Here is a 50886-nt window from a genome sequence, read left to right as displayed (position 1 = left end):
TTTGGGGCGAGTTCCCCTGTAGCTCCAACTTCATCACCAACTCTAAGTGATTTGAAATCCTGCGAATGAGTGAGCATACGTGAGAAAAACCCATAATACCAGAGGGACGGATCTCCTGTCCGCCTAATACGCCTAAATGGTCAAAACCGCAAATATAACGGAACTACAGTCCTCTCATTACAAATTCATTTGTTGAAATTCTTTCAATGGTGGACGAAAGAAATCATGATAGGCTTTGGGACAGATTCTTTTCTGTTTGTCTCTTAAAATACCCTAGTATCTCCGAGCGATATCTGCAAGACGCCTTGCTCCATCTCGCAATTGCCCCTCATTTACAAACGAATAGCTGAAACGTATCCATGATCGCATTTCTCTGAGCGGATCACAGATAATACCGGGAATAAAAGAGATTGATTGCCGGATGCTTTCGTTCAAAAGCTCATCCACAGGAAGCGCTTCGGGAAGCTTCAGCCACAAATTAAAGCCTCCTTTTGGACTAATCCAGCTCCATCCGGTAACAGACAGTTCCTCCTCAACAATTTCTTTTCTGATTTGGAGGGCGATGCGCAGCTTATCTAAGTGCTGTGTCATCCGTTCTGACTCGAAATAATGCAAAAATATTTTCTGATTGACCAGCGGAGTGCCGTTGTCAGCCAAAGATTTTGCGATAATTAGCGGCTTTATGACAGACTGACGACCGATGACGGCACAAATGCGCAGACCAGGCGATATATATTTACTGAAGCTGCGGAGATACACAACCCACCCATCTGTATCGTATGAGAAAAAGGGCTGAGGAGGCGGCTGATCAAAATACATTTCGTGAATCGCATCATCTTCTATTAGCAAACAGCGGTAACGTTCAGCCAGTTCAACAAGCAGCTTACGCTGGGCAGCAGGAACCGTATATCCTGTCGGGTTATGAAAGGTAGGATTCATATAAAAAATACGGGGGCGATATTGTTTCATGAGCATTTCAACTTTCTCCAAATCATAGCCGCTCGGGTAAATGTCGACAGGGAGAAACCGTGCCCCTTGCTGGCGGAAAATATCGAGCGCAGCGCTATAAGTAGGTCTCTCTACCAAGATGTAATCCATGGGTTTAATGTAGACCCTGGCTATTAAGTCAATCGCTTGTTGACCGCCAGTCGTAATGAGCAGATCGCTTTCTGTCAGTTGAAGACTGTGATTTCGCATCAAGTAGCGGCTAAGGAACTCGCGAAGCTCTTCATCCCCTTGTACACTAGAGTACGTACCCATTAATTTTGGATAAATATCAAAAACTTTTTTCACATATTCGGATAGATATAGATTTGGCAGCAAATTCGGATCGATTAGTGATTGGGAGAATTGATAAGTAACAGGTATCTGTTGAATTTCTGACAAGGAATTTTTGAGCAAGCTGGAAGAGGCTTGAGGGCTAATGTCCATAGGTTCGGATATAGCCTCTTTCGGATTGTCTGGACTTACATAATAACCTGATTTCTCCTTAACATAGACCTTCTCGTTTTGTTTCAATAACTGATAGGCTCGAAATACCGTTAGCCGATGTATCTTGAGATCTTGGGCGAGCAGCCTGATTGAAGGGAGCTTGTCATGAGCTTTCAACTCTCCACGCTCTATCTTGGTCATTATATAATCGTATGCTTCTCTGAAAAGCAGCTTGGTAACATGCGTGGATGATTGTACCTTCTTCATTATTTCTCCTCCCCCTTAGCGTTTATTATATATCATGCTTCGGCCATCTGTTCTGCTATTATACATCTGTTCTATTCATTGCGTTGTATGATACGTAGCAAGAGGGGGGAGCATCCATGATTTTTATCAATTACTTGCTCATATGTTTCATTTTTGGCACGACTTTTTTGGCCATAAAGATAGGGGTTGACGCTTCCACGCCGCCGTTCTTCTCAGCGGGAATAAGGTTCTTTGCTGCGGGTCTGCTACTGTTTCTTTGGCTGGTATGGAAGAAAAAAGCAAGCTTATCTCTGTTCATTCGCAAAGAAATGTTACTGACTGGAATAGGTCTGACGTTCGGGACATTCGCGACTTTGTACTGGGCCGAGCAATATGTCTCATCCGGTATCGCTGCAGTTTTATCAGCTACGGCACCTATGATCATTCTCGTGCTGCAAGTTCTTGTCATGCGGCAGAAGGCGTCAGCACGCTCCGTATTCGGATGTATGGTTGGATTCGCAGGAATCGTCATTTTGCTGCTGCCTCGCCTGACCTTGGGACATGATATATGGTGGATTAACGGCTGCATCGCTATTTTATTCGGACAACTCTTTTATGCATCAGGCACCCTATATTCCAAACAAGTCATTCAACGTTTCCCGCAAGCATCGCCTATTGCCCTAAACGCGGTTCAGATGATTTGGGGAGGACTGCTGCTTCTTATTCTGTCATCGGTTACAGAACAAGTGGACGTCCAGAGCATGTTAACGACAAAAGCAATCGGGTCATTACTCTACTTGATTGTTATCGGTTCAATGGTAGGACACAGTCTTTTCTATTGGCTGATTGCCAAAACAAATCCCATCTTTCCGGCTACTTGGCTCTATATTTCACCGACAATTGCCCTCATACTTGGGGTTCTATTATACGGGGAGACCATTACCTGGTTGTCGATAATAGGAGTGTTTACTATTATCGCTGGAACGATTTGCGCCAATCTGGACAGCTTGAAGCTATTGATTCATAAGAGGAGAACATGTTAGAGGTATACGCACTGCAAGTTCCTGATCAGCAGATAGATCCTGAGCTGTTTGCAAAGCTATTGAATGCTGTTTCGGAGGACAAAAAGCTGCGGATTTGTCGGTTTAAGCAGAAAACTGATGCATATAGAGCGTTGTTGGCTGATCTATTAATTCGTTCAATCATTATGGAGAAGTACCGTGTGGAGAATCAAGAGATAACCTTTGTATACGATCCGTATGGCAAGCCAACCTTGGCTTTGGATCAGAGCTTTTCTTTCAATCTTTCTCATTCAGGAACGTGGGTTGCTGCCATTGTAGGGAACGGAGGGCTAGTCGGAATAGATATTGAAGAAGTTCGCCCCATTGAGAACGACGTAGCCAAACGATTTTTTGCCCCAGAAGAATACGTTGATTTAGTTGCAAAAGGAGAAGAGGGAGGGCTGTCATACTTTTACGACCTTTGGACATTAAAGGAAAGCTTCATAAAGGCAGTTGGCAAAGGTCTGTCAATCCCTTTAAAAAAATAATCCCGCAAGGAACATCATCTTGAATAGATGAGTCCTGCGGGATTTTTGTTGCGGCTCTAGTTGATTAGGATGTTAAGCGATTACCATCCAATTGTAACTGTAGCAACTCCGCTTGCTGGAGTAACGAATGTCTTATTCGCTCCGCCTTGGAAAGTGACTGTCGAACCATTTTTCTTGAAGTACTTGTATTCTAAAGTCGTATTTGCTGGTACACTCACATCAAAATACCAAGTTGGGTAAGAATAGATGACTTGATTGTACATAGGGCCAATCGCTTTATTCGTATCCCATCCGCCAAGTTCTGCTACATTTCCAGCAAGATAAATGGCTTCGCCAGGGACAGTTGTAGCGTTGTTTACTACGAAACGAACGGTTACCTGAGTGCCTGTAAGCACGTTGTAGCTAGCAACAGCATTGCTGTCTACAGACGCTGCTGTACGGATCATCACATTGTATTTGCCCGCTGCTACGCTTGGAACGATAACTTTAATTTGTGTATCTTCCCATGAAGTGATATTAGCGCCAGTTACAGCAGTTGTTCCGAAAAATACGGTTCCTTTTGTTGCGCCAAAGCCTGTTCCGTCGATTGTTACAGTGTTTCCTGCTTTGCCCATTTCTGGACCGAAGTTTCCGATTTGAGCAGCAGATGCTGCTGTGTATTGCCATACACCAACTGCGCCTGCAGCAAGTGAGAAGGTATTAACTGCACCACCGCTTGCAGCTGTTATGCTGTTGCCGTTCAGCGTTCCGCCAAGAACATCGGCATACGTACCTGCTGCCAAAGAAGTAAGCAATCCGTTGATGGAAGCACTTGAGCCGCCACGGTTAATAGCAACCACAGCAACATTGTTGCCGAATTTGCGCTCATAAACATATACATCGTTGTTGATCCAGCGCTGCTGCGTCGAACCATAAGCCATTGCGGGGTTCGATTTGCGAAGCGGCGCCAGCTTCTTAATGACATTGTATGCCGTTGTTGTTTTGCTGAAGGAATTCATCATGCCGCGATTGTTAGGATCGCCATTGCCTGTCAAATATTGTTCTGTACCGTAGTAGATACCAGGAACGCCGCGTGAAGTTAGAGTGAATGCAAGCGCTTGTTCCAGCTTGCGGCCGGATGCACCTGTTACTTGGAAGCGGTCTAAATCATGATTGTCGATAAAAGTAACTTGATCGGCTACTTGCGTATAAGCAGACGCAGTGCCAGAGATCATAGTGTCCAAATTATACATATTTGCTGTATTGTCGCGGAACACTTGGCGTACCTTCTGACCGAACTCAAAGTCCAGCAAGCTCATGCCAGAATGATTAGCGAAGCTGTAATTCTCTTGGCTAATTTCGTTAGTTCCAAGGAACCATTCCCCGAAAGTAAATACAGGCTTGTAATTATGAATATAAGACATCCAGCTCTTCTGCCAGCCGAAAGGCATATGTTTTACTGCATCAACACGAATGCCGTCAATTCCCATATCCAGCCAAAGCTTAATGGAATCTTTAAAGTAAGTATCGATTGTGTTGCTGTTATGGCTAATATCGGCAAGATCGTACAAATTGCGGTAAATGCCATCTTCTGTGGACGAGAAGTTTGTTCCTAAATTGTGATGGAAGATGCCGTTAGTATCGCCTGTGTAGCCTGCAACTAATGTTCCATTATTGTAAAGCCTGCCGTTATCGGCAAACGAAGGATCATCTTCTGATGCAGGCGAGGTATGATTTGGTGCAAAATCGATGACGATTTTGATGTTTTTGGCATGCGCTGCATTGATCAGATTTTGAAAATCCGTCATGCTGCCAAAAGCAGGATTCGTCTTTTTAAAATCGCGTGCCCAATATCCATGATAGGGAGTATTGTGAACACCAGAGTTTGTGATAACAGAAAAAATATTTTCAACCGGCTGTGAAATCCAAAGTGCTGTAATACCCATATCGGTAAAATAGTTGTCGTTAATTTTGTTTACGATACCAGCCCAGTCTCCGCCGCAATAGACGCGCATGTTGGCACATCCTGCAGAGAAAGCGTTTCCTGTCGGATTGTTAGCTGCGTTGCCGTCAGAGAAACGGTCGGTTACGATCTGATAAATGACATCCGTAGAGAAGTTTTGTTTGTTTTGAACAGATGTAGCTGGTGCTGACTCAACAATAGATTTACTGCCGATAGGCGTAAGCAGGGCAAGTGATAGCAATAGAGCAAATAGTAGATAAATGACGGGTCTCGAAATTTTTTGAGCCACTAAGAACACACCTTTCTTTTTTTGTATTCGCTTACAATTTGTTGGATGTTGCTTGAAGCCGTTATTATTCCCCCCCATATTTGACTTTGTTCCCAAAACAAAAACAACCCCGGAGCGTTCTCTTAAAAAAGAGATCCGGGGTTGTTCTTAAACCGCATAACGGTTCAAAAAGGCATAGCCCTTATTTTGGAAACCTTCGTGTTATGCCTAATATTTTATGAGTGAAATGCGTTGATTGTCAATAGCCTGTGTGGATTTTTTTTTTAGTAAATAACATATTGAATTTACAATTTTTTGATGCTATACTCAATCTCAAATGCAGGCAATGCTACTGAAAAGTACAACCTCGGCTAAGTCGAGGTTGTGCTTTTTTTTTGTTTCAAGAAAGAGGTGAACGGATTGAACGTAGAGGCGCTGTACCATAGACACAAGCAAAATTGGGCGTTTATTTATAAACAAAATGTCGTTTATTTAAGGCTGCGGACGATGAAAAATGATGTCGAAAGTGTTCAGGTCTGTTATGGGGACAAGTATAACTGGTACAAGACAGAACAAAAGGCTGATATGTACAAGCTGCTGTCTGATGCACTTTATGATTATTGGGAAGTACAAGTACAGCCCATATTCGGCAGGCTTAGCTACCGGTTTCTGCTGCATGCAGGAGATCAATCGCTGTATTATGCGGAGCGTTGGTGCAAGGAATATGCGGCAGAATATGATTTTGGTAATTTTGAATACCCCTATGCACATGAGAGGGACAGGATCACTCCACCGGATTGGGTGAAGGATGCTGTATTGTATCAAATTTTCCCTGATCGATTTGCTAATGGTGATCATGCTAACGATCCAGTGCAGACCGAGCAATGGGAAGAGACATCTACGAAACTTAATTTTTTCGGCGGTGATTTGCAAGGTGTTCTAGATCGGTTGGATTACTTGACGAAGCTTGGCATTACATGTATTTACTTTACTCCATTGTTCCAGGCGGAGACGAATCATAAGTATGATACAGCAGATTATTATAACGTAGATCGTCAGTTTGGCGATAATGAATTGTTAAAAAAGCTGGTGGATGAGTGCCATCAACGAGGCATTCGAGTGCTGCTTGATATTGTGTTCAATCACAGTGGACATACGTTTCCGCCATTTGTCGATGTGATGAAAAATAAGCGGCTATCGCCTTATGCGGACTGGTTTATATGGAGGGATGAATGGAATAAGCAGAGCGACGCACCGGCGTATGAAACGTTCGGTTACGAAGCTAACTTACCAAAGTTCAACACGTCAAATTCAGAATTGATTGAATATTTAGTTAATATAGCAGTGTTTTGGCTAAAAACATGTGATATTGACGGATTCAGGCTCGATGTTGCGAACGAAATTGATCATCGGTTTTGGAGAACGTTTCGAGATTCGGTAAAAGCGATTAAGCCGGATGTGTATTTGGTTGGTGAAATGATGCATGATGCGATGGCTTGGCTGCAAGGGGACCAGCTGGATGCGGTGATGGATTACCCTGTTCGTTATAGCGCTATTCAGTTTTTTGCTGCTCGTCGAATCGATGGCAAGGAATTTGCTGATACCGTAAGCGCCCAAATGGTTGCTTATCCGCTGCAAGTAGTGGAGGCGTCCTTCCAGTTGCTAGGGAGTCATGATACAGCGCGAATGCTGACTCTGTGTCAAGGCAATACGGAACAGCTAAAGCAGGCCGTATTGTTTCAATTCACGTATTACGGTGCGCCGTGTATTTATTATGGTGATGAGATTGGGATGAGCGGGGGAGATGACCCAGATAATCGGCGCTGCATGATTTGGGATGAGGATCGTCAAGACAGCCAATTATTTGAGTTCTATCAACAAATGATCGTTATGCGCAAGCAATATTCAGCACTTCGTTATGGTGGATATCGGTTTTTGCATGCGGAAGCGGGAGATCACAAAATCGCTTATGAGCGATGGGATGACAGCGAGCATTTTATCGTAGCGATGAATGTATCCGAGCAAGCCGCAGCTTTGTCCGTTTCGGTAAAGGATACGAATGCTGATGAGCATTGGGTGGATGTGTGGTCAGGCGAGGTGCTGATTGCGAAAGCGGGGATGCTAGCGATGGAACTGCCTGCATTTGGTTATCGGCTGCTCCGACGTCACACGACCCATAACGCAGTGCACAACACTGGAAAAGGAGCGTAATCGAATGGAAGCAATTGTGTGGTCACGGAGCAATAGGCTGGAGCTTATCACCGCTCTGGAGCCTCAGATCGGATCACCTTGGCAAGTAAAGGTTGAAATTGCGATGACTGGAATATGCGGAACAGATCTCGCTGTGGCTGCAGGCAAGGAGAGGGGAGATTATGACGTCATTAGAGGGCATGAAGCGGCAGGTGTTGTCGTTGAAGTCGGGAGTGAGGTTACTAGCATGCGCGTAGGCGACCGGGTAGTCATTGACCCGAACAAAAGCTGCGGACAATGCCGATTTTGCAGAAGGGACAAACCACATTTATGCTCTGGGGTAAATGGAGATGGAATGGCTGTATCCGGCATCACAGAGTCAGGAACGTTTGCGCGTTTTTTCGTAACGGATGAGCAGTTTGTACATCTTATACCGGATCATATGACCTGGGAACAAGCGGTATTCATTGAGCCTTTGGCATGCGTTCTGCACAATTACAATGAGGCGCAAGTGCGTAATGACGATGCTGTACTCGTGCTTGGCTCTGGTCCAATGGGACTGCTGTGTCAAATTGTAGGCAAAAGAAGGGCTGGCTTCGTAGCAGCTACGGAGGTGAATCCCCACCGTCTTCAGCAAGCAGCTTCTGTCGCAGACGTTGCGATTCACCCGGAGCTGTTGAATGAAGCGATTGTCAGCAAATGGTTAGGTGAGCGTAAATTCGACGTTGTTATTGATGCTGTCGGCAATCAATTTCATTCCGCAGAACGTTTTGTTGACAGGGGTGGCCGAATTGTACCGTTTGGCATTCACGCAGGCTTCCAGCATACGTTCAAACCGACGAGCTATTTGCAGCAAGGGATTAAGGTGATTGGAGCAGGTGAATATCTGAATACGTTTCAAGACGCGCTAAAGCTTGCTTCGGAATTGAATGAGCTAGACGGCATGGTTACGAAGAGGTACCGACTTGATGAGCATGAAATAGCAATTGCGGAGCTGCTGAACGTAAGCAAAGCACAAGAGAGCGGGCAAGTGAAGGAAACGATGAAAACCGTATTTATTCCTTGAGATACAAATGGATTAAAGACAAGGGGATGATGAATTGACGGAGCTTGTTATTTGGCATGAATTTGATGGGCAAGGAGATACGTCTATTGAAGTGCTTGAGCAGCTATGTGAAAAATTCGAGGAGCAGCATGGCGTACACATTAGGCTGGAGTCGATGAGCATTACGGAGCTGGGGGAGCGAATAAAGCATATTTATCGGACAGGAGAAGGGCCTCATATGGCAATCGTCCCTTCAGACATGGCGTCATACAAGGAAAGTGCTTTGTTGTCTGCGGTTCCGCTTGCTTGGTATGAGGGGATTATTGGCGAGCATGTTTTGCAATCGATGCTGGTGGACGGCTATCAAGCAGGATTGCCTATTCTGACAGGCAACCATCTAGCTTTGTATTATAATCGCGGGTTGTATACGAATCCGCCACTGGATTGGCAGGAGTGGAGCGAGCGTTCTGCGGAGCTGAATGACAAAGGAATTACACCTGTTGGAATAGATATCAAGCAGTCGTACAGCTTCATCCCGTTGCTGACAGCGTTTGGCGGCTGGCCGATGCATAACAATAAACCGAGTCTAGGTACCCCTGAGATGGAGGCGGCTATCGCCTACGTTCAAAGTCAACGAGAAAAAGGCGTATTAAAGAGCTTTGACGGTGCGACCGAGCTGCTGGAGCAGTTTGTAGCTGGACAAATCAGTGCAATTATTACGGGCGAGTGGATTTACAACTACTTGCAGCGCGAGATGGGCGATGAGCTGGGAGTTGCACATTTGCCTGCGATTGCTGGCAAAGCTTCCTTTTCGATGTCCTCTTCAATTGGACTTATTTTCCCCAACGATTCCATTAACTCCAGTCTTGGCGACGATATTCGCAAGTTTGCTGCGTTCCTGCTGGAGGATGAGAGCCAGCTTGCTTGGGCAGAGCGGGCACAACGAATTCCTGTACGGACGGGAGCGATGGAGAAGCTGCAAGCGACAGCAGACCCGAACAGACAAAACTTAATGGTGATGGCGAACGCGAGTAGACCGATTCCGGTCAGCCCGTTCATGATTGCAGCTTGGGTAGGTTTGGAGGCAGGTCTAGCGGAGCTAGAGCAGGGGAATGCTGAGGGCGCTTGTCGCAAGATGGTGGATGTGTCGGAGGAAGTTGTGGCGCAGATCGAGCAGTTTTTGCATGAAAAAAATGGGGAGGATGAAATGAATGAAAGTAACAGTGTTCAGCCAAGTGTCCATTGATGGCAAATTAACGTTCGGAAGCGGGTATTCAAGCAAGGAATTGTTTCAATTGTTTACGCAGGAGGATATGGAGTTCATTCATCGCTTTCGTGGGCAAGTGGACGGGATAATGGTCGGCAAAAATACGATTTGCACAGACAATCCCTTTCTAACGAATCGTTATGAAACGGGAAAAAATCCGGTTCGTCTCGTGCCGACAAGAACGATGGATTTGCCGCTCGACAGCAATATTTTTATGGACGATGAACGTACCATTATGATAACGACAGAGCAAGGAGCAGACGAAGAGAAGAAGGAATGGATTCGGAGCCGGGGCAAAGAGGTGATCGTATGCGGTCAAGAGCTTGTCGATTTCGGAAAATTATTCCCTTTACTAGAAAAGAATTATGGATTCCGTCATTTGATGGTAGAAGGGGGAGGCATGCTGAACTGGCATGTGTTTGATCTTGATTTAGTTGATGAAATTATTTTGATGCAGCTTCCAATCATTATCGGCGGTGCCTCGAACATTTCGCTCGTAGACGGCCAAGGCTACAATGATTTGTCGTATACGAAAAAATTTGAAGTAGCAGATATTCAAATAAAAAGAAATTATACGTTAATGCGTTATGTAAGATCAGAAGCAGCGAATGAATGGATAAGCTGATAAGTTAACTTCTTAGGAATGAGGCACGAACATGGGTAAAGCCGAAAGTAATAGTTTTTATAAAACACTTCTCCAGCTGGCTGTTCCGATTACGCTTCAAAGCTTAGTGATGTCATTGCTGTTTATGACGGATCAGGTGATGGTCGGACAGCTTGGCGATACCGCTATTGCAACGGTAGGTATTGCGAGCAAAATTAACAGCGTTGTATCGGTTGTATTAGCTGGCCTTGCTGGTGCGCTTTCGATTTATGTGGCGCAATATTGGGGCAGCAAGGATCGGAAAAGCATCTCGCAGCTGCTTGGCCTTGGACTCGCTATTGGTCTCGCATTATCGCTAGTGTTCGCGGCAATAATCATTGCCAAACCAGACTTGTTATTGTCCTTGTTTACGAAGGATAGCAGCATTCTTAGCAATGGGCGTATTTATTTGCAAATTATTGCAATTAGCTTCGTTCCAGCTATGCTGACGATGTTGTACTCTGCAATGCTGCGGAGTACAGGGCATGTGAAGTTTCCTATGTATATTAGTTTATTTACGGTCATTTTGAATATTGTGTTGAATTATTTGCTCATCTTTGGTCATTTTGGCTTGCCGAAATTAGGGCTGGCAGGGTCGGCTTATGCCACCTTAATCTCACGTGTAGTTGAAAGCATGCTTATTATTGGGTCCGTCTACAAATATCGGCTGCCTGGCGGCACGTCACTTAAAGAGCTGTTTAGCATTTCAAGGCCGCTCGCAAACAAGTTTCTCATTACGATGTATCCGCTTGTACTGACTGAATTGGTATGGGTTTTAAGTGAGGCGGTTTATGCGATTATTTACAGCCGCATGGGCACTGTTGAAATGACAGCGATGACGATTACGTTCCCGTTGCAAGGATTAATGATTGGCCTATTGACCGGTATTAGCGGGGCTGCTGCTGTTATGGTTGGCAATAAGCTCGGAGCTGGTGAACCTGTAATTGCGCAACAATATGCTAAGCGGCTCATTCGGTTTGGTATTGCTGCCGCATTTGTATTAGGTGTGGTGATTGCTCTAATTGCGCCGCTTTACACGAAATTGTTCCAGGTATCCGCAGAAGCAGATCAGCTTTCCGTTTATATTTTGTGGGTGTTCGCAGCATTTATTTGGGTGAAGGTTGCCAATATGATTATGGCAGGAGGCGTGTTGCAAAGTGGAGGCGACAGCAAATTCGTCTTTGCAATGGAATCGACCGCTACGTGGCTGGTCGGCGTACCGCTTGGCTTACTGCTGTCCGTTGTATGGAAGCAGCCGATTTTTTGGGTATATTTTTTCCTCTCATTAGAAGAACTAGTTCGGTTCGTCATTGGCTGGCAGCGGCTCCGCTCAGGTAAGTGGGTACGGAATTTAACGACTAGTGAGGAAAGCATATCTGCATAGATGTCGCCAACATGATGCGCAAAGGAGGGATTAAATGTGGAATCTGTGTTAAATGAGGTGCAGCTAGTTCCTTTAACACATCCTCAGAAGCGGATTAGTTACGTGGAGCAACGGTATGAAGCAAGCCCTATTCATGTCGTTGGCTGTTTAAGCCTGATCGAGGGCGAAGTGGATTTTAAGTTGCTGGAGCATGCGATTCGTTTGGTTCTCCATCAGCATGAAGCGTTTCGGCTTCGATTCGTACAGGAGGACGGCGAGCTGAAGCAATTCATACAGAGTGGACTTGCAGAAGACGTTACAGCATTTATGGATTTCTCGGTAGAAGATGATCCCGAGCAAGCCATGCAGCAATGGTTAAACCGTGAGGAGAATACGCCTATTCCCCTCATGGACGGCTGCTTATTTCGGATTACGATGTTCCGTATTAGTGAGCAGCATTGCGGTTTCTTGACGTTGTTTCATCATATGATCGGGGATGGCTGGTCTCTGCAATTATTTATTGATGGTATTGGCAAGAGGTATGAGCAGCTATTGCTGCAGGATGAGAATGTTCCTGATGAAGAGGCTGTCGGATATTTGAGCTGGCGACATCAGGAGCAAACGTATTTGGCTTCCAGCCGCGCCGAGCGTGATCGATTATTTTGGCAAGAAAGTCTTCAGCATTTGCCAGAGCCGATGTTCCCAGAGGACAGCAGCAGCTACATTGCAGGCGCGAGGCAATCATTCCGATTAGGGGAAGAAGATACGGGGGCGCTCAGAAAGCTGGCGCAGAAGCTTGGCTGTACGGAAAATACGATGCTGACGGGGCTTGTCCTGCTTTATTTGCAACGAACGCTTATGCGGGATGATCTCGTCATCGGGACGCCAGTATTTAATCGCATAGGGAAATTGGAGAAGAAAATATTTGGTGTATTCACCAGTACGATGCCATTGCGAGTACAGATGGATGCAACTGAGCAGGTATCTCCGTTTTTTGAGAGACTTAATCGTATCATTCGGCGGAGTCACTCTCATCAGAAGTATCCTTATGATCTGCTTGTTCAGCAGCTTGAGCTGCGCAGGATTGGTCTGGAGCAAGTATTTCAAGTTTCCGTTAACGTGTTTAATACAACTTTGTTGACAGAGCTGGATGGCATGGCTGTAAAACATCGCGAAATATATAGCGGTAATCAGGGCAATGCGCTGCAATTTGTCATCAATGATTGGAATGGCGAGAATGACTATACCATCGATATCCAATATAAGACTAGTCTGTTTACAGATGAGTCAATTGGGAAAACGATTGCTGTGCTGCGTCATCTATTAGGGCAATTGCTTAATAACTCTGAGCAACGAATAAGTTCCTTATCTGTTGTTCTTGAGGATGAAAGGCGGCAGCAGCTCTATGCATTCAATGAGACAAAGCTTGAGCTGCCGCGTTACAAGTCAATTGTGGAATGGTTGAAGGAAGGGGCTGCGCAAAGGCCAGACGCCATTGCTCTTGCAATTAAGGATCAAGAGATGACGTACTCGGAGCTGAATAAAAGAGCGGATCAAATCGCTTGGAAATTGCGTGAGTCTGGTGTAGGTCCTAATCGTATCGTTGCTATAATGGCGAATCGTTCAATAGAGATGATCGTCGCTATTTATGGCGTCTTACTATCGGGCGGCGCTTATTTGCCGATTGATCCTGCATATCCACGTGATCGAATTGCTTATTTGCTGGAGGATAGCGGCGCACAGACGATACTTGTTCAGCGAGGGCTTCGCCAGCAAAAGGCAATGGCAAAGCTAGGGATGAAATGTCTAGAGGTATCTATTGATGAGCCGTTGGATGAATCGATAGACGGCTGTGATCGCTATAATAACCAGTTGTCATTTGTTAATACACCAGACCATTTGGCCTATATGATCTATACGTCAGGATCTACCGGAAAGCCAAAAGGCGTAATGATTCAGCATCATTCCCTCATTAATTTCATAGCGGCGATGAAGGAACAGTTGCCGTTTGAAGAAGGGGCAATCATGCTGTGCGTGACGACGATATCGTTTGATATTTTTGTATTGGAAACGTTAGCCCCCCTTGCTTTTGGCATGAAAATTGTAATTGCAGACGAGGCTGAGCAAGTGGATGGCGCTTTGCTTAATAAGCTAATCGTTAACGAGCGGATACAATGGCTGCAAACGACCCCATCCCGAATGCTGTTATTGCTTGCGGATGAGGGAGCTGCAGAGGCACTTGGCCGTTTGAACTATATGTTGCTCGGCGGAGAACCATTTCCGGCTGTGCTGCGTGAGCAGCTTACGCAGATTACAAAAGCAAGATTATTTAATATGTACGGACCAACAGAAACGACCGTTTGGTCTACGATGCAGGAGCTAACAAGCGAAGAAGCTATTACGATTGGGCGACCGATCGCCAATACCTCCGTTTATATTTTAGGTGAACATCAGGAGCTGCTGCCGATCGGCATGGCTGGTGAGCTCTGTATTTCGGGTTATGGCTTAGCAAGGGGATATTGGAATCGGCCGGAGCTGACGGATGAGAAGTTTGTGCCGCATCCGTTCGAGTCTGGGCAAAAGCTGTACCGTACAGGCGATCTGGCGAAATGGCTGCCAAACGGGCAATTGCAGCATTTGGGCCGGATGGATCAGCAGGTCAAAATTCGTGGATATCGGATTGAGCTTGGTGAGATTGAAAGCTGTCTGATGATGCTTGAAGCGGTTCATATGGCCGCTGTCGTTGTATGGATCAGCCCAAGTGGCATTCAAGAGTTGATTGCTTATGTGAAGGTGAATCGGGCGCTTGAGTCTTCTGTGCTAAGAAGTCAATTGGCGGTACATTTGCCGGGATATATGCTTCCTTCCCGATATATTCAATTGGAGCAATTGCCGCTTACTCCAAATGGCAAAGTGGATCGCAAAGCGTTGCCAGACCCGCAAACGACAGGAGTATCGCAAGCTCAAGCAGCTTTAATGGCTGAATCGCAAACATCAAAAACCCAAGTAGTGAAGTTAGAAGTTGCAATGTCCGTAGAAGCTGCTAAGCGTTTAACAACGTCGCATGCGACTGTATCGCTGCCGGAAGCTGACGAAACGGAAGAGGGAGCAGCAGCTGTCGAACATTCGCTCGAGCGAACGATTGTGAATTGCTGGCTGTCCATCTTGGCTGGACATGATATTAGTCATTCCGACAGCTTCTTTGAAGTAGGCGGGCATTCACTTCATGTATTAAAAGTTATTTCTGTTATGAAGGATCGCGGAATTCCGGTACAAGCATCGGATATATATGCCGAGCCAACCGCGAGCGGACTTGCGGAACGGCTGCGAAAGCGGCATGGAGCTTTTGTGTTCGAGCCATGGCAAGACACTTCGGTGAACAAAGAGGTAGCTTCCGCCATTACCATTAATGGCGCGATAACAACGAATCGTGACGCCTATCGCTGGGAGCAGGTTAACTGCTTTACGAAACCGATGGCGATATTGTTTGAGTCGTTTCAACGCGGATATTTTGAGCTGTTCCTGTTCCGCTACAATTTTTATATGACCTTTTTTGCAGATAAGTGGAAAGAAAGTCCGTTTGAACGTGAGGCGGAGCCGAATGCGGATTTTGTGGATTTATATGAGAAAAAGCTGAAAGAAGCTTTTCAATTGGATATAAGTAAAGTCACCTTCAACGATGCTAATGAGCTAAGAGCATTATTGCAGGAAGGGCTGAGGAACGGGCAGCGGATGTTAGTTCCCGGGGATTTGTATGGGCTCTATTATTCCAATCATTATTTAGGCGAGCCGCATACGCATTATTTTGTTATAAAAGGCTACGACGCGAAGCGTGACCTTGTTTATGTGCTGGACAATATGCATATTGAAGGAGGGGCGCTGCCGGTTTATAAGGACTTCGTCATTCAGACGGAGCAATTAGTCAGCATGAGCCGCTTTTATGCACAGCATTGGTGCCCAGAAGGTTCGATTCCGTATTTGTTATCGCTGGAAGAACGGGCTGACGTGCAAGAAGCAATGGATAAGCGCTCATTATTATGTGAGCATTTGGAGCTGCTGGAGCGTTGGACGCAGGACAGCTCACTTATCCTTTATTTAGAAGAAGAGATGCTGAAGGAAATCGAGGTTCGCAGGGATACATCCAGACTTACAAAGCTTATACCATTGACTAACTATAAGTCAGTCTATTATGATCAATTATTTTCTTTCATGGAATCTTTGCAGGTGGAACAGTCGGGTATTGATGAATTGCGCTTGCTCAGCATTGCCATCGGCGAGGAATGGGAACAATTCCGGCTGGCACTATTTGATCGGGTAGCTGATCGCAGGTATGAGGTGAAAGACCTTAAAATAGAAGCAACGCGGATAGCCCAGATGGAGACGATGTTTTTCCATACACTTCGGCAATTGCTGGCAGGAGCTAATTTGCATGAACGGTCGTTAAACGAGGAAGCTTCTGCGGGAATCGGTAATTTTGCGGAATTCAATTTGAATGCACAAAACGGAGTAAGGCAAAGGGACAGCCTCACCATGATTCATACGACAGCCCGAATCGACGATACGTGGATCGTGAAGGATGAAGCACCTCAGCTACTCGCAACACCGACGAAGGAGCAATTCCGCATGGAAGCAACTGTAGTAAATCGCAACAAATACGGCCCATGCTATCATAGCGGTCTAATCGTCAAGTTCAAGGATCATAGCAAAATTATGTTTGGCAATGCCCGGCGCAAGCTGCTTGGTGTATTTTACCCGGAGAGAACGGACAACTACGAGTTGTTTGCTAGACCGGATGTGCAAGAAAAACATCGATTGTGCATCGAAGCAAGTGGTGACGAGCTGTATTTCCGTGTCAAGCATGAATGTGAAGCGGACTGGGAGCTAGTTTGTTCATTTAAAATAAGCGAGCCGGTCATCAGTGTTGGTTTATTTTCGAAAACGTGGGAGCCAACAGATCATCAAACAGAGTTTACCGAAATTATCTTTTACGATGGGGAAGGTGAAGGTGGAAATGAACACGAAACTGCATAATCATCCATCCGAAGCAATGGTTCTAGAGGACATGTCCCCGCTGGCTCGTATTTCTTCATTTATACGCTCACGCATTAGTGATAACACAACGCTAGTATGGCTGCCAGCTGTCTGGAACACTTGTGGCTATGCGGATATTTTGGAGGTGAAGCAAGGTGAAATATTGGTTGCAGCATATCCGTTTCTGGATGCTCATTTGGAGCAGCTGGGCAGAGAAGCACATCGTTACCGCTTGGAGGAAGCAACCAATCTGGATGAAAGTGTAATCTACTCCTCGCTTGTTCGTTATTCTACTGCTTGGGACACTGATCATGACGGAAACATTGAGTCTGGAACTTTTCTAAAAATGATTCTGCTGCTTCCGCTGCTCAAGCAAATGGGCGTCAACATTTTGTACATGCTCCCGGTGACACGGTACAGCACAATTAACTTAAAAGGTGATATCGGATCACCGTACGCCGTACAATCGATGTTCGAACTCGATCCAAATCTTCATGATCCATTGTTGGATGATATGACTTCAATAACGCTTAATGATGAAATGTCTGCGCTTGTAGCAGCATGCCATCTCCTTGATATTAAAGTGACGGTGGACTTTATTCCTAGAGTCACTGCAAGAAACAGTGATTTGATTCGTAACCATCCTGAGTGGGTGTATTGGATTCACAACGAAGCTTTGGAGGGCTTCGCGCCGCCGCCAATTCCTGAGCTTGATTTCTTCGAGGAATGCAAACCGGACAAGCTTGAGACGGTGTATCGAAGTGGAGAAACGGCAGCTTTTTTAGCGAAATTTTCGTTGCCGCCTAATGATCTGAATGAGGAGCTTTGGTTGCAGTTGAAGCATCGTTCCCAAGAGACAGGCGAGGAGCTGCTTCATTTAATTGAAGAGGAGATGGGGATTACGACGGCCCCTGCTCATTCGGACTGGATCAATGATGTTCAGCCGATATGGACGGACATTACGTTCCTGCGCTTGTATGCGGATAACAATCCGCTTGTGGAGCATTTAATTAAACCGGATCAAGCACCTTATGTATTATTTGATACGATCAAATGCAACTATTACCCGGCAAAGAAGCCGAACCGTGAATTATGGGATTTGCTCATTGAAGGGCTGCGCTTCAATTTAAACACGTACGGCATTGACGGCTTCCGCATCGATATTGGGCATGTGCTGCCGGTTCCGCTGCTTGATGAGATGTTTGATGTGGTAAAATCAATCAAGCCGGAAGCGCTGCTCATTAGCGAGGATCTATTTAATCGCAATCACCAGAAAGCGGCTGCAGTGGGTTATAACATTATGCTCGGCAGTGGCTGGAACATTATGACTGACATTACCAAAGACAACTTAACCGCATACTTGAAGGAGCTTCCGCAGCTTGCCATTCATGTATTTGCCTGCGCAGAGACGGCGGATACCCCGCGTATTACGAGCAGGGGAGGTGTAGCGCTGGCGCGAATGATCGCTGTGTTTAATGGGTTTTTGCCGAATGCTATTCCATATATTACGACTGGATTTGAAATGAACGAAGAGCTGCCGCTGAATTGCGGATTAGGCGATAATACAGATGGAGCTGACATTCCGCGGGCGTTCTTCAACCGGATGCAAATTGATTGGTCAAAGTCGGAATCGATGATTCCGTTGTTATCTGAGCTTCATGAATTCAAAAGCCTTAAGCGAAATCTGATGAATGCAGAAAAGTTTTTTGTCGCCGAATCTCCAGAACATGTTGTTGTGTATGGATATATGAACGAAGAGGAACGACTGATTTGCTGCTTTAATCTGAGTGGAGATCAGGCTGTGGAGCTGTCATTGGCGCCTTTCCGGCATGTTGATGCGGCGTGGAAGGTGGGAATAGATAGCCATTTCAGGCAGGGACAGCTATCATCTGCCGCTCTATCAGCGAATAAGGTGAAGCTTCAGCCGTATCAGGCGATTATTTTTACTTGTTGAGTAGGATAGTAGGTTAGTTTTCGTGTTGAGAAAAAAAGGTCGAGCCAGGGTTATCACCCTGATCTCGACCTTTTTCTTGTTCATTTTAAGCCGATCCCATCATTACACGCTAGCTTTAACTTTAACCTTAGCTTTAAGAATCGAGTATCCGAAAGCTGGCAATCTTAATTGCTTGGAACCGGATTTGATAGACTCACCGGAAAGCGCATCGATCCATTCATATTCGTTGCTCTCACTAAGTGAGTAAGCTGCTACAGCATTCGAATTATTAATCGCGATAAGGAAGCGTTCATCGGCATTCTCTCTTTCGTAGGTAAGCAATTGCTTGTTGCTTTGAGCCAAGAATCGGATGCTGCCTGTACGAAGCACTTCATGCTTCAGACGAAGATGGATAATGTTTTGGAAGAAAGTAAGCAAGTTCTGATCTTGCTTGTTGACATCCCACTCCATACATTTGCGGTTATGAGGATCATGTTCGCCATCCATACCGATCTCGTCACCGTAGTAGATACAAGGAGCGCCAACAAACGTTAATTCAAACAAATACGCAAGCTTAAACCGATCTTTATTGCCTTGGCACAACGTCAACAGCCTAGTCGTGTCGTGGCTGCCGAGTAAATTGAAGGAGGTTTCATTGACTTGGCGCGGGTAGCTGGCAATCTGCCGCTGAATGGCATCAGCAAAGCCTTTTGCATCAATCCGAGAATGAGCAAAGAAATTTAAAAGTGCGTTTGTGAAAGGATAGTTCATAACGGCATCAAACTGATCGCCTTGCAGCCACGCCATGGAATCATGCATAATTTCGCCCAAAATATAAGCCTCAGGATTGATCTCCTTAACCGCTTTGCGGAACTCACGCCAGAAATGATGATCGACTTCATTAGCCACGTCAAGCCGCCAGCCGTCAATTCCAATTTCTTCGATCCAGTACCGAGCAATACTAAGCAAATAATCCCGTACTTCTGGGTTCTCAGTATTCAGCTTCGGCATAATCGGTTCAAAGCCAAACGTATCGTAGGTCGGGATGCCGTCCTTCACATCCAGCGGCCATTCGCGAATGAAGAACCAATCGGCATATTTTGATTTAGGTCCATTTTTGACAACATCAACAAACGCAGGGAACGTATTGCCGCAATGATTGAATACCGCATCGAGCACGACGCGAATGCCTCTTTGGTGACAGGCTTCAACCAGCTCTTTGAGCTTCTCATTTGTACCGAAATGTGCATCAACCTTGAAATAGTCCTGCGTGTCGTATTTATGATTCGTAGTGGCTTGGAATAATGGGTTGAAATAGATGGCATTAACGCCAAGCTTGGATAAGTAATCCAAATGATCAAGTACGCCTTGCAAATCGCCGCCAAAATAGTTAGTAGGAGTTGGAGTTCCGCCCCAAGGCAACACACCCTCTGGGTCATTGCTTTTGTCCCCATTAGCGAAGCGTTCAGGGAAGATTTGATAAAATACCGCATCTTTAACCCATGCAGGAGGAGAAATAATATCGATAGGATTCAAGAAAGGGAAATCGAACAATCCTTCATAAATAACATCAGGGGCCTCATCAAAAAATCCTTTTTCGAGCATATACACGACTTGCTCTTGGTTGCGAATTTCAAAATAATAGACGGTTCTGCGGTATCGCGGCTGAATAGCTGCTTCCCAGTAATCGAATCGTTCATCTGACGCAAATATCGCCATGGGAACGGAGGAATTCGTATGATCCCAGCCATACTTATCCCCACAATGTAGGACGACAGTATCAACATCATCCCTTTTTGTGCGCAGGCGAATATGAAGCGTTTTCTCATCGTAAGCATAGGACCAGTTTTGTTTCATTCTGTGATACATGACGTCTAATTGCATGGTTTGATCGCTCCTTTAAAATAGATAAAAGGCATGAAAAAAAGGGCCCAACCTCATTCTTGAACGAGGTTGAACCCTAGGTTTCATTGCCTTTTAATTTGATTAATTATAGCATATGCGAATATCGCATATCAACAATAATTTACATTTCTACAAGGAAGGAACTGTGGCTTATACAGTGCGCAACTGAAACAGACTGCAATGTCTGATGCTGCGGATATGACTGACGAATGGTTAAGCACGCCCTGATGGCAAGAAGGAGTTACTGCAATTGTACGTTAATAATACAGGCAAAAAGAAGCTGAAAGTCCGGCTCAAATCCGACTTAGGCAACAAATATGAAACTTCAGTTGCACCTGGCACTATATATGCCGGCGAAATGTGGGTTGGTTTGGAACAAGCAGGCGAGTGGTATATCGATTTTAATAATGATGATGGGTCAGTTATTGAGTTTTCACTAGCGATAACGATCGATAAGCAGGAAGAATAGCCATTAGCACGCTCAATAAACAGCAGCAAAGACCATTAATTAATGGTCTTTTTTTTGTTCAATATAAGCAAGTCAGATTGGATGTTTTACTTTGGGAGGATACGAAGTGAGCAAATGGGTAAAATAAACCAATTCAACTCAGCTATATAAAAATAAAAAGACGTCTAAACCATTTCGAGGATGTGGAGTTAACTTGAGACAAAAAATGAGCCGGCTAGGGCTGATCATCTTTATTTTAGCCATTACATTTGGATGCCAAAGTCAGGAATCAAAACCGAAGGAACAAGATTTAATGCACGTAAAATCAATTAAAGGAGATCAGTCGAAAAAAATCATCCTTCTGGTTATTGATTCTTTAATGTCTGGAGCGATTGATGAAGGCATTCGGCAAAATGAGCTTCCCACTTTTCAATTCCTCATCGAACACGGCCAATATTTTAAGGACATGGTGAGCTCGTTTCCCACAATGTCTGTAACCATTGACAGCTCACTAGTTACTGGTCAATATCCAAATCGCCATCATGTGCCGGGACTGACCTGGTATTCTACGGACGAAAAGAAGGTTATCAATTACGGAACCGGACCGATGGAAGTAATAAAGCATGGCGTTGATCCGGTCTTGTTTGATGCATTAATCAACTTAAACGGGAAGCATCTGAATCCGCAAGTGCCTACCATCTATGAAGAGCTGGCGCAGCATGGGCTGAAATCCGGTTCTATTAACGGTTTGATCTATCGGGGGATAAGTGATCATACGCTTTCGATTCCTCCGTGGGTAGAAGGCACAACCTCTTTGCCAAGCGAAGTGAAAGTAAAAGGACCGGATTATTTTGCCTTAGGTTCCTTATCCGATCCGCTTCAAGGCATTAAAAGTCTGTCTGACGGTTTGACCAGTCGTTTGGGCCTAAATAATTCATTTTCCATTGAAATGATTCAGTACTTGATCAATGAAAATAAATTGCCGGATTTTTCATATGTCTATCTGCCTGATTTGGATCAGAAGCTGCATAAGACAGGTCCTTACGATATCAAAGGAGTCAAGGAACTGGATCGGCAGCTTAACTCCTTATTAAAAACATTCGGTTCTCCTGAAAAAGCCTTAAGCAAAGCGATTTTTGTAATCGCAGGGGATAGCGGAATGACTCAAATTTTGCCTGCCGAAAAAAATCCGGTTATCGACCTGCCCTCTATTTTCGTAGACTATCAGGTTCTGCGGCAGGGAGAAGCTGCTAAGCAAGAAACGGAAATCGTTCTAGCCGTAAATGAAACGATGGCTTACGTATATACACTTCAAGCGGGCCAATCGTTAAGAGACATTGCGAATCTGGTAAAAGCCGATCCGCGCATTGATTTTGTTTCCTGGAAGGAAAACGGTTGGATTTATGCCGTCCAAGGAAAAACAGCAAAAGAGCTTAAGTACAAAGCTAAAGGCAGCGTAATCGACCCTTATAAACAAACATGGACAATTGAGCAAGATACTGAGGTGTTGGATTTAAAAATGAAAACAAATCATAGGCTGGAATACGGCCAATATCCTGATGTTTTACAACGCTTGTCAGGAGCTTTGTTTTCTCACAAAGGAAAGTTCTTGGTAGTCACTGCAAAACCGGGCTATGAACTCGCTGATAGAAGCTCGCCTTTGCATAAGGGCGGCGGAGGTCACGGATCGATTCGAAAAGATGAATCACTGATTCCACTAATCATATGCGGAACTTATCAAAGACCGGAATATTTGCGAATTGTCGATTTAAAATCATTTTTGCTAAAGCTGCTTATAGATGAGAATAAAGGTACTAAGTAAAAAACTTAGTGATTATCCATAAAAAATGCTGTAAGCTCCGATGATATTTTTTTTGAATCGAGTTTGTTCGTATGGCCGAGTCCCTTTAATATTTACCCCACTTGCTGCTGCCTGAAGGGCAAGTACCGCCCCGGATGATAGTCCCCAAACATAGGCCGAGCCGCCGGCTTGATCTATCAATGCTTGAAGATCTGTTTTCCACAAAAAAAGAACGTTTACCGGCAGCCTGCCATGCAAACGTTCCTCTGTTTATTAAGAATAAATGGCTTCTAATGCTTCGCGCTGCGCTTGCTTTATATTCAATATCGAGCGAATGCTCTGGGCTTGCTGCTCTGCATCTTCAATGGTATCGGCTAGGCCTAATTCAAGCAGTGTCCCGTATGCAACGGTCCCCGTACGGCCTTTGCCGCCTCCGCAATGAAATGCGACCTTTTTGCCTTCTTTGTAGCTCTCTACAACAGCTTTAATCGCGGTATGAAGCATTTTTTGTTGCGGTTCATTCGCTTCATCGCTTAATGGCATCTTGATCCATTTCAATCCTTCACCTGCAGCCGCGCATTGCTGAGACTCTTCTCTTAAATCCACGACGACTTCAACGCCATCATGATCGACCATGGCTTGTACGTCATCGGCGCCGCCCATATATATACGACCTGGTATTAATTCGTGGTACGTTTTATTCATGCTTAAGCTCTCCTTGCTTTTTAAAATAATTGTTTTTTGAATGATGGAAACGCCACTGGAACGGGTGCGAAAGGAGGAGCGCAGCATAACGAAAGATCACGTTGATCGCCAGCCGATTCAAACTCCGAATCTTCTTTCGTATAAAAAATCTCCCATGCGTTGCCGTCCGGATCGTACACCCATACTTTGTCCTGAACAGCATAGCAGCAGGTGGTATTCATTTCATCGATTAGCAATAGATCTGCCAGTCTCAAACGTTCACCTATCTCGAGTACATCCTCGGTATTATCTACCTGGAAGCCAAGGTGGTTAAGCACACCATTCTTTTCAAAGGAGCGCACGTTTAATGAAAAGTGAAGAGAAGGGTTATCCAATTCAAATTTTGCATAATTGTCTTTGACCTTAGTTGGCTCTGTTCCGAAAAATGATCGGTAGAAAGTCAGCGATTTCTCCAAGTCCGTACAGTTGACCGCAACATGCATTCTTTTGATAGCGGACATCTTATTGTCCCTCTCTCACAAACTTCTCGACACGCGCCTTAATGGCATCGCGAACGTTTCGGAATTGATCCATAATTTCATCCTCTGTGCCGACTGCTTTAGCCGGATCATCAAAGCCCCAATGCCATTTCACCACATTCGGATTGGAGATGACAGGGCAATGCTCATCGGCATGGCCGCAAAGAGTAATGACATAGACAGCGCGATTCAAAATCTCTGGATCAATCACATTAGAGGTGTTTTGGCTAATATCTACGCCTGCTTCTTTCATCACTTGAACGGCTCTTGGGTTCAAACCGTGCGCTTCAAGACCTGCGCTTTTCACTTCGTACTGTTCGCTGCCGAGGGCACTAAGAAAGCCATCCGCCATTTGACTCCGGCAAGAGTTGCCCGTACACAAGAAATAAACCAGTTTCTTTTCCATTGTTCCTATCTCCTTTGAAATTCGTTTAGTGGATGATGCTAAGCCATAAGTAAAGGCCGACTAGCGTAATAAACAGAACAGGAAGCGTAAGTACGATTCCGATTTTAAAGTAATAGCCCCATGTAATTTTCACGCCTTTTTTGGACAGCACATGCAGCCACAATAAAGTAGCTAAGGAGCCGATTGGCGTAATTTTAGGACCTAAATCGGAACCTATAACATTTGCATAAATGAGAGCCTCTCGTAACACACCGTTTGTATTCGTGCCTTGTATAGCCAAAGCATCGATCATAACGGTAGGCATATTGTTCATAATCGATGAGAGAATCGCAGCAATGAAGCCCGTACCGATCGTTGCCATAAATAAACCTTGATCCGCTGTCCACTGGAACACCTCGCCGAGCTGATCCGTGAGACCGACATTACGAAGGCCGTAAACGACAACATACATGCCGATGGAGAAGACGACAACCGACCATGGTGCCCCTTTGATGACAGCACCCGTATGAATGGCTGGACTTCTGCGTGCTGCGAAAATAAAGACGATAGCGGCTATGCCAGCAACGATCGATACCGGAATGTGGATGAACTCGCTTACGAGATAAGCGATCAATAATACAGTTAAAACAATCCAAGACAGCTTAAACATACGCATATCTTTTATCGCATCACGAGGCTGTTTGAGCTGGTTGAGATCATAGCTCCTAGGAATGCTTCTCCTGAAGAATAGGAATAGTACGAGCAAGCTTGCGCCAACGGCAAAGAAGTTTGGAATAATCATTCGGCTGGCATACTCGGCGAATCCAATACCAAAGAAATCGGATGAAACGATGTTGACCAGGTTGCTGACCACAAGCGGCAAGGAAGCCGTATCGGAAATAAATCCGCTAGCCATAATAAATGGAAGGATCATACGATCATCAAACTTGAGCGCTCTGACCATGGCGAGAACAATTGGAGTAAGAATCAGTGCGGCGCCATCGTTTGCGAAAAAAGCGGCGACAGCAGCCCCGAGCAATACGACGAAGGAGAACATGAGGTACCCGTTGCCTTTTGCAAAGCGTGCCATATGCAGTGCCGACCATTCGAAAAATCCAATCTCATCTAGAATGAGCGAGATCAGGATGACCGCGACAAAAGCTAAGGTTGCGTTCCAGACAATGCCGGTTACGTCCCACACGTCATTCAAATCAACAACGCCAAAGAGCAGGGCGAGTATTGCTCCTCCAACAGCCGAATAGCCGATATTTAAGCCTTTAGGCTGCCAAATAACGAAAATCAAAGTAATGAGAAAAATAATAGATGCGATAACTAACATAGTTCCTCCTAAAAATCGTTGTCATACCATCTCGTTGTTCATACTATTAGCGCTGGAACCTTGCATGGCCGCTAATTGCAGCAGTCAGTGCTCAGCTTTTTTATTTCCTCTCTCATGGACGGGAGCACATCTAGAATGCCATGAAGGTAAGGCTTATCCTCAAGATTTAATGAATAGTAAATCCATTGTGCCTGCCTCGTTTCATTTACCAGCCCGCCAACTTTTAATTTCTTTAAATGCTGACTAACATTTGGCTGTGTGGTTGCGAGAATAGTCACGATATCGCAAACGCACAATTCTTTTTCTTTCAGCATGGCGAGAATGGTAAGGCGAGTCTTATCAGACAACAGCTTTAAGGTATCGGAAAGAGAGTCAATCGGTTGAATCATGCAATCACTCCTTAAATTCACTTGCTATGGGCATCTTTCAATGTTTATTATACACAGCTGATTATATAAGTAAAGCATTATATAAGTGAAAACGCATATAAAGATTTTGTGAAAATATAACTTGCAAATTACAAGTAAAACATTTATAAATAGTACAGGGGGAATGAAAAATGGATAACCCAAGAGAATTGCTGCAAGTCCTTGCAAGGCAGTTTGGTTTGTTGAACAAGAACTGCTGTCAAATTAGCGGTCTGGATTTATCGCTCATTCACAGCCATATCCTTTACGAAATTGGGCGCCAGAGCATGCCTTCCATGCATAAGGTCGCTGAGACGCTCGGCGTGGATATTACGACCTTTAGTCGGCAAATTCAATCCTTAATCAAGAGTAAGCTAGTTAAAAAAACTGCATCTCCTGAAGATGGCAGAGTGTTTCTGCTTTCACTGACGACAGAAGGGAAGTTTGTAGCGGGTTCGATTGAAAAAATGATGAACGATTACTTAGACGAAGTTTTTTCATTTATGAATGAGTTCGAGAAGGAGACTGTCCTCCGTTCGCTACGGCTGCTGATTACAAGCATGCAAAAATCAAAAATGTGCTGTACACCTATGGGGTAATGTTGATTACTCCATATTTTTTAAGTAAATACTTGCAAAGTGCAATAAATTTAATTGGAGAATGGAGATATTATGAGCGAAATATACGATGTAATTGTGATCGGAGCCGGGCAAGCAGGTCTTGCTGCCGGATATCATCTTAACAAAAATGAACGCCATTATGTCATTTTAGAAGCGAATTCCGAACCGACTGGATCATGGCCGCAATACTACGACAGCCTGAGATTATTTTCGCCAGCGAGCTATTCCTCTCTGCCAGGGATGCCATTTCCGTTGAAAGCTGATTCATATCCGAATAGAGATGAGGTCATTTCTTATCTTAAGCAGTATGCCGAGCATCATCGCTTTCCGATCCATTTTAATGTTCGGGTGGAGCGAGTGGAAAGAAACGGCCTTTTCTACATCCACACAGCCGGCGGCGAGGTATATAGATCCAAAAACATCGTATGCGCATCTGGTTCATTTAATCAGCCTTTCAGTCCGGTGCTGGAAGGAAGGGAAGATTTTAAAGGGAGCCTTATTCATTCTTCCGAGTACCGGAAAGCCGACTCCTTCCGCAACCAGCGAGTTATCGTTGTTGGCAGAGGCAATTCAGCTGTGCAGATAGGGGTTGAGATTAGTGAGCACGCTTCTGTCACTACTCTTGCAGTGCTTCAACCTGTTCAACTATTACCGCAACGATTACTCGGGAGAGACATTCATTTTTGGATGAAGATGATAGGGTATGATAAATTTCCTTTTTGGCGCTTTGGTAAGACTGTAGGCAGTCCCAGCGGAGCTATTGATATCGGCGGTTTCAAAAACAAGCTGCAAAATGGCCAGCTTGAACAGAAAAGCATGTTCAAAAAAATGGATGCCGAAGGGGTCATTTGGCCTGATGGAACAAAAGAGAGAATCGACAGCATTATTTTTGCCACTGGCTTTAAGTCTATTTTCCCGTATCTTCATGGCGTTGAAGGTGCAGTGGATGATCGAGGTTATGCGGTACAGAAGGGAGGTGTAAGCAGCACGGTGCCGGGATTATTTTATCTTGGCTTATCCGGTCAACGTACCTTTGCATCAGCAACCATACGTGGCGTAGGTTCTGATGCTAAATATGTAGTGAAGCAACTAAAAAGGGCAACAAGAAGAAATTCATAAATCTTAGTGAGACTTACGTTTAAATAACAAATGCATGAAAATCGAGGAGGAATTACGATGGAAAATCCATTGCCTGTAGCTATTATTGGTGGAGGCCCAGTTGCTTTGGCAGCCGCCGCCCAGTTAGCAAAAAGAGAAATGCCTTTTGTATTATTGGAACAGGGAGCTTCGGTTGGGGCGTCGGTACTGGAATGGAGCCATATCCAAATGTTTTCTCCGTGGGAGTTTAACATTGATTCTGCAGCAGCGGAGCTTCTTGCCGAGACAGGATGGACTGCTCCGCCAAAAGAGGAACTGCCAACCGGCAAACAACTATTTGATCAATACTTGTTTCCACTCTCAGAACTGGATCAATTAAAGCCATACATTAGGACCGAGGCAAGGGTAACAGCCATTCATCGCAAAGGCCTGGATAAAATGAAAACAGCGGGCAGAGAAAAGATGCCATTCGAAGTCGTATACGAGAGCCTTAACGTTGTCTATCGGTTCGAGGCTTCTGCAGTCATTGACGCTACAGGTACATGGAGAACACCAAACCCGATTGGAGCCAGCGGTGATTACGCTGCGAAAGAGACCGAATATAGCTCGCACATTCATTATGGCATTCCTGATATTAAAGGATCTCAAGCAAGTCGATACTCAGGTAAAACGGTGGCAGTCGTTGGGAGCGGACACTCGGCAATCCATGCCCTACTCTTGCTGCATGAGCTGAAATTGGAAAATGCTGAAACGACGATTCATTGGGTTTTAAGAAAACAATCGATTGGCGATGCTTTTGGAGGCGGCGAGCTTGACGGTCTGCCTGCTAGAGGAAAGCTTGGTTCACGTGCTGCTGCGCTTGTCAAAGAAGGAGTAATAAACGTCCATACGCCATTTCATATCGAGGGTCTTAAACAAGAGGGCGAGAGATTAAACCTCATTGGGACAGACGATTCGATCAACGGTGTGGACGAGATTATTGCTGCAACGGGAGCAAGACCAAATTTCTCCTTCATCAGAGAGCTTCGATATGCAGCCGATTCCTCCATTGAGTGCGTACCGAAGCTGGCAGATCTCATTGATCCTAACCTTCATAGCTGCGGTACCGTTCGCCCGCACGGAGAAGCAGAGCTCAGTCAGCCGGAGCCGCAATTTTATATCGTCGGAGCGAAAAGCTACGGTCGTGCACCTACTTTTTTACTCGCGACGGGCTACGAGCAAGTTAGAAGCGTGGTTGCAGCATTAGCAGGCGATTGGGATTCGGCACGGGAAGTGAAGCTTCATCTGCCTGAAACGGGCGTATGCAGCGTGTCGCGACCAAAGACAGCATTAAAAGTATCCCAATCTTCGTGCTGTGGACCGCTTAATTCCAATAAAACCAGATAAATGAAAAGCTAAGGGGCTAGCTGCCCCTTAGCTCTCAATTCGTTCAGTTAGTCAGCCACCAATAGATGGGGATGAACAGCACGGAGGTAATGATTCCAGCTACACCCATGGCAAAGCCGCTCATGCTGCCTTGTATTTCGGAATCCTTGATGAGCCTTGCTGTGCCGATTCCATGAGAGGACGTGCCAATGGCAATGCCTATCGCAATACCATTTGTCAGCTTGAGCGATGCTAACAGCTTTTTCCCGAACATGCTGCCAAAGAGTCCAGTAAGCACTGTCAGCACAGCGGTAAGCTCGGGCAAGCCTCCTAACTGACGCGATATTTCTATCGCGATGGGCGAGCTGACCGATTTTGGCAGCATGCTGAGCAAGATCTCGCGGCTTCCGCCAAGCAGGGCCACAAGAGCGGCGGCGCTTGCGATGCTCGTAATAGAGCCAACGGTTATCGCGATTAGGATGCTTACGATATGTTTTTTGATCAAATTAAAATGTTTATAAATCGACACGCCGAGAGCTACCGTCGCAGGACCAAGCAGGAGGGTAAGGACGTCTCCGCCTGCTTGGTATGCCTCATAAGGGATTTGAAAGCTAAGCAGCAGCAGGATAATAAAGCCCGAGCACAGAAAAAGCGGGTGCAGCCAGCGCCATCGTTGATGGATGAGCTGCGCGGCGGCATAGGCTATAACGCTAAGCGCAATGCCAAATAGCGGTTGGCTCAGCCATTCTTGCAGATTCATTCCACACCGCCTTGCGCTTCATTCCGCAGCAGCTTAGTTGTAACGTACCCCGTTGCCAGAAGGGAGGCTACAGCGCTGCCGATGACGCCAATGCCAATCGATAGCCAGCTTGATCCGATCAGCGGGAAAAAGACCATCGTCCCGACCAAAAAAGGGATAAAAAACAGCATCATATGTCCGGTAAGCCAGCTTGCCGCTGTATCCACCCATTCCAGCTTAATGACTTTGGTAAATAAGGCAATGAGAAAGAGAATAAGACCGATAACATTGCCTGGCAAAGGGATATGAAGGCTCAGATGGAGCCAGCTTCCGAGTAAGTTAAAGCCTAGTAAAATCGCGAATCCTAGCATAGTATCTCCTTTATTTAAGCTTGGTTTGCAGGCAGCCGGATACAAATCGTCGTTCCTTCTCCTAGCTGACTGTCAATCTCGATGCCGTACTGCTCCCCAAAGTAAAACAGAATTCGATCATGCACGTTCTTGATTCCAATATGCGCCTCGTCAAGTGTATCAGATGGCTGCGATAAACGGTACCGAAGCTGCTTAAGCTTCTCCTCGCTCATGCCGACCCCGTTGTCCTTGATCATAATGATCACTTCGCTGCCCGATCTTAAAGTGGACACTTCGAGCTGGCCAGGTCCGCTGCGACGCTCTAATCCATGTACGATGGCGTTCTCGATTAAAGGCTGCAGCGAGAAATGCATCACCTGAATGGTCTCGCTATCCGCTGCCAGCCGTTCAATGTATTGAATTTTATCGCCAAAGCGCAATTGCTGTATTTTCACATAGAGACGGATATGCTCCAGCTCCTCCTTCAGTGTAACCGTATCCTTGCCGGTTTGAATATGTACTCGAAACAAACGTCCGACTATCCCGACCATTTCGCCGATATCGCGCTGCCCGTTGATGACTGCCTTCATCTGAATGGACTCGAGTACATTCGCTAGGAAATGCGGGTTGATTTGGCTCTTTAGCGCGCCGAACTGAGCTACCTTTTGCTGTGCCTTTGCCATAGAGGATCTTTCGATATAGTTTTGCAGATCCTCGACCATCTTGCGAATGCCTTGATACAGAACGCCAAATTCATCCTGCCGATCACTGCTTAAATCCACATCGAATTTCCCCATGCCGACCATTTTGACCTGCCTGCTTAATAGAATAATCGGTTTTGTCACGCGCTCCGACAAGATGTACATAAACAAAATGGCTGTGCCAAGCGATAGGATCGCCAGCGTTAAGATGATTCTACCGAGAAACGCAGCCTGCTTCGTCATCTCTTTCTCGGCGATATATTGAATAACCTTCCAATTCGAATAATCGGAGGTCACAAAGTTTATATACGATTCGGTACCGGCTACATCAGCATAAAAGCTGCCAGCGTCTTCCTCCAGCAAGGTACGGAGCGTTTTATCCTCTAACGATATCGATTTGCTGATGTCTGTGTTTGCATCCGAATGGTAAGTGACGCCGCCATTATCATCGATAATAATAAAATTGCGCTTGCTCGTCTCGGAAAGCTGCAATATTTCCCGCAAGGAATCGAGGCGAATGTCAATGAGCATAACCCCCAGCGGCTGTTTGCTGCCAACCTTGTTGATTACCCTTGCGATTGAAATGACCGGTGCTTTGGAATTGGTTCGATGAAAGGGGGTATGGCTGCCAAAAAGAATGACTCCCCCTTTTTTTTGCTGCGTCTGAATATACCAATCCTCTTGGGTAAAATCCTTAAAATCGTAATCGGCACGGTTGAAATTTGCGGAATAAAAGACACGGGACCCCGCATAAATCTGTACGCTATCGACATTTTTAATCGTCATTTCAATGGAGCTGATGAAATGCTCGATCGTATTTCCGTACTGAATGCTCTGATCGTTCCCGGTATTATCCTTGCTGTTCGTCCAGTGCTCAAGCGCAATTTGAAGCCGGCTGTCCATCTGGGCATTCAGCGTGCCTTTCTCGATGCTTTGCAAATACTGGTCAATATTAAAGGACAGATTATTGAGAATGAGGCTGGAGCTGCTTTGATATTCGTTTTTGACGGCTTGATTTGAAAAGATGTAAATGATTGCGGAAATGAAGAGCAGCGGGACGGTAATCGTCAAAACCATAAGCACAAAAATTTGATGATTGACATGCTTCATTCGATATTGGTAGGTAGACCGTCCTAATTTTCTCACAGGGTCACCATCCTGATTGTTTTCTATAGTCGGTAGGTGTCATATTTGTGATGCTTCTAAACGTTTTGACAAAATGCTTATAGCTCTTATAGCCGCACATCGTACAAATATCCGTCACCAAATATTCGGGCTTCTTCAAGCATTCCTGTGCAAATTGGATGCGAATTTCGGTGACGAACCGCATATAGTTTTTGTCCAATTTCCGCTTGAACAGACGGCTCAAATAAGAGGGATTATAGAAGAAACGGTCGGCAACCATTTGCAGCGTAACCTCTTGATCGATATTTTGCTTGATGAACGATTCGATATGCTCAAAGATGATGACGTCCTGCTGATGGTTTTGCGTTAACCCTTCCGTGTAAACAAGGCCCAAATGCACCATCCACCTGCCAAGCCAGTCGAAGAGAGCTTCAAGCGTTGGGAAATCATCGATGAATGTAAGGTTTAAGAGCTTTTCGCTATAGACACCTTCAATGTGAATGCCGTTTTTGTTGGCAAAACGAATAATGACGCTGATCAGCTCTTGCAAATAGGCGAGCGATTTTTCAAATGAAGCATAGGTTGTTTTGCTCAAAATAGTTTGCGCCAGCTGCTGCATCAGCAGCCTTGTCTCCAGCTCATTGCCGCTCTCTAAGCAAGCGATGATCCGTTTCCTATCATTCTCACCCAGCTGGATAAGCGTTGCTTTGGCCGTTTGGGAGGCATCGCTTAAGCTTGCGGCAAGGAATAAGCTGCGATCTGCATCGTAAAAACGCTGATACAGCGCTTTATCGGAATCGTGCAGCCAATTTTTTATTTGGGATAAATCGGATGTCAGTTTACCTAACCCCATGAACAGCAAAGTATGATGCGCTATGCCGGCGATTTTCAGCATAAGGTCTAATTGTTCCTTTACTTTCTCTTCTATAGGGACGACCTCGTCGCTAGAATCCTCTACTGGCCATACAATCATTCCAAAGAGCTTCGTTTTATACGTATAGGTGAAAATATGCCGCTGGTTATATTCGGGGAAAAGCGACTCCGCTGCTTCCATTAAAAAAATGTCCGCTTGCTGTCTGCCCCAGCTGCTAGGCTGGGAATGCGCTTTCAAGCGTGGAAGCCAAGTCAGTACAAATGGCTGATAGACATACGCACTGCTCGGAAGCCCGCAAAGCTCCCCGATCATAGTCTCATCTACCGCAGCATGCTCTTCCTCCAGCAGAAGCTTCACGAGCTCGCTCCCTTTTAGCTTCCAGCTTTGTCTCATCTCCGTCTCCAAAATAGACAGGCTTTGCAGCTCTAGACGTTTCTCCTTCAGCTTATCTATGCAATCTTGGATCGATGCCAGACTCTCCTCATATTCCAAAGGCTTAAGCAGGAAAGCATGGACCCCGCCTGCGCGGATTGCTCTCTGCGCATATTCAAAATCATTAAAACCTGTCAAAATAATAAATAGCGTATCTGGGAGTTTCATACGGATTTGCTCTATCATTTGAAGACCGTCCATCTCAGGCATACGAATATCGGTGATGACCAGATCAGGTTTCTCTTGAAGAGCCAGAGCAAGTCCGTCCTGTCCGTTCTCTGCTTCAATAATGGAATGAACCTCAAGCTCTTCCCATGAAAAATAATGTTTTAGACCCAACCTTATAATGGGTTCATCCTCTACAATCATTAGTTTAAACATGATATTCCCTCCTGAAGGTTATGCTTATAGTGGGTATCTTCGAAGTATGTAATGAATTATAACATGCTTATGGAATGATAGAAGGAATAGGTCAGAATACGACCATGAATGTAAAGAGTAAGGGATTCTTCTAAATTTACAAATGTTTTATGATTAGCGCAAGGGATAAGACGTTCTCATTTTATTCCAAAACATACTGGGGGGTATTTGAATGACGGTTATGAAAAAAGGTCTGATGACGATTGTAGGTGTCGCTTTGCTAGGCATGCAGCTAGCGGCATGCGGGAACTCAAACACGAATACGAACAACGAGCCAACAAACAAAGCCAGCGATACACCTGCTGCTACTGAAACGGCAGCCAAGCCTGTTGAAATTACATGGTGGAACTTCCCAACCTTCCAAGCGCTGGATGGCGAGGTCGGCAAATACGAGAAAGAAATTATTGCCGCATTCAATGAGAATAACCCGGAAATTAAAGTTAATTTAGAGATGATCACCTTTGAAGGCGGCCCTGAGAAGCTGAACGTCGCGATCGCCTCCAATACCGCCCCTGACGTTATCTATGATGCGCCTGGACGCATTATCGACTGGGGTAAAAAGGATTTGCTTGCTCCGCTGAATGATATGGTGACCGATGAAGTGAAAAACGATATTTCACCGGCCTTCTGGAAGCAATCAAGCGTGGGCGAACAAATTTATATGTATCCGATTAATACCGCGCCATTCATGATGGCCGTCAATAAAACGATTTTCGAGAAAATCGGTGCGCTTGATCTGCTTCCACTGAACAAAGAGGACAGAACGTGGACGTTTGACGAATATAAGAAAGCTCTTCAAGCGGTTAAAGAGAAAGCGCCAGAAGTTATTCCGACTGGATTTTTCGCAAAAAGCCAAGCTGGTGACCAAGGAACTCGCGCTTATATCGCTAACCTAGGCGTATCCAGATTTTTGAATGAAGATAATTCCGCAGTTGCCATTAACACCGATAATGCAGCAAAAGCGCTGGATTGGATCGTTCAAGCGACAAATGACAAGTTGAGCGTTACGGGTGCTGCCTCGCTTGCGGCAGCTGATGTGAATGACTTGTTCCTGCAAGGGAAGCTTGCTTTCACACTTAACTATTCCGCTGTTCTTAAAGCGCAAAACGTATCTAAAAAAATGGTCGAGTTTGAAGATATGCTGCTTCCGTTCCCGACATTAGATGGTTCTGAGCCTAAGCTTGAGCCGTATCTCGGCGGTATGGCCGTGTTCAACAATGGCGATGAGGATAAAATTGCCGCTTCGAAAAAATTGATCGATTTTATCGCTAACGACGAAGTATACGGCAAGAAAAATCTGATTCAAACGGGCGGCCTATCCGTTCGCAACTCCATAACTGGCCTGTATGACGACCCAGAATACACATACGCTGAATATGCTCGTAAATTTACGACTGATGCACCAACCATTGCAGACGGCTATGCTGAGATTCGTACGTTCTGGTTTCCTGAATTGCAGCGTGCATTGATTGGCGGAGCTACAGGCAAAGAGGCTTTGGACAGCTTTGCCAAGAGTGCAAATGAAGCGATTGCTAAAGCTAAAGCAGCAGCTAAATAAGAACATAGCGTCCATGAGGGAGTAGAGTGCGCGAGTGCTCTACTCTTTTCAAAAACATCGATGAATGGAATGGGGAGAGGGAGATGGAGGCAACCGTTCGCAAAACGAAAGGTTACGTGCTGCGAGATTGGCTGATGAGTTACCTGTTTTTACTGCCGGCATTTGGATTTTTTCTGCTCTTTGTAGCTTATCCAATGGTTAAAGGAATTTATATCAGCTTTTTTGATTACTCTTTAAGAGATTTTAATTTTATTTGGTTCGATAACTATATTTCGCTCATTCAAAATGAGACATTTCTGAAATCTATGCGAAATACGCTTTTGCTTGTTGTCATTACCGTACCGATTGTTATCGTATTTTCTGTATTTGTTGCGGTCAATATTTATAAGAAAAAAGAGTTTGCGAGATCCTTCTTTAGAGGCGTGTTCTATTTGCCAGCCGTATCATCCGTCGTCAGTATTACGGTCGTATGGGGCTGGATCTATCATCCGAACTACGGCATTCTCAATTATTTGACAAGTTTGTTCGGTGCTGAGCCCGTTTCTTGGCTTGGAGACACAAGGACTGCACTGCTCGCGATTATCGCTGTTTTAATTACAACATCCGTTGGCCAGCCGATTATTTTGTATGTCGCATCGCTTGGCAACATTCCGACCTCTTATATTGAAGCGGCCGAGCTTGACCGCGCAACGCCATGGCAGATTTTCCGGAAAATTGTTTGGCCGATGCTGATGCCTACAAATTTGTATATTATCGTTATCACCACGATTAATACTTTCCAGTGCTTTGCTTTGATTCAACTGCTTACCTCGGGAGGTCCCGTCTATAGTACATCGACCGTCATGTACGGCGTATATGAGCAAGCATTCGTATTAGGTCATTTCGGCAACGCTTCCGCGATGGGCGTGTTACTTGCAATCGTCATTGGCATTATTTCCATTATTCAATTCAAATACTTTGGCAGCGATGTTGAGTACTAAGGAGGGGACATCATGAGTTCGAGTTCATACCATTCATTAGAGATGAAAGCAACTATGGTGCAGCCAAAGAAAAAAAGCGCATGGAAAAAAGAATTTACGGTTTCAAAAGTGCTGGCTGGCATCCTTTTAATATTAGCTACTCTATTTTTTATCTTTCCCTTCTATTGGGTTGTTTCCGGCTCGTTTAAGCTACAGACCGTAGCAACGACTATTCCGCCAGAATGGTTTCCGCTCAAGCCGACGATGCAGAACTGGACGGAATTGTTTAAAAATCCGGTGGAGCGCTGGATGTTCAACAGCTTTATTATTGCTTTGGCAGAGATGATTGCGATCTGTATCGTTTCATCCCTTGCCGGGTATGTGCTCGCCAAAAAAACATTCCCCGGCCGCGTGGTTATATTTACGATGTTCGTTGCAGCTATGGCGCTGCCTAAACAGGTAATACTTGTACCGCTCTTTACGATGTTAGCGGATTTTGGCTGGGTAAATACGTATAAAGGACTTATTTTACCGGCAATTGGCTGGCCTTTCGGCGTGTTTCTAATGAAGCAATTTGCACAGACCATTCCAGGCGAGCTGATCGAGGCGGCGAAGATAGACGGATGCTCGGAAATGCGCTTGTTTACAACGATCATATTGCCATTGCTTAAACCGGCTTTAGGCGCGCTTGCTATCTTTACCTTCATTACTTCATGGAATGATTATTTCAGCCAGCTCATTATGACAAGGTCAACCTCGATGATGACGCTGCCGCTAGGTGTAGCGACGCTTAGAGGTGAGTTTACGACAAATTACGGGCTTCTGATGGCTGGTGCGGCGCTTGCGTCTATTCCGATGATCGCTATCTTCCTTTTATTCCAAAAGGCATTTACGCAAGGCATTACGATGGGCGCAGTTAAAGGGTAAGGCAGGCAGCGGAGATCCCATTACCCTAAATCTATCTTTCTAAAAACGGAGGCCATTTTACGATGAAACACGATGAATTGGAAATTTTCAAAGGCATTACAATCGCGATGTATTCCAGCTACAATGAGCAGGGTGAAATCAATAAAGAAGCAGCACAGAAACTAGCTCGCCACTACGCCTCAACTGGCGTGAAAGGCCTATATGTTGGAGGAAGCTCAGGCGAGGGCATGCTGCAATCCGTTGAAGAGCGCAAGCAAATGCTGGAGGCGGTCATTGCTGAGGTTGGCCAAGAGCTTACGATCATTGCTCATGTCGGGTCGCCATCTACTAGAGACAGCGTAGAACTTGCGATACATGCGGAGCAAGCAGGCGCTCATGCCGTATCAGCTGTACCGGCTATTTATTACCGACTATCCCCGCAAAGCGTTGAAGCGCATTGGCAAGCGATTATTGACAGCACCTCGCTGCCATTTATTATTTATCATATTCCGCAAACGACGGGCTTTCAGCTATCGAAGAGTCTGCTCGTCAAGATGGCAGCGCAGGACAAAGTCATTGGCGTGAAAATCTCGGCGGAAAGCACATTTGAGCTTCAGCAATTCAAGGCTGCCGGCGGAAAGGACTTTCTTGTCCTAAATGGTCCAGATGAGCAGTATCTAGCTGGACGAAGCATTGGCGCGGACGGGGGAATTGGCGGCACGTATGGCGTTATGCCGGAGCTGTTCTTGAAGATTGAGCAATGTTATGTGCAAGGACAGATGGCCGAAGCGCAGAAATGGCAGTTCATCGTGAACGAGCTTATTGTGGATTTGCTATCCTTTCCGTCCTTGTATGGGGCATGCAAGGCGATCTTGAAGCTTCGCGGATTCGAGACGGGCGAGCCTAGAATGCCGCTGCTGCCTGTTGCAGCCTCCGATATGGACCGCGTTGAACAATTGAATGAACGAATCTTAAATTATATTGCGCAAGCAAAGGGCTAAGCGAAAACATAGAATTTCTCGGAAGGAAAGGAAATCAGCCAATATGACTCGATTGAATGATATTTTTCCTATGAAAGGGCTAATCGTTTCCTGTCAGGCGCTTGAGCACGAGCCGCTTCACGGCGGCGATGCGATGGCAAAAATGGCAAGGGCAGCAGTGAGCGCCGGAGCCATCGGGATTCGAACGAACGGTGTTCCGGATATCGTTGCGATCAAGCAGGAAGTGGATGTGCCCGTAATCGGGCTTATTAAGCGGGATATTCCGGGCTCGGCTATCTTCATAACTCCGACGCTAGAGGAAGTAAAGGCTATTGTAGATGCCAAAGCGGATATCGTTGCTCTTGATGTTACGAATCGAGAAGGTCGCTTGGAAACCGTAAAAGCGTTGATTGATTACGCGCATGAGCAAGGTGCTGCTGTAATGGCAGACATTTCTACGCTGGAGGAAGGGCTCGCAGCTGTGGAGCTGGGTGCTGATTTCATTGGTACGACCCTTTCGGGCTATACGCCATACAGTACGCAGCAGGAAGCGCCGGATTTTGAATTGCTGGAGCAATTATGCAAGTCAGTTAGCATTCCGGTCGTTGCAGAGGGACGGATATGGACGCCGGAGGATGCTGCGAAAGCGATGAAGACCGGAGCAGCTTATGTCGTTGTGGGCAGTGCCATCACAAGGCCGCAGCTGATTACGGCTCGTTATGTCAGCGCATTGCGTACAAAGTAGAGTTAAGGGGGAGAGCGAGTGGACTTGCAATTGTTCGATCCCCAAACAGAATACGCAATAGGCGTGGATATTGGGGGCACAAAAATAAATACCGGAGTCGTAAGCGCGGAAGGAGTTATCCTGCATACGTTAAGCCTCAGTACGATGGCTGGGCAAGCGAAGACGGTTGATCGCGTGAAGCAAGCTGTTCATGATTTGATGGCAGAGGTGAAGGTGAAGCTGCCAGCAATCGAGTTCAAAGGCATTGGCATTGGAAGCGCAGGACAAGTCGATTGGGCAAAGGGCAGCATACGATCGGCATCCGAGATTATACCCAATTATGCTGGAACTGCGCTGAGAAGCATCATTCAGCAGCAATTTTTCCTGCCGACTATTGTAGATAACGACGTGAATGTGCTTGCGCTAACGGAGAAGTATCTTGGAGCAGCGCAAGGCGTAGATCATTTTCTATGTCTAGCACTCGGCACCGGCGTAGGCGGAGCGATCGTTGTCGACGGTCGCCTGGTTCATGGATCATGGGGCGGAGGCGGAGAGCTCGGTCACCTGTCTGTCGATTTTAATGGTCGTCCCTGCCTATGCGGGGGAAAGGGCTGCTTGGAGCAATATGCATCAGGAACAAGCATTGCCGACCGCATGGCAGAGAGGCTCTTATTGAGTGGCGATCTGAACTACAACGTAGATTCACGAGAAGTAATTGCAAGGTGGCTGGCTGGTGATCCGCTTGCCGTAGAGCTGATGGAGGAAACGATGGCAGCGCTTGGCTCCGCAATCGCTTCCCTCATCCACATGTTTAATCCAAAATTGATCGTTATTGGCGGTGGTGTTGCCGAGGCAGGCGATCCGTTATTTGCTGGGATAAGGAAGGAAGTTATTTTACGGTCGATGCCGTCGATGGTGGAGGGCGTGCGGATTGAAGCAGCCTATCGCGGCAATTTATGCGGAATGATAGGTGCGGCTTTGCAGGTATGGGAGTACGCGGTGTAAATATAGTAATGAATAAATCGGGTGGTCAATTTATTGACTATCCGCTTTTTTTATTATTGTTAATTATTCATTTTGAATAATATAATACGAAATTACGATTAATTATCTGTTATAATATTCGAAAAGCGAACTTATTAGAAGTGGAGGTTTTTTATATGAGATTTAATAACGTCATGTACAAGCTTAAAGGCCTCTACAAATTCGGGAAATCGGCTCCAAAGCTGCGCGGAAAAGTGTTCGTGAACCGAATGGGTGACATTCAGGTTGGCAGAAACCTTTCCATTGTGGGACATCCGTGGGCTGTTCAAATTACGAGCACCAAGGGCGCGAACCTAACGATTGGAGATCATGTCTACATTAATGCAGGCGTCGGAATCGCAGCTAATAAACAAATCATCATTGGCAATCATGTGAAAATTGGTCCTAGAACGAGTATTTTTGATAGCAATTACCATCGTATGGATAGTGCCGATAAGGGTGAGCTTAGCAAAAAAATTACGATAGGCAACAATGTGTGGATTGGTGCCGACTGCACCATTCTTCCGGGCGTTTCGATCGGAGATAATTCGGTTATCGCGGCGAAGAGCACCGTCAACAAGGATGTTCCCGGCAACGTGCTGGCAGGGGGGAGTCCCGCTAAGGTGATTCGCGAGCTGGAAATCGAGGAGGGCTGGGTCCGGGATTAATAGGTCATTACATAACAGCGAGCCTTCCTCCCATTAAGGGAAGAGGGCTCGCCTTCTTTATAGTGAAGACTTATTCGGGATCATCAGAGCCTTTTCCATTAACGAGCGTTACTTCTTTTTGGAAAATCAGGTGATCGCTCTTGCCAAAAAAATTCATGAGATACGCTCCAATAACGACCGTGCCGCTTGACTCTTCATTCGGAAGCGATACGGTTCCATCCGGATTTACGATAACTTGTTCGCTGCCGGATATTTGCTTCCAAATAATGAATGGCATTGACGGAAGATTGAACCCGAAAGCTTTAAGCGAGTAATGATGCTTTTTTCCATTAGCAGTAATCTTCACCGTTTCCACCGCTTCAGCACGAATATAGGCAGCGATCAGGACATATAAGGCCGGCTCGTCCTTCATCAGCGTCTCCTGGAAATTCAGGACGGTAGACCACACATCCGCAGGCGTGACGCCAAGGTTGGCTAAAGCTGCGCTTAGCGCGTAAGTTTCCTTTTGATTCAATATTTCATCAAGCGCCTCGTTTAATACCTCATTCATGGCATAATGATTAATTAGCAAAGCAGAAAGTTCATCCGTTTCTTTGTCAGCGAGTATCGCTTTGATCGTACCCTCAAGCCCTTTGATTTCGCCGCCATCGCCGAAGAGAAAAAGGAGGAAATCTTCAATGGTTACATTCGAATCTCCTCTGGCAGCAGCAAGCGCGCTAAGCAGCTCCTGATATTCCTCATTTGCTGCAATGGCTTCGAGCTCGGACAGCTGCGGATCGTATCGGAAGGAGCTGATCGCCTTCAGCATACCGAACAGACTGCTCTTAAGCTTCGCCTCGTCAGAAGAAGCGGGCAGCTTTGCTATTATCTTGTTCCATATCGGGTCGATTAGCTTCAGATGGTTCTCGTCATTTAGACAGGCAATCTCCTCTTGAATATTGCGAATAGCCTCAATCTCATCAGCGTCACCAGCAGCTATCGCCTCATGCAGCTTCTGTATCCTATCGAGAAGCTCTTGCGGAATGGAACTGCCGGTGTCTGCTGCCTTTAACGTCACTTCTTTCTGGAAAATGATTTTCTCCGATTCGTCGATAGGGTTCAGCGCTTTAGCCTGAATAACAGCGGTACCTTCCATTTTAGGCTTGGAAAGCATAACGGAGCCCTCGGGTGATACGGTCACAGCGTCGCTGCCAGAAGCTTTGGACCAAACGAGCAGGGAATTCGGTACCTCTTTGCCTAGCGTAGATAACGTATAGTCATGCCGGCGACCGTCTGGGCTTACCGTCACCTGCTCTACCGAATGCGTTCGAAGATAGGCGAGCAGTATTGTAGTGATCGCGTTTTGGTCGTGTTCTAGCTTATTTTGAAATTGGTTAACGACTGCCATCATATCGTCCGCTGTAACGCCCAGCTTCTGGAATGCAGGACTGAATCTATAGTAGCGATCGTCTGTTTGACTTAAGACAGTATTTATCGCCGAGTATAGCAGCGCTTCACGCTTCTCTTGGTTGAACAGAAGCGAGATTTGCTCCTGCGGACTCAGGTTGGCAAGCAGCTCCATCATCGTACCTTGTACCCCTTTTCTCGCAGCACCGTCGCCATGCAGGAAAATCATGAGATCTTCCGCATAAAGGTTGGTTTGGACTGTTGAGAGGTAGTTAAATAGTGCTCCATCGTATTCCGCATTCGTAAAGAAAGCTTCCAGATCAATGGAATCGTCATAATAGGCTAACTGGCCAGCTTCCTTCAACATTTGAAACAGTGCCAGCTTGTTTCTTTGTTTGTCGACGCTAGCTGGCAGAAACCGTTCAATTTTATTCCATATCGGGTCAATCAAGGTGTGATCCGCATTAACGTCCAGCGCCTTTAACTCGTCATAAAAGGCTTGTATCTCTTGAACGTCCGCCGGAGCTGCCGTACTTAACGACTCATGCAGCCTGTTGATTTTCTCGAAATAGGGTTCCTTTGGAAACTCGGAAATAGGATGCGCATGTCGTATCTCTTTCTCCAAGATGACCTTCTCCGGTCCGCCGAAGGGATGGAGCAGCTTAACATGAACAACGGCCGTAGCACTTCTAGCATTGTTCAGTAGAGTGGCAAGTCCGATGTATGTCGATTTAAAGGAGGTTACATAAAGATCTGGACTCTCTGATATTTTCGACATTTCAATCGGAAGCAGGTCGTCATAATGAGTAACGTAGGCACCAAATATATTTAAAGTGTAACGATACGTTGGAGGATCATCGGGAAAATGAGAAGTGGACCAATGTATCACCGTATCCGAGCGCATATAGGCGATGGCTATTGCAGCAAACGATGCATCATCCTTCTGAAGCCTCGTTTCGAAATTATGCTGCATATCGATTACATCCTGCGCCTTCACGCCAAGATTGCGCAGCACTCTGCTAACCTGATACTTATCCGCTAGTCCTAGCACTTTTGTCATTTCTTGAGAGAGAAAATCTTTCGATTTCTGCATGTCATTGATCAGCTCTGCCAGCTCATATGGCGATTTGTTACGCAGCGTTTCGCGGAAAGTACCCTCGAACCCTGGGCGGATGCCGCCGTCGCCAAGCAAGAGTATAAGAAAATCCTCTAACGTCAGACTAGGCAGGCCAGCTGCAGCCGAAATGGTCTGAAGCGCTGCTCGGAATTCCGAATCATTGCGAATTTGTTCCAAATCGCTCTCCACGGGATCTAATAGGTAGAGGCGAATCGCTTTCACGAATCGGAAAAGGTTCGTCTTCAGCTTCGCTTGATCAACGTAAGCCGGAAGCTTGAGCTTAATCTTGTTCCATACCGGATCAATGAGCGATTCATCTGCCGTCTCATCCAGCGCAGCTAGCTCCACACGAAAATCCTTCACAGCCTGAACATCGACAGCATCGCCTTTTGTTAAGGCGTTATGAATACTGAATAGCTTCTGTAAATTTGCTTTTGGAGCTGCTTCGGCTGCGTTTGCCGTTTGTGCGAATCCCAGCGTATCGTTCATAATGGATTTGCCGCTGAATGTCAGACCGCTGAATAGGGATGCCGTCATTGTAAAAGCGAGTGTGGCTACGACGATTTTTTGGCTAAACTTCAACTCAATCACCTCTTCAAGCAGAATGTTATTGCGAAGTATTTGAAAACATTTCCTTATTTGTTGATAGCATACCTTTTTAAAAATAGGGCAATAAGAGGCGAACTTCCTACTATTAGGGATGGAAATAGACTCATTTCCTTCCTGAGTTAATGGCGTTCATAAATCGGCTTTGCAGGGAATAGGTCGCTCAGCATAATAAGATGAAAAGAATAACGGGATTCATGCATCAGAAAAAAAACAGGCTTCTGCATCGTATGCAAACGCCTGTTTTTCATATCATGATTAGCTAGGTTGATTCGCTTTAGATAATTTCCATTGCTTATGAGCCAGCTGTACCTTCTGCCATAGCTCATCTCTTTCCTGCTCAGTATAGCTAACGAGCAGCTCGCCAAATTGAATCGCTAAAACATCAAGCCATTGTGCTTTATTTGTGATCTCTGTTTTCACAATTTCATTCAACTCCCGTTTAATCCAAATGCAACCGCGCAGCTCATTGCTGCCTGTCTCATGCCGATGTCTAATAATAAACAAATTATGCCACGGGGATTCCGAGGATATACCTGCAAGCAGGGGAAGAGGCTCAAGGGGCATATAGCCTAGTCCAACATCAATAATCCAGATCTCGTCCTCTAGCTGGTCATTCGTTAAGGTAACCGTCAGCCCTAAGTGAAAGCCGTTAATGCGGGGCTCGGTGCCTATTGGCTGAACGCCTGCCCGGTGCAAGTTCACCTTGTAGCCTAACGAGCGGAGAAGGAGGCTGAACGCACCATTTAGGTGAAAACAATATCCGCTTCGGCCATTTAAAATGAGTTGAATCGATTCATGATAATCAATAGCAACAGGCTTCCCTGCAAAAATATCTATCGTCTGCCAGGATATATGCTTGACATGTGCCTTGTGAAGCTCAAATAAGTATACAAAAAAGAAGTATCTGTACCGGTACAACTGCAATTGCATTTGAGAAACTTGCTGTAATGTTGGGCAAGTATTCTTGCATATATTGATCTGAAGAATATTGCGAGAGGAGACATCCATGTGAAAGTGAATGATCAGGTTCGTTATTATAAACCCTTTGTCAGTCCGCTTGATCCATGCCCGCCAATACGAGTAAAAAGCTACAGCACGCCGCCGCAATTGTTTATTTCCTTCCAGCCCCCTAATTTGCCGCAGTTCAATCCCTTCGAAGCCTTGAGGTATGGAACACTCTGGCCAGCGTTATACAGTCCTTATGGTTCGAAAAACGTCAGAGATGAAGAGGGGGACTAACAGTGAGCATCGTATTGAACGAGGAATATTACAAGCTGCTGCACGAACTGCAGGCAGTTGATTTTGTTTTGGTGGAGTTGAATTTATATTTGGATACGCATCCGACGGATGCGAGTGCGATACAGCAATACAATCAATATGCACAGTTAAGGCAGCAAATCGCTCATCGTTATGAATCAAAATATGGCCCCTTGAAAAACTTTGGCCAAAGCTTATCCGGCACGCCTTGGTCATGGAATGACGCTCCCTGGCCGTGGCAGGTCTAAAGAACGGATTTGGCTAACACCTATTTTTGAGGAGGCAACCGTGCATGTGGGTGTATGAGAAAAAATTGCAGTATCCAGTACGCGTAAGCAAATGCGATCCTTTGATGGCCAAGTTCCTCATGGAGCAGTATGGCGGTGCCGACGGAGAACTCGCAGCGGCGCTGCGTTATTTAAACCAGCGTTACACGATACCGGATAAAGTAATTGGACTGCTTACGGACATAGGTACTGAGGAATTTGCGCATCTCGAGATGATTGCCACCATGATCTACAAGCTGACGAAAGACGCAACGCCCGAGCAATTGAAGGCAGCGGGACTCGGCGCTCATTATGTTGCACACGACAGCGCCTTGTTCTATGAGAATGCAAATGGCGTCCCATGGACAGCTGCCTACATCCAAGCGAAAGGCGATCCGATTGCGGATCTATATGAGGATATTGCGGCTGAGGAGAAGGCGCGGGCTACATACCAGTGGCTTATTGACCTGACGGATGACGTCGATCTTCAGGACAGCTTGAAGTTCCTCCGGGAGCGGGAGATTGTGCATTCGCTGCGGTTCCGTGAAGCGGTGGAGATTTTGAAGGAAAAGCGGGATGAGAAGATATTTTATTAGAGGGAAGCCTCTCTACAGCGAAGCGATGCTGTGGGGAGGTTTTTTTGTTTTTTTTGGAGTCCTTCACTATTCGAATAGGTAGGATAAATACAATGATTTCAAGAATATCATGTTCAGTTAAGACTGTGCTGGCGTTTCCATTTTGCCATTCTGATGTGCTTTCATTAAACCATTCGTGGCGGACACTTGTATATACATAAACCCCAAGGAGTGTTCCGCTACTCTTATATGTTGCAGTGTAGTATCGACTGATCCCGTATTTGAATAGTAGTCAATAAGGCTAAAATACCCTCCTTATTTGCGAAACTTACATATGTATGTTTTCATATAGTCTAAATTTGGTAGGACTACTTGTCAAGCTTGCTAAGCACCTATCTGGCTCTCAATCAGAAATAAGCTGGCTCTTATTTTCTAGCAAGGTAATCAAACAATTCTTCAACGTCCGCCTTGGTTAATAGCGACCAAATTTGACAATACTGAAGATACATGCCGCCTTCTATTGGGTAATGAGTAAGTGTGGCAGCACTTCCTCGTAAGCTTTTGACAAACAAACAGGGTAATTTAGTATTTGACGCCGTTTGCTTCGAGGAGACAGCCCCCCCTGAAAGAGAGTGAAACTCGTGATAACACCTGAACCGATAGAGTTGCAATACATAAAACGACTGAGTGATGAAGAGAATACTCTGATCGAAGCGCTACGGACGATCCAAATGCCTCCTGCAGCTGCTTTGCTTCTGGTTAGGAACGAGCTGAAAGGACCATTGGAAAACAGGCCAATGACAGAGATTCTGGATGGGTTCTTAGCGAGGCATACTGGAGGAGATACTAATGAGTGAAAATCGTTTCCATGTTCACGACTGTATCCTCCGATTCCTTTAGGGGGTAGAATGCCTGCAGGGTAAAAAGATAATTTCGATAACGATAAGTGAAAAGTATGTGAAAGTGATCTAGGTTAAAAAATAAAACCCTGGATACGAGCAATACAGGGTTTTATGTATGTTGCCTAAAGGTGTGAAGAGATGGTTCATTTCTTGTAAATTAATTCATGCGTTCATATCGTAAAGCCCAGGTCTATGTTCACTCGGTAATTCGGGTAAAATTGGTAATGGAAAACCTTCGGGAGGCGGTACAACTTCCAAGTCGCCATTGTTTCGGCTAGGTGTTTGTCCGCTAAATATTTCTCCGATTCGCGTCGGATCCAAACGAAAATTAAATTGAGCGTTATGATAACCGAGCTCAACATATTTGCGGCATTCCGGGTATTTGTTAATATCGTAATTTGGAACAGGAAACAAATTTCCCCAATCGACGCCAAGCGTTTCAAGAGCCTTAGCAAATGCATTCTGATGCGCATTGTCACGCACCATTAGAAAGGCTAATGTTTCCCGGAACGTCTTATTTGAACTCATCTCATAAATCCTTGATTTTTGTAAAACGCCAGTAGACTCAAGCACCACATTATCCAATAAATCACTAATTAAATTACCGTGATTATACACGTAATTGCCCAGCCACGGATTACCCGCAGCATCGACAGGCAAGAAGCTTTGGGCACCAACGATATAGTGATGAGGATTTGCAAGTTTAACGGCTTCATCAAGCGGGGCGGAGTCAATGCCGGCGTTGCCAGGAAGTTCTTCTCCAGACCCGTTCAATAATTGGTTGATTGTATGTTGAACCAGTTCAACATGGCTTATTTCCTCGAGAAACACACCACGGATTAAATCACGATATTGAGTAGCATTGCCTCGGAAATTGCTGCTCTGAAAAAAGTACTGCATCATCGTTCGCATTTCGCCAAATTGTCCGCCAAGCGTTTCTTGTAAAACCTTGGCAGCTGCTGGATCAGGTTTGTCCACTACAATGTTGTTGATTAAGTCTTCTTTATAGAAGTACATATCTACCTCTTTCCATACATTCTTCCCATGAAAATACAAAGAACATATAATTAATGTGAATTGTGATTTACTCCAAATGGTTGCTGATTATTCATGCTTGAAAAGGCATTTTCCTGTGAGCTAGTTGTTTGTGAATGTGAAATTTGATTGCAAATATTGGAGATTTGTTGTAATTGTTGCAGTGCCGTTTGGTGTCCTTGTAAGGCTGTTTGAATAATTTGTGCAGCTTGTTGCTCATGTTGAGCGATTTGCTCAAGAAGTTTCGCGTTATTTAGCTCTTGATTTAATAACAGTTGATATTGACCTGATGCTTGTTGAGTTTGATTTACCAATTGTTGAATAAGTTGTTCTGCTTGAGCGAGTTGTTGGGAATTTTGGTTGTTTGGTTGAAATTGATTCAATTTTTGTTCCTCCTAGTTAATGTGTTTTTTTATGTTTATTCTTCCTTAGAATTGAAAATATATTCAGGACATTTATTTGGAATTTTATAAGTCGCATAATACAAAAGAAATGCTGTATATCGAATTAACTTGAAATGCAACATCAGGGAGTGAAACAATATGTATTGTTACCTTTGAATAACCTTTAACTATTTCAAACTTTTAATACAATTTTGTTTAGAACAAAATTGCCGTAGACCGTCCCAATTACCCCATATACAATTTTTACAAATAATAGGTTGCTTTGGTTTGGATATTATTTCTTTAATCAATTGATATTGACCTCCCAAGATTTGTTTAATTTTTAATTATAAAAATAATATATCCAACTTAATTTTTTGTATCCAAAATGTATTTGTGCGCTTTTCTGGGTTGTAAAATGATTGCTAATTAGAAAGAGGGGTGCCCCTAAAGCCTATGGCTTTTGGGACACCCTCATTCATTTAGACGTTAGCAGTTTCAGGCCTTTTGATTTGTAAAGGCGGAGGAATAACCCATCCCTTTTCTTTACTCATCTCAAGTATTTTTAAGCCTAAAGCTGTTTTTGAGACATGGTATTTTGCAAATAAAGCACCGATATCTTCTCTAATGGATTGACCAATAACTTGACTGCAAGCAACTATGCCTATTGCAACATCAGAGGCAATTTTGGCGGCAATTTCAGGATCAGTGAAACGGGCGCCTGCAGGAATATCTTCAAGCTTTACTGAGGGTCTGTCAGGCAACATAGGAGCAGAAGCAATTCCGTTATTAGTAAGCAATACATCTAATTCATTAATTTCAAGCTTTGCTTGATCTAGAAGAGCTTCTAATGTTTTTTTAAGATCTTTGTCTCCAGAATGGTTTAAATATGCTTGGTAGCAGGATACAACACCTTTGGCCATAGTGGAAGCTTGCCATACACTAAAGATTTCTCCGTAGTGCATTGGTTCATCCTTTGGATTACCGCTTAAAATTCCCATTTTAAAATGCTCCTTTTTTATCAAATTTGACTTGTTTAATATGTCTTAAAATTAGCATTCAACGGAAAAAGACTTTTTTCCAATTGCTATTCTAAGAGGTGTGCTTCTAGGTTTTATCAAATAAAAATCTATGCACGGTCACGATCACGAGCTCGATTTCTTGCGCCAGCTAAACCAAGTAATCCTAAAAGCCCAAGCCATCCCCAATCAAAACCATCATCATCATTAGTTGCATACGCTCTGTAATCGCTAGTGTTGGATGTGGTTGTACGATCCATATTCTCAGCAGATACTGGTGCATTTGAGAACATCGTTAAACATCCAATGAAACCAATTATAAATAATACTTTTTTCATTTTTATACTCCTTCACTATTGGTTTTTTAAACAAGGATATATTTTGTTACTGATCAATTATTTATACATACACCCAACAAACTACTTCAACAAATCAAATTTGTTAGCGAATTTATGGCCAGACAGTTAAGCCTGATAAGACTTGATTAAACAACTTTAAAATAAAAAAACTGACATTGTAGATGTCAGTTTTTAGTGCTGCATTTTATTTTTTATTTTTCTTTGATTCAGCTGCCTCTGAATCTTTATTGTTGCCAGGACTTGGTTTTTTCTGGGGATTATTTTCTTGAGACATAAACGCATCCTCCTTATTATCAATCAAAGCAATCATAATGTCTCCATTAATAATTCTTAATATGTAAGATGCTGTAGGTTGAACAAGTGGATTATGGAGCAGGGGAATATATCCGTTCATGGGGTGGAAAAGGTACACGATTAGGACAATTGAACTGTCCACATGGTATTTCCATTGATATACGCAGTGGTGTAGAGGAGGTTTTAAAAGACCTTATTTACCATATATCGGCATACCCAGAAAAGTGGTAAACTGGGTTAATAAAGGGCAGGGGCATGAAAAAGTATTATAATCATTATGGTCCTGGATTCAATTGAAAAGTAAAGGAAAGAGTTACACTTGATTGTAATTTGGCGTCTATTGCATCATAAAAGATGACTACCTTTGGCGTTTCTCCAAGATCATTAAATATTCGTACCCGATTTGGGGATTTGAAACCAGCTGATCTTAACAGCGCTCTCATTTGCAAAACTCTTTTGTTTGTGCCTGTTTGTGTGTCGCCAATTATACCTTCGAATTTCTTTCTGAATTGTACGTCTTTTGCCAATTTTACAGATAATCTAGCAATTTGAAGCAATACACATTTAACTGTCGCAGCCATAAGATCACTCCTTTAAATAATATAGTGTTACTGACGTCCTCACATGACCGGAAATTGACGATGTCTGCTGTCCAAGATATGACGCTGAGCGTGACCGCTAATTGTATTAGATAAGGGAAGTGGTCACTGTAAGAACCACTTCCCT

General features: G+C 44.9%; 43 protein-coding genes and 1 pseudogene. 24 read left to right on the top strand and 20 right to left on the bottom strand.

Features of this window, described 5'->3' with window-relative positions; translation table 11 throughout:
- Positions 1–273: 273 nt before the first annotated feature.
- A complete protein-coding gene (locus AC2TDN_RS23350; RefSeq protein WP_484690346.1) occupies positions 274–1698 on the bottom strand; it encodes an aminotransferase-like domain-containing protein in 1425 nt (474 codons plus the stop codon).
- A gap of 116 nt (positions 1699–1814) precedes the next feature.
- On the opposite strand from AC2TDN_RS23350, the gene AC2TDN_RS23345 reads away from it, so the two are divergent.
- Together AC2TDN_RS23345 and AC2TDN_RS23340 are read left to right on the top strand one after the other, a co-directional pair.
- Positions 1815–2720 (top strand): DMT family transporter, encoded by a 906-nt coding sequence (locus tag AC2TDN_RS23345; RefSeq protein ID WP_482067446.1) that lies wholly within the window; start codon positions 1815–1817, stop codon positions 2718–2720.
- Positions 2714–3226, top strand: coding sequence for a 4'-phosphopantetheinyl transferase family protein (locus AC2TDN_RS23340; RefSeq protein ID WP_484690345.1), 513 nt, complete (start codon positions 2714–2716; stop codon positions 3224–3226). Before AC2TDN_RS23345 ends, AC2TDN_RS23340 begins: the two co-directional genes overlap by 7 nt.
- A gap of 80 nt (positions 3227–3306) precedes the next feature.
- Here AC2TDN_RS23340 and AC2TDN_RS23335 read toward each other — a convergent pair whose 3' ends face one another.
- Positions 3307–5457, bottom strand: coding sequence for an alpha-amylase family glycosyl hydrolase (locus tag AC2TDN_RS23335; RefSeq protein WP_484690344.1), 2151 nt, complete (start codon positions 5455–5457; stop codon positions 3307–3309).
- Positions 5458–5856: 399 nt separating this feature from the next.
- Between AC2TDN_RS23335 and AC2TDN_RS23330 the strand changes: the two genes are divergently transcribed.
- Genes AC2TDN_RS23330 through AC2TDN_RS23300 form a run of 7 tightly spaced genes read left to right on the top strand, consistent with a single transcriptional unit; the run spans position 5857 to position 18929 of the window.
- Positions 5857–7647: an alpha-glycosidase gene (locus AC2TDN_RS23330; protein ID WP_482067444.1), complete on the top strand. Its 1791-nt coding sequence runs from the start codon at positions 5857–5859 to the stop codon at positions 7645–7647.
- A gap of 4 nt (positions 7648–7651) precedes the next feature.
- Positions 7652–8692, top strand: a complete 1041-nt coding sequence (locus AC2TDN_RS23325; RefSeq protein WP_482067443.1) for a zinc-dependent alcohol dehydrogenase — start codon at positions 7652–7654, stop codon at positions 8690–8692.
- A 34-nt stretch (positions 8693–8726) separates the two neighbouring features.
- Positions 8727–9917 carry a sugar ABC transporter substrate-binding protein gene (locus tag AC2TDN_RS23320; protein WP_484690343.1) on the top strand — a complete coding sequence of 397 codons (1191 nt, stop codon included), beginning with the start codon at positions 8727–8729 and terminating at the stop codon, positions 9915–9917.
- On the top strand, positions 9883–10563 hold the full coding sequence (locus AC2TDN_RS23315; protein WP_065385434.1) for a dihydrofolate reductase family protein: 681 nt from the start codon (positions 9883–9885) through the stop codon (positions 10561–10563). Before AC2TDN_RS23320 ends, AC2TDN_RS23315 begins: the two co-directional genes overlap by 35 nt.
- Positions 10564–10594: 31 nt before the next feature.
- Positions 10595–11965: an MATE family efflux transporter gene (locus AC2TDN_RS23310; RefSeq protein WP_482067441.1), complete on the top strand. Its 1371-nt coding sequence runs from the start codon at positions 10595–10597 to the stop codon at positions 11963–11965.
- Positions 11966–12001: 36 nt separating this feature from the next.
- The gene (locus AC2TDN_RS23305; RefSeq protein ID WP_484690342.1) at positions 12002–16975 is read left to right on the top strand and encodes an amino acid adenylation domain-containing protein; all 4974 of its coding nucleotides are present in this window, start codon (positions 12002–12004) and stop codon (positions 16973–16975) included.
- A complete protein-coding gene (locus AC2TDN_RS23300) occupies positions 16956–18929 on the top strand; it encodes an alpha-amylase family glycosyl hydrolase (protein ID WP_484690341.1) in 1974 nt (657 codons plus the stop codon). Before AC2TDN_RS23305 ends, AC2TDN_RS23300 begins: the two co-directional genes overlap by 20 nt.
- A gap of 102 nt (positions 18930–19031) precedes the next feature.
- Here the strand turns inward: AC2TDN_RS23300 and AC2TDN_RS23295 are convergent, their stop codons facing one another.
- Positions 19032–20792: an alpha-glycosidase gene (locus AC2TDN_RS23295; protein WP_484690340.1), complete on the bottom strand. Its 1761-nt coding sequence runs from the start codon at positions 20790–20792 to the stop codon at positions 19032–19034.
- A 271-nt stretch (positions 20793–21063) separates the two neighbouring features.
- On the opposite strand from AC2TDN_RS23295, the gene AC2TDN_RS23290 reads away from it, so the two are divergent.
- Both AC2TDN_RS23290 and AC2TDN_RS23285 read left to right on the top strand, forming a co-directional pair.
- On the top strand, positions 21064–21282 hold the full coding sequence (locus tag AC2TDN_RS23290; protein WP_484690339.1) for a hypothetical protein: 219 nt from the start codon (positions 21064–21066) through the stop codon (positions 21280–21282).
- A 193-nt stretch (positions 21283–21475) separates the two neighbouring features.
- Positions 21476–23083, top strand: a complete 1608-nt coding sequence (locus AC2TDN_RS23285; protein ID WP_484690338.1) for an alkaline phosphatase family protein — start codon at positions 21476–21478, stop codon at positions 23081–23083.
- A gap of 87 nt (positions 23084–23170) precedes the next feature.
- Here AC2TDN_RS23285 and AC2TDN_RS23280 read toward each other — a convergent pair.
- The 6 genes and pseudogenes from AC2TDN_RS23280 to AC2TDN_RS23255 form a co-directional block, all read right to left on the bottom strand.
- Positions 23171–23275, bottom strand: a pseudogene (locus AC2TDN_RS23280) (alpha/beta hydrolase); the annotation flags it as partial.
- Positions 23276–23335: 60 nt separating this feature from the next.
- Entirely contained in the window at positions 23336–23767 is a 432-nt protein-coding gene (locus AC2TDN_RS23275) for a protein-tyrosine phosphatase family protein (protein ID WP_482067435.1), read from the bottom strand.
- A 20-nt stretch (positions 23768–23787) separates the two neighbouring features.
- A complete protein-coding gene (locus AC2TDN_RS23270) occupies positions 23788–24267 on the bottom strand; it encodes an ArsI/CadI family heavy metal resistance metalloenzyme (RefSeq protein ID WP_482067434.1) in 480 nt (159 codons plus the stop codon).
- A gap of 1 nt (position 24268) precedes the next feature.
- Positions 24269–24691 carry an arsenate reductase (thioredoxin) gene (gene arsC / locus AC2TDN_RS23265; protein WP_482067433.1) on the bottom strand — a complete coding sequence of 141 codons (423 nt, stop codon included), beginning with the start codon at positions 24689–24691 and terminating at the stop codon, positions 24269–24271.
- Between the two features lie 25 nt (positions 24692–24716).
- Positions 24717–26009, bottom strand: coding sequence for an arsenic transporter (locus tag AC2TDN_RS23260; protein WP_482067432.1), 1293 nt, complete (start codon positions 26007–26009; stop codon positions 24717–24719).
- A gap of 71 nt (positions 26010–26080) precedes the next feature.
- Positions 26081–26395, bottom strand: a complete 315-nt coding sequence (locus tag AC2TDN_RS23255; protein ID WP_482067527.1) for an ArsR/SmtB family transcription factor — start codon at positions 26393–26395, stop codon at positions 26081–26083.
- A gap of 173 nt (positions 26396–26568) precedes the next feature.
- Here AC2TDN_RS23255 and AC2TDN_RS23250 point away from each other — a divergent pair, with 173 nt between their 5' ends.
- From AC2TDN_RS23250 to AC2TDN_RS23240, 3 genes are all read left to right on the top strand, one after another.
- Complete coding sequence (locus AC2TDN_RS23250) at positions 26569–27015, top strand: MarR family winged helix-turn-helix transcriptional regulator (protein WP_482067431.1); 447 nt, start codon at positions 26569–26571, stop codon at positions 27013–27015.
- 72 nt (positions 27016–27087) lie between these two features.
- A complete protein-coding gene (locus tag AC2TDN_RS23245) occupies positions 27088–28155 on the top strand; it encodes an NAD(P)-binding domain-containing protein (protein ID WP_484690337.1) in 1068 nt (355 codons plus the stop codon).
- A 57-nt stretch (positions 28156–28212) separates the two neighbouring features.
- A complete protein-coding gene (locus AC2TDN_RS23240; protein ID WP_484690336.1) occupies positions 28213–29520 on the top strand; it encodes an NAD(P)-binding domain-containing protein in 1308 nt (435 codons plus the stop codon).
- Between the two features lie 43 nt (positions 29521–29563).
- Here the strand turns inward: AC2TDN_RS23240 and AC2TDN_RS23235 are convergent, their stop codons facing one another.
- From AC2TDN_RS23235 to AC2TDN_RS23220, 4 genes are read right to left on the bottom strand one after another with little or no spacing between them, the layout of a single operon-like run.
- On the bottom strand, positions 29564–30259 hold the full coding sequence (locus AC2TDN_RS23235; RefSeq protein WP_484690335.1) for an LrgB family protein: 696 nt from the start codon (positions 30257–30259) through the stop codon (positions 29564–29566).
- Positions 30256–30609 (bottom strand): CidA/LrgA family protein, encoded by a 354-nt coding sequence (locus AC2TDN_RS23230; RefSeq protein WP_482067427.1) that lies wholly within the window; start codon positions 30607–30609, stop codon positions 30256–30258. Before AC2TDN_RS23230 ends, AC2TDN_RS23235 begins: the two co-directional genes overlap by 4 nt.
- 14 nt (positions 30610–30623) lie before the next feature.
- On the bottom strand, positions 30624–32435 hold the full coding sequence (locus AC2TDN_RS23225; RefSeq protein WP_484690334.1) for a cache domain-containing sensor histidine kinase: 1812 nt from the start codon (positions 32433–32435) through the stop codon (positions 30624–30626).
- Between the two features lie 4 nt (positions 32436–32439).
- A complete protein-coding gene (locus AC2TDN_RS23220) occupies positions 32440–34101 on the bottom strand; it encodes a response regulator transcription factor (protein ID WP_484690333.1) in 1662 nt (553 codons plus the stop codon).
- 211 nt (positions 34102–34312) lie between these two features.
- Here AC2TDN_RS23220 and AC2TDN_RS23215 point away from each other — a divergent pair, with 211 nt between their 5' ends.
- From AC2TDN_RS23215 to AC2TDN_RS23185, 7 genes are all read left to right on the top strand, one after another.
- Positions 34313–35698, top strand: coding sequence for an ABC transporter substrate-binding protein (locus AC2TDN_RS23215; protein WP_484690332.1), 1386 nt, complete (start codon positions 34313–34315; stop codon positions 35696–35698).
- 83 nt (positions 35699–35781) lie between these two features.
- Positions 35782–36678, top strand: coding sequence for a carbohydrate ABC transporter permease (locus tag AC2TDN_RS23210; protein ID WP_484690331.1), 897 nt, complete (start codon positions 35782–35784; stop codon positions 36676–36678).
- Between the two features lie 12 nt (positions 36679–36690).
- Entirely contained in the window at positions 36691–37584 is an 894-nt protein-coding gene (locus tag AC2TDN_RS23205) for a carbohydrate ABC transporter permease (RefSeq protein WP_484690330.1), read from the top strand.
- A 62-nt stretch (positions 37585–37646) separates the two neighbouring features.
- Positions 37647–38564 (top strand): dihydrodipicolinate synthase family protein, encoded by a 918-nt coding sequence (locus AC2TDN_RS23200; protein ID WP_484690329.1) that lies wholly within the window; start codon positions 37647–37649, stop codon positions 38562–38564.
- A 43-nt stretch (positions 38565–38607) separates the two neighbouring features.
- Complete coding sequence (locus AC2TDN_RS23195; RefSeq protein WP_482067420.1) at positions 38608–39288, top strand: N-acetylmannosamine-6-phosphate 2-epimerase; 681 nt, start codon at positions 38608–38610, stop codon at positions 39286–39288.
- Positions 39289–39306: 18 nt separating this feature from the next.
- The gene (locus AC2TDN_RS23190) at positions 39307–40272 is read left to right on the top strand and encodes an ROK family protein (protein ID WP_484690328.1); all 966 of its coding nucleotides are present in this window, start codon (positions 39307–39309) and stop codon (positions 40270–40272) included.
- Positions 40273–40427: 155 nt separating this feature from the next.
- Positions 40428–40958, top strand: a complete 531-nt coding sequence (locus AC2TDN_RS23185; protein WP_484690327.1) for an acyltransferase — start codon at positions 40428–40430, stop codon at positions 40956–40958.
- Positions 40959–41028: 70 nt separating this feature from the next.
- On the opposite strand, the gene AC2TDN_RS23180 is transcribed toward AC2TDN_RS23185, so the two are convergent.
- Positions 41029–44043, bottom strand: coding sequence for a hypothetical protein (locus tag AC2TDN_RS23180; protein ID WP_484690326.1), 3015 nt, complete (start codon positions 44041–44043; stop codon positions 41029–41031).
- A gap of 282 nt (positions 44044–44325) precedes the next feature.
- On the bottom strand, positions 44326–45000 hold the full coding sequence (locus AC2TDN_RS23175; RefSeq protein WP_484690325.1) for an arylamine N-acetyltransferase family protein: 675 nt from the start codon (positions 44998–45000) through the stop codon (positions 44326–44328).
- An 84-nt stretch (positions 45001–45084) separates the two neighbouring features.
- Here AC2TDN_RS23175 and AC2TDN_RS23170 point away from each other — a divergent pair, with 84 nt between their 5' ends.
- The 3 genes from AC2TDN_RS23170 to AC2TDN_RS23160 are packed head-to-tail and all read left to right on the top strand — an operon-like array spanning position 45085 to position 46189.
- A complete protein-coding gene (locus tag AC2TDN_RS23170) occupies positions 45085–45309 on the top strand; it encodes a spore coat associated protein CotJA (protein WP_482067526.1) in 225 nt (74 codons plus the stop codon).
- Between the two features lie 2 nt (positions 45310–45311).
- Positions 45312–45575: a spore coat protein CotJB gene (locus AC2TDN_RS23165; protein ID WP_482067415.1), complete on the top strand. Its 264-nt coding sequence runs from the start codon at positions 45312–45314 to the stop codon at positions 45573–45575.
- A 44-nt stretch (positions 45576–45619) separates the two neighbouring features.
- Complete coding sequence (locus AC2TDN_RS23160; protein WP_484690324.1) at positions 45620–46189, top strand: manganese catalase family protein; 570 nt, start codon at positions 45620–45622, stop codon at positions 46187–46189.
- Positions 46190–47232: 1043 nt separating this feature from the next.
- Here the strand turns inward: AC2TDN_RS23160 and AC2TDN_RS23155 are convergent.
- The 5 genes from AC2TDN_RS23155 to AC2TDN_RS23135 all read right to left on the bottom strand — a co-directional run bounded on the left by AC2TDN_RS23155 (position 47233) and on the right by AC2TDN_RS23135 (position 50741).
- Entirely contained in the window at positions 47233–48087 is an 855-nt protein-coding gene (locus AC2TDN_RS23155) for a manganese catalase family protein (protein ID WP_484690323.1), read from the bottom strand.
- A gap of 50 nt (positions 48088–48137) precedes the next feature.
- Positions 48138–48488 carry an AMP-dependent synthetase and ligase gene (locus AC2TDN_RS23150; RefSeq protein ID WP_484690322.1) on the bottom strand — a complete coding sequence of 117 codons (351 nt, stop codon included), beginning with the start codon at positions 48486–48488 and terminating at the stop codon, positions 48138–48140.
- Positions 48489–48970: 482 nt separating this feature from the next.
- Positions 48971–49489: a DUF3231 family protein gene (locus tag AC2TDN_RS23145; RefSeq protein ID WP_482067410.1), complete on the bottom strand. Its 519-nt coding sequence runs from the start codon at positions 49487–49489 to the stop codon at positions 48971–48973.
- Between the two features lie 128 nt (positions 49490–49617).
- On the bottom strand, positions 49618–49845 hold the full coding sequence (locus AC2TDN_RS23140; protein ID WP_484690321.1) for a WGxxGxxG family protein: 228 nt from the start codon (positions 49843–49845) through the stop codon (positions 49618–49620).
- 590 nt (positions 49846–50435) lie between these two features.
- Entirely contained in the window at positions 50436–50741 is a 306-nt protein-coding gene (locus tag AC2TDN_RS23135) for a hypothetical protein (protein WP_484690320.1), read from the bottom strand.
- Positions 50742–50886: the final 145 nt, after the last annotated feature.

This window comes from Paenibacillus sp. Y660, assembly GCF_057221575.1.
The sequence above is the reverse complement of the archived record's forward strand: the minus strand, read 5'-3'. Positions and strand labels throughout refer to the sequence as shown.

Coding starts and splice junctions, on each gene's coding strand:
- AC2TDN_RS23325 (WP_482067443.1), top strand. CDS start 7,652: ATGGAAGCAATTGTGTGGTCACGGAGCAATAGGCTGGAGCTTATCACC.
- AC2TDN_RS23200 (WP_484690329.1), top strand. CDS start 37,647: ATGAAACACGATGAATTGGAAATTTTCAAAGGCATTACAATCGCGATG.
- AC2TDN_RS23175 (WP_484690325.1), bottom strand. CDS start 45,000: ATGCAATTGCAGTTGTACCGGTACAGATACTTCTTTTTTGTATACTTA.
- arsC (WP_482067433.1), bottom strand. CDS start 24,691: ATGGAAAAGAAACTGGTTTATTTCTTGTGTACGGGCAACTCTTGCCGG.
- AC2TDN_RS23295 (WP_484690340.1), bottom strand. CDS start 20,792: ATGCAATTAGACGTCATGTATCACAGAATGAAACAAAACTGGTCCTAT.
- AC2TDN_RS23240 (WP_484690336.1), top strand. CDS start 28,213: ATGGAAAATCCATTGCCTGTAGCTATTATTGGTGGAGGCCCAGTTGCT.
- AC2TDN_RS23245 (WP_484690337.1), top strand. CDS start 27,088: ATGAGCGAAATATACGATGTAATTGTGATCGGAGCCGGGCAAGCAGGT.
- AC2TDN_RS23275 (WP_482067435.1), bottom strand. CDS start 23,767: ATGAATAAAACGTACCACGAATTAATACCAGGTCGTATATATATGGGC.
- AC2TDN_RS23250 (WP_482067431.1), top strand. CDS start 26,569: ATGGATAACCCAAGAGAATTGCTGCAAGTCCTTGCAAGGCAGTTTGGT.
- AC2TDN_RS23235 (WP_484690335.1), bottom strand. CDS start 30,259: ATGAATCTGCAAGAATGGCTGAGCCAACCGCTATTTGGCATTGCGCTT.
- AC2TDN_RS23345 (WP_482067446.1), top strand. CDS start 1,815: ATGATTTTTATCAATTACTTGCTCATATGTTTCATTTTTGGCACGACT.
- AC2TDN_RS23140 (WP_484690321.1), bottom strand. CDS start 49,845: ATGAAAAAAGTATTATTTATAATTGGTTTCATTGGATGTTTAACGATG.
- AC2TDN_RS23315 (WP_065385434.1), top strand. CDS start 9,883: ATGAAAGTAACAGTGTTCAGCCAAGTGTCCATTGATGGCAAATTAACG.
- AC2TDN_RS23300 (WP_484690341.1), top strand. CDS start 16,956: ATGAACACGAAACTGCATAATCATCCATCCGAAGCAATGGTTCTAGAG.
- AC2TDN_RS23270 (WP_482067434.1), bottom strand. CDS start 24,267: ATGTCCGCTATCAAAAGAATGCATGTTGCGGTCAACTGTACGGACTTG.
- AC2TDN_RS23205 (WP_484690330.1), top strand. CDS start 36,691: ATGAGTTCGAGTTCATACCATTCATTAGAGATGAAAGCAACTATGGTG.
- AC2TDN_RS23310 (WP_482067441.1), top strand. CDS start 10,595: ATGGGTAAAGCCGAAAGTAATAGTTTTTATAAAACACTTCTCCAGCTG.
- AC2TDN_RS23220 (WP_484690333.1), bottom strand. CDS start 34,101: ATGTTTAAACTAATGATTGTAGAGGATGAACCCATTATAAGGTTGGGT.
- AC2TDN_RS23230 (WP_482067427.1), bottom strand. CDS start 30,609: ATGCTAGGATTCGCGATTTTACTAGGCTTTAACTTACTCGGAAGCTGG.
- AC2TDN_RS23160 (WP_484690324.1), top strand. CDS start 45,620: ATGTGGGTGTATGAGAAAAAATTGCAGTATCCAGTACGCGTAAGCAAA.
- AC2TDN_RS23185 (WP_484690327.1), top strand. CDS start 40,428: ATGAGATTTAATAACGTCATGTACAAGCTTAAAGGCCTCTACAAATTC.
- AC2TDN_RS23210 (WP_484690331.1), top strand. CDS start 35,782: ATGGAGGCAACCGTTCGCAAAACGAAAGGTTACGTGCTGCGAGATTGG.
- AC2TDN_RS23195 (WP_482067420.1), top strand. CDS start 38,608: ATGACTCGATTGAATGATATTTTTCCTATGAAAGGGCTAATCGTTTCC.
- AC2TDN_RS23340 (WP_484690345.1), top strand. CDS start 2,714: ATGTTAGAGGTATACGCACTGCAAGTTCCTGATCAGCAGATAGATCCT.
- AC2TDN_RS23215 (WP_484690332.1), top strand. CDS start 34,313: ATGACGGTTATGAAAAAAGGTCTGATGACGATTGTAGGTGTCGCTTTG.
- AC2TDN_RS23155 (WP_484690323.1), bottom strand. CDS start 48,087: ATGTACTTCTATAAAGAAGACTTAATCAACAACATTGTAGTGGACAAA.
- AC2TDN_RS23350 (WP_484690346.1), bottom strand. CDS start 1,698: ATGAAGAAGGTACAATCATCCACGCATGTTACCAAGCTGCTTTTCAGA.
- AC2TDN_RS23145 (WP_482067410.1), bottom strand. CDS start 49,489: ATGGGAATTTTAAGCGGTAATCCAAAGGATGAACCAATGCACTACGGA.
- AC2TDN_RS23260 (WP_482067432.1), bottom strand. CDS start 26,009: ATGTTAGTTATCGCATCTATTATTTTTCTCATTACTTTGATTTTCGTT.
- AC2TDN_RS23135 (WP_484690320.1), bottom strand. CDS start 50,741: ATGGCTGCGACAGTTAAATGTGTATTGCTTCAAATTGCTAGATTATCT.